This is a genomic window from Pandoraea terrae (assembly GCF_902459695.1).
In the GTDB taxonomy this organism is placed as follows: Bacteria; Pseudomonadota; Gammaproteobacteria; order Burkholderiales; family Burkholderiaceae; genus Pandoraea; species Pandoraea terrae.
Map to the genome: position 1 here is coordinate 1 of NZ_CABPRZ010000012.1, position 57,283 is coordinate 57,283.

At 61.1% G+C, this 57,283-nt stretch carries 52 protein-coding genes and 1 pseudogene; 17 read left to right on the forward strand and 36 right to left on the reverse strand.

From position 1 onward, the window contains the following. The 7 genes from PTE30175_RS14870 to PTE30175_RS14900 form a co-directional block, all read right to left on the reverse strand. Positions 1 to 338 (reverse strand): WD40/YVTN/BNR-like repeat-containing protein (locus PTE30175_RS14870; RefSeq protein WP_263596286.1); only part of this gene is annotated, 338 nt, incomplete at its 3' end. Between the two features lie 31 nt (positions 339 to 369). Next, positions 370 to 2,730: an efflux RND transporter permease subunit gene (locus tag PTE30175_RS14875; protein WP_150697845.1), complete on the reverse strand. Its 2,361-nt coding sequence runs from the start codon at positions 2,728 to 2,730 to the stop codon at positions 370 to 372. 63 nt (positions 2,731 to 2,793) lie between these two features. Further along, positions 2,794 to 4,641, reverse strand: a complete 1,848-nt coding sequence (locus tag PTE30175_RS14880) for a DUF1302 domain-containing protein (protein ID WP_150697846.1) — start codon at positions 4,639 to 4,641, stop codon at positions 2,794 to 2,796. An 80-nt stretch (positions 4,642 to 4,721) separates the two neighbouring features. After that, positions 4,722 to 6,086, reverse strand: a complete 1,365-nt coding sequence (locus tag PTE30175_RS14885; protein WP_150697847.1) for a DUF1329 domain-containing protein — start codon at positions 6,084 to 6,086, stop codon at positions 4,722 to 4,724. Between the two features lie 297 nt (positions 6,087 to 6,383). Further along, the gene (locus PTE30175_RS14890) at positions 6,384 to 7,493 is read right to left on the reverse strand and encodes a cache domain-containing protein (RefSeq protein ID WP_150697848.1); all 1,110 of its coding nucleotides are present in this window, start codon (positions 7,491 to 7,493) and stop codon (positions 6,384 to 6,386) included. Between the two features lie 139 nt (positions 7,494 to 7,632). Further along, positions 7,633 to 8,046, reverse strand: coding sequence for a RidA family protein (locus PTE30175_RS14895; RefSeq protein ID WP_150697849.1), 414 nt, complete (start codon positions 8,044 to 8,046; stop codon positions 7,633 to 7,635). Between the two features lie 331 nt (positions 8,047 to 8,377). Then, positions 8,378 to 9,712, reverse strand: a complete 1,335-nt coding sequence (locus PTE30175_RS14900; RefSeq protein ID WP_150697850.1) for an aminotransferase-like domain-containing protein — start codon at positions 9,710 to 9,712, stop codon at positions 8,378 to 8,380. Between the two features lie 127 nt (positions 9,713 to 9,839). Here PTE30175_RS14900 and PTE30175_RS14905 point away from each other — a divergent pair, with 127 nt between their 5' ends. From PTE30175_RS14905 to PTE30175_RS14925, 5 genes are read left to right on the forward strand one after another with little or no spacing between them, the layout of a single operon-like run. After that, a complete protein-coding gene (locus tag PTE30175_RS14905) occupies positions 9,840 to 10,793 on the forward strand; it encodes a type 2 periplasmic-binding domain-containing protein (RefSeq protein WP_224788786.1) in 954 nt (317 codons plus the stop codon). 20 nt (positions 10,794 to 10,813) lie between these two features. Further along, the gene (locus tag PTE30175_RS14910; protein ID WP_224788796.1) at positions 10,814 to 11,605 is read left to right on the forward strand and encodes a deaminated glutathione amidase; all 792 of its coding nucleotides are present in this window, start codon (positions 10,814 to 10,816) and stop codon (positions 11,603 to 11,605) included. A 39-nt stretch (positions 11,606 to 11,644) separates the two neighbouring features. Beyond that, on the forward strand, positions 11,645 to 12,544 hold the full coding sequence (locus PTE30175_RS14915; RefSeq protein ID WP_150697852.1) for an ABC transporter substrate-binding protein: 900 nt from the start codon (positions 11,645 to 11,647) through the stop codon (positions 12,542 to 12,544). Continuing rightward, on the forward strand, positions 12,541 to 13,509 hold the full coding sequence (locus tag PTE30175_RS14920) for an amino acid ABC transporter permease (RefSeq protein WP_150697853.1): 969 nt from the start codon (positions 12,541 to 12,543) through the stop codon (positions 13,507 to 13,509). The genes PTE30175_RS14915 and PTE30175_RS14920 overlap by 4 nt, the downstream gene beginning before the upstream one ends. After that, positions 13,506 to 14,306, forward strand: a complete 801-nt coding sequence (locus PTE30175_RS14925; RefSeq protein ID WP_150697854.1) for an amino acid ABC transporter ATP-binding protein — start codon at positions 13,506 to 13,508, stop codon at positions 14,304 to 14,306. The genes PTE30175_RS14920 and PTE30175_RS14925 overlap by 4 nt, the downstream gene beginning before the upstream one ends. Before the next feature lie 172 nt (positions 14,307 to 14,478). On the opposite strand, the gene PTE30175_RS14930 is transcribed toward PTE30175_RS14925, so the two are convergent. The 6 genes from PTE30175_RS14930 to PTE30175_RS14955 form a co-directional block, all read right to left on the reverse strand. Further along, positions 14,479 to 15,015, reverse strand: a complete 537-nt coding sequence (locus tag PTE30175_RS14930) for an aldo/keto reductase (protein ID WP_150697855.1) — start codon at positions 15,013 to 15,015, stop codon at positions 14,479 to 14,481. Between the two features lie 472 nt (positions 15,016 to 15,487). Further along, on the reverse strand, positions 15,488 to 17,020 hold the full coding sequence (locus PTE30175_RS14935) for a Do family serine endopeptidase (protein WP_150697856.1): 1,533 nt from the start codon (positions 17,018 to 17,020) through the stop codon (positions 15,488 to 15,490). Between the two features lie 145 nt (positions 17,021 to 17,165). After that, positions 17,166 to 18,764 carry a SagB/ThcOx family dehydrogenase gene (locus PTE30175_RS14940; protein ID WP_150697857.1) on the reverse strand — a complete coding sequence of 533 codons (1,599 nt, stop codon included), beginning with the start codon at positions 18,762 to 18,764 and terminating at the stop codon, positions 17,166 to 17,168. Between the two features lie 72 nt (positions 18,765 to 18,836). Then, positions 18,837 to 20,069, reverse strand: coding sequence for an NAD(P)/FAD-dependent oxidoreductase (locus PTE30175_RS14945; RefSeq protein WP_150697858.1), 1,233 nt, complete (start codon positions 20,067 to 20,069; stop codon positions 18,837 to 18,839). 115 nt (positions 20,070 to 20,184) lie between these two features. Next, positions 20,185 to 21,711 carry an amidase gene (locus PTE30175_RS14950; protein WP_150697859.1) on the reverse strand — a complete coding sequence of 509 codons (1,527 nt, stop codon included), beginning with the start codon at positions 21,709 to 21,711 and terminating at the stop codon, positions 20,185 to 20,187. Between the two features lie 34 nt (positions 21,712 to 21,745). Then, positions 21,746 to 23,032, reverse strand: a complete 1,287-nt coding sequence (locus tag PTE30175_RS14955) for an MFS transporter (RefSeq protein ID WP_150697860.1) — start codon at positions 23,030 to 23,032, stop codon at positions 21,746 to 21,748. 100 nt (positions 23,033 to 23,132) lie between these two features. On the opposite strand from PTE30175_RS14955, the gene PTE30175_RS14960 reads away from it, so the two are divergent. After that, positions 23,133 to 23,777: a helix-turn-helix domain-containing protein gene (locus tag PTE30175_RS14960; protein WP_150697861.1), complete on the forward strand. Its 645-nt coding sequence runs from the start codon at positions 23,133 to 23,135 to the stop codon at positions 23,775 to 23,777. A gap of 189 nt (positions 23,778 to 23,966) precedes the next feature. Beyond that, entirely contained in the window at positions 23,967 to 24,254 is a 288-nt protein-coding gene (locus tag PTE30175_RS14965; RefSeq protein ID WP_150697862.1) for a GYD domain-containing protein, read from the forward strand. Positions 24,255 to 24,303: 49 nt separating this feature from the next. Here the strand turns inward: PTE30175_RS14965 and PTE30175_RS14970 are convergent, their stop codons facing one another. The 8 genes from PTE30175_RS14970 to PTE30175_RS15005 form a co-directional block, all read right to left on the reverse strand. Further along, the gene (locus PTE30175_RS14970) at positions 24,304 to 25,140 is read right to left on the reverse strand and encodes a betaine/proline/choline family ABC transporter ATP-binding protein (protein WP_150697863.1); all 837 of its coding nucleotides are present in this window, start codon (positions 25,138 to 25,140) and stop codon (positions 24,304 to 24,306) included. Further along, on the reverse strand, positions 25,130 to 26,053 hold the full coding sequence (locus PTE30175_RS14975; RefSeq protein ID WP_224788787.1) for an ABC transporter permease: 924 nt from the start codon (positions 26,051 to 26,053) through the stop codon (positions 25,130 to 25,132). Before PTE30175_RS14975 ends, PTE30175_RS14970 begins: the two co-directional genes overlap by 11 nt. A 69-nt stretch (positions 26,054 to 26,122) precedes the next feature. Next, entirely contained in the window at positions 26,123 to 27,166 is a 1,044-nt protein-coding gene (locus PTE30175_RS14980; RefSeq protein WP_150697864.1) for an ABC transporter substrate-binding protein, read from the reverse strand. Positions 27,167 to 27,403: 237 nt separating this feature from the next. Beyond that, entirely contained in the window at positions 27,404 to 28,117 is a 714-nt protein-coding gene (locus tag PTE30175_RS14985) for an ABC transporter ATP-binding protein (protein WP_150697865.1), read from the reverse strand. Further along, complete coding sequence (locus tag PTE30175_RS14990) at positions 28,114 to 28,857, reverse strand: ABC transporter ATP-binding protein (RefSeq protein WP_224788788.1); 744 nt, start codon at positions 28,855 to 28,857, stop codon at positions 28,114 to 28,116. Before PTE30175_RS14990 ends, PTE30175_RS14985 begins: the two co-directional genes overlap by 4 nt. Before the next feature lie 7 nt (positions 28,858 to 28,864). Next, a complete protein-coding gene (locus PTE30175_RS14995; protein ID WP_224788789.1) occupies positions 28,865 to 29,815 on the reverse strand; it encodes a branched-chain amino acid ABC transporter permease in 951 nt (316 codons plus the stop codon). Next, the gene (locus tag PTE30175_RS15000; protein WP_150697866.1) at positions 29,812 to 30,675 is read right to left on the reverse strand and encodes a branched-chain amino acid ABC transporter permease; all 864 of its coding nucleotides are present in this window, start codon (positions 30,673 to 30,675) and stop codon (positions 29,812 to 29,814) included. The genes PTE30175_RS14995 and PTE30175_RS15000 overlap by 4 nt, the downstream gene beginning before the upstream one ends. A 72-nt stretch (positions 30,676 to 30,747) precedes the next feature. Then, positions 30,748 to 31,941, reverse strand: a complete 1,194-nt coding sequence (locus tag PTE30175_RS15005; protein ID WP_224788790.1) for an amino acid ABC transporter substrate-binding protein — start codon at positions 31,939 to 31,941, stop codon at positions 30,748 to 30,750. 195 nt (positions 31,942 to 32,136) lie between these two features. Between PTE30175_RS15005 and PTE30175_RS15010 the strand changes: the two genes are divergently transcribed. The 9 genes from PTE30175_RS15010 (at position 32,137) to PTE30175_RS15050 (ending at position 40,275) form a co-directional block, all read left to right on the forward strand. Continuing rightward, a complete protein-coding gene (locus PTE30175_RS15010; protein ID WP_150697867.1) occupies positions 32,137 to 32,778 on the forward strand; it encodes a class I SAM-dependent methyltransferase in 642 nt (213 codons plus the stop codon). Between the two features lie 215 nt (positions 32,779 to 32,993). Continuing rightward, positions 32,994 to 33,650 carry a hypothetical protein gene (locus PTE30175_RS15015; RefSeq protein ID WP_150697868.1) on the forward strand — a complete coding sequence of 219 codons (657 nt, stop codon included), beginning with the start codon at positions 32,994 to 32,996 and terminating at the stop codon, positions 33,648 to 33,650. Positions 33,651 to 33,747: 97 nt separating this feature from the next. Beyond that, positions 33,748 to 34,830 carry a hypothetical protein gene (locus PTE30175_RS15020; protein WP_150697869.1) on the forward strand — a complete coding sequence of 361 codons (1,083 nt, stop codon included), beginning with the start codon at positions 33,748 to 33,750 and terminating at the stop codon, positions 34,828 to 34,830. 139 nt (positions 34,831 to 34,969) lie between these two features. Continuing rightward, on the forward strand, positions 34,970 to 35,395 hold the full coding sequence (locus PTE30175_RS15025; RefSeq protein ID WP_150697870.1) for a CsgE family curli-type amyloid fiber assembly protein: 426 nt from the start codon (positions 34,970 to 34,972) through the stop codon (positions 35,393 to 35,395). 16 nt (positions 35,396 to 35,411) lie between these two features. Continuing rightward, the gene (locus tag PTE30175_RS15030) at positions 35,412 to 35,816 is read left to right on the forward strand and encodes a curli assembly protein CsgF (protein WP_150697871.1); all 405 of its coding nucleotides are present in this window, start codon (positions 35,412 to 35,414) and stop codon (positions 35,814 to 35,816) included. Next, complete coding sequence (locus tag PTE30175_RS15035) at positions 35,813 to 36,730, forward strand: CsgG/HfaB family protein (protein WP_150697872.1); 918 nt, start codon at positions 35,813 to 35,815, stop codon at positions 36,728 to 36,730. The genes PTE30175_RS15030 and PTE30175_RS15035 overlap by 4 nt, the downstream gene beginning before the upstream one ends. A 213-nt stretch (positions 36,731 to 36,943) precedes the next feature. After that, complete coding sequence (epsA, locus tag PTE30175_RS15040; protein WP_150697873.1) at positions 36,944 to 37,738, forward strand: XrtB/PEP-CTERM-associated transcriptional regulator EpsA; 795 nt, start codon at positions 36,944 to 36,946, stop codon at positions 37,736 to 37,738. Between the two features lie 134 nt (positions 37,739 to 37,872). Next, a complete protein-coding gene (locus PTE30175_RS15045) occupies positions 37,873 to 39,687 on the forward strand; it encodes an L-lactate permease (protein WP_150697874.1) in 1,815 nt (604 codons plus the stop codon). Positions 39,688 to 39,864: 177 nt separating this feature from the next. Continuing rightward, positions 39,865 to 40,275 carry a DUF3830 family protein gene (locus PTE30175_RS15050; RefSeq protein ID WP_420819645.1) on the forward strand — a complete coding sequence of 137 codons (411 nt, stop codon included), beginning with the start codon at positions 39,865 to 39,867 and terminating at the stop codon, positions 40,273 to 40,275. A gap of 9 nt (positions 40,276 to 40,284) precedes the next feature. On the opposite strand, the gene eutC is transcribed toward PTE30175_RS15050, so the two are convergent. From eutC to PTE30175_RS15065, 3 genes are read right to left on the reverse strand one after another with little or no spacing between them, the layout of a single operon-like run. Then, positions 40,285 to 41,214 (reverse strand): ethanolamine ammonia-lyase subunit EutC, encoded by a 930-nt coding sequence (gene eutC / locus PTE30175_RS15055; protein ID WP_224788791.1) that lies wholly within the window; start codon positions 41,212 to 41,214, stop codon positions 40,285 to 40,287. Next, complete coding sequence (locus PTE30175_RS15060; protein WP_150697876.1) at positions 41,211 to 42,590, reverse strand: ethanolamine ammonia-lyase subunit EutB; 1,380 nt, start codon at positions 42,588 to 42,590, stop codon at positions 41,211 to 41,213. The genes eutC and PTE30175_RS15060 overlap by 4 nt, the downstream gene beginning before the upstream one ends. 32 nt (positions 42,591 to 42,622) lie before the next feature. Then, positions 42,623 to 43,465: a helix-turn-helix transcriptional regulator gene (locus PTE30175_RS15065; protein ID WP_150697877.1), complete on the reverse strand. Its 843-nt coding sequence runs from the start codon at positions 43,463 to 43,465 to the stop codon at positions 42,623 to 42,625. A gap of 194 nt (positions 43,466 to 43,659) precedes the next feature. Between PTE30175_RS15065 and PTE30175_RS15070 the strand changes: the two genes are divergently transcribed. Next, a complete protein-coding gene (locus tag PTE30175_RS15070) occupies positions 43,660 to 45,123 on the forward strand; it encodes a M20 family metallopeptidase (protein ID WP_150697878.1) in 1,464 nt (487 codons plus the stop codon). A gap of 84 nt (positions 45,124 to 45,207) precedes the next feature. Here PTE30175_RS15070 and PTE30175_RS15075 read toward each other — a convergent pair whose 3' ends face one another. From PTE30175_RS15075 to PTE30175_RS15140, 12 genes and pseudogenes are all read right to left on the reverse strand, one after another. Then, positions 45,208 to 45,573, reverse strand: coding sequence for a response regulator (locus PTE30175_RS15075; protein ID WP_150697879.1), 366 nt, complete (start codon positions 45,571 to 45,573; stop codon positions 45,208 to 45,210). Between the two features lie 23 nt (positions 45,574 to 45,596). Further along, positions 45,597 to 46,556: a chemotaxis protein CheX gene (locus PTE30175_RS15080; RefSeq protein WP_150697880.1), complete on the reverse strand. Its 960-nt coding sequence runs from the start codon at positions 46,554 to 46,556 to the stop codon at positions 45,597 to 45,599. Between the two features lie 67 nt (positions 46,557 to 46,623). Continuing rightward, a complete protein-coding gene (locus PTE30175_RS15085; protein ID WP_150697881.1) occupies positions 46,624 to 47,160 on the reverse strand; it encodes a hypothetical protein in 537 nt (178 codons plus the stop codon). A gap of 39 nt (positions 47,161 to 47,199) precedes the next feature. Further along, the gene (locus tag PTE30175_RS29055) at positions 47,200 to 47,922 is read right to left on the reverse strand and encodes a methyl-accepting chemotaxis protein (protein WP_150697882.1); all 723 of its coding nucleotides are present in this window, start codon (positions 47,920 to 47,922) and stop codon (positions 47,200 to 47,202) included. 60 nt (positions 47,923 to 47,982) lie between these two features. Next, the gene (locus PTE30175_RS15095; protein ID WP_150697883.1) at positions 47,983 to 50,421 is read right to left on the reverse strand and encodes an MCP four helix bundle domain-containing protein; all 2,439 of its coding nucleotides are present in this window, start codon (positions 50,419 to 50,421) and stop codon (positions 47,983 to 47,985) included. 184 nt (positions 50,422 to 50,605) lie between these two features. Continuing rightward, entirely contained in the window at positions 50,606 to 51,781 is a 1,176-nt protein-coding gene (locus PTE30175_RS15100) for a multidrug effflux MFS transporter (protein ID WP_150697884.1), read from the reverse strand. Between the two features lie 4 nt (positions 51,782 to 51,785). After that, positions 51,786 to 52,595 carry a phytanoyl-CoA dioxygenase family protein gene (locus PTE30175_RS15105; protein WP_150697885.1) on the reverse strand — a complete coding sequence of 270 codons (810 nt, stop codon included), beginning with the start codon at positions 52,593 to 52,595 and terminating at the stop codon, positions 51,786 to 51,788. Continuing rightward, the gene (locus tag PTE30175_RS15110; protein ID WP_150697886.1) at positions 52,592 to 53,620 is read right to left on the reverse strand and encodes a glycosyltransferase family protein; all 1,029 of its coding nucleotides are present in this window, start codon (positions 53,618 to 53,620) and stop codon (positions 52,592 to 52,594) included. Before PTE30175_RS15110 ends, PTE30175_RS15105 begins: the two co-directional genes overlap by 4 nt. 712 nt (positions 53,621 to 54,332) lie before the next feature. Continuing rightward, on the reverse strand, positions 54,333 to 54,851 hold the full coding sequence (locus PTE30175_RS15120; protein WP_150697888.1) for a DUF2778 domain-containing protein: 519 nt from the start codon (positions 54,849 to 54,851) through the stop codon (positions 54,333 to 54,335). Positions 54,852 to 54,899: 48 nt separating this feature from the next. After that, positions 54,900 to 55,382 (reverse strand): Hcp family type VI secretion system effector, encoded by a 483-nt coding sequence (locus PTE30175_RS15125; RefSeq protein ID WP_150697995.1) that lies wholly within the window; start codon positions 55,380 to 55,382, stop codon positions 54,900 to 54,902. Positions 55,383 to 56,015: 633 nt separating this feature from the next. Further along, positions 56,016 to 56,309, reverse strand: a pseudogene (locus PTE30175_RS15135) (BrnA antitoxin family protein). Positions 56,310 to 56,492: 183 nt separating this feature from the next. Continuing rightward, positions 56,493 to 56,729, reverse strand: a complete 237-nt coding sequence (locus PTE30175_RS15140) for a hypothetical protein (protein ID WP_150697890.1) — start codon at positions 56,727 to 56,729, stop codon at positions 56,493 to 56,495. Positions 56,730 to 57,283: the final 554 nt, after the last annotated feature.

A 57,283-nucleotide genomic window follows, 5' to 3' on the forward strand; every position in this document is an offset into this window, starting at 1 on the left:
TCGCCACCGTCGCCGGTCGCGAGAATCACACCCCATTGCCCAACCACCCAGCCGTGCTTGGGATCGGTGAAGGTAACGGCCGACAGCGTCGCCGAGACCGGCACTTGGCGGGCCTGCCGCCAGGTGCGTCCGTCGTCGTCCGAAAGAAGAATGACACCGTGCTCGCCCACGGCGACGATGCGCGAGCCGGCGCGCGTCGCGTCCAGCAGCATCATGTGGGTCGGCTCGGCCCATGTGTGAGCCGGCATGGCGGCCCAGGCTTCGACCGTTCCCTCGGGTTGGGCAAAAGCTGCCGCGGCAGCGCACAGCGCGGTGCAGGCAACAAGCGTCTTGATCATGGCTGAATCTCTGTAATGGTGCTCGCGGGCATCAGTGGCTGAGCAGGCCCGGCGCGCGCGCCGGCTGACGGCGCGGGAACCAGCGCTCGAGGCACGATGCCAGCGCCGGCAATGCGGTCATGGCCATCAAAAGATTGACGAGGAACATGAAGGCGAGCAGCTTGCCCATGTCGGCCTGGAATTTGAGTGCCGAGAAGCTCCACGTCACCACGCCGACCGCCAGCGTGATCGCCGTGAAGATCGTGGCCACGCACTCGAACTCAAGCGCGCGCTCCATGGCCTTGAGGATCGGATCGCCTTCGGCCAAATGCCTCTGCAGCCGGTTGTAGATGTACAGCGCGTAGTCCACGCCGATGCCCACCGCCAGCACCATGACCGGCAGCGTTGCCACCGTCAGACCGATTTTCAATTCCTTCATGAACCAGTAGCCGATGAAGGTCGCCACCGACAGCGGCACACAGCAGGCCAGCATGGCGCGCCAGTCGCGGTACGCGAGGAACACGAGAATCAGGATCGCCGCGTACACGTACAGCATCATCGGCAGCTCGCTCTTCTCCACCTCGTCATTGGTGGCGGCGAGCACGCCCGCATTGCCCGCTGCAAGGCGGATGTTGATACCGGGGAACGGGTGCGACGCGCGGTATTGCTTCACGTCAGCCAGAATCCGGTTGATCGTCGTCGCCTTGTGATCCGTCAGGAACAGGTGCACGGCAGTCATGCTGCAGTCAGCTTTCATGAATCCCTTGATACGCCCGACGTCGACCGAAACCGCGCCGTAGTTCTCGGGGGAGATCGGCACGACATTCATCTTCGGATAGTCTTCGTTGTAGCCCGCGTTGTAGGTACGCAGCATCGCCGAATACGACTGGGCAGACACCACGCCCGGCTCGGTCCGCATGGCAGTCGTGAAGTCGTCCTCGTACAACCCGAGCGCCGGGTTGTCGCAGGCCTTACCGCCCGATTCGATCGCGACCGAGAGCCAGTCGAGACCCATGTCATAGCTGCTCGCGATCGACGTCGCATCGAGATTGAACCGTGCGTGCTCACGCAACTCCGGTGCCCCCGGCTGCATCGTGCCGATCACGCGGTCGCGGCTCTGCCAGGCGGAGAGTGCAAAGACCACACAGGTCAAGGCGACCGTGACCCCCGCATACTTCGGTTGGGCAACCTTCGCCAGCGGACGCAGCAACGCCGAGCGCCAAGCGCCACGCTTGAGTGCGCTTTCGGCGTATGCCTTCGAGAAGTTGAAGCACGATGCGGCGACCGGCAGCAGGATCAGGTTCGTCACGATCTTGTAGGCCACACCCAGCGAGGCGGTGATCGCCAGTTCGCGCACCATCGGGATCGGGATCAGCAGCAGCGTGATGAACGACACGAAGGCGGTGACGAGGGCCAGCACGCCCGGGATCAGCAGGCCGCTGAAGCTGTGCCGTGCCGCATCGAATGAGCTATGCCCACGCGCGATCTCGCGCACGATGAAGTTGACCTGCTGCACGCCGTGCGACACACCGATGGCGAACACCAGGAACGGCACCAGCACGGCCAGCGGATCGAGCCCGAAGCCCAGCAGCTTCAACGTCCCGAACTGCCAGACGAGCGAGGTCAGCGAGCAGACGATCAGCAGCACCGTGAAGCGCACCGAATGGCAGTACCAGTACACGGCCAGCGCAGTCAGCAACAGTGCGATCGCGCAGAAGCCGAGCACGGCGGTGGCGCCATCGGCAATGTCGCCAATCTGCTTGGCGAAGCCGATGATCTGGATTTCATAGCCCGCATCCTCGAACGGCTTGCGAATCTGGGCTTCGAGCAGATGGTTGAACGCCACGTAATCGAGCACCTTGCCAGTGCGATCCCGCTCGTTCAGTTCGGCCGTGATCATCGCGCTATCTTCGTTATGCGAGACGAGCGTGCCGACATAGCCGCCCAGCGTTGTCGAGCGACGAATGTTTGCGACGATCCCGGGCGTCAACTGGTCGGGCGTGATCGTGCCCGCAATGATTGGCTCCGCGCGAAACCCTTCATCGGTAATCTCATTGACGAACGCGTTCGGCGTCCACAGCGACCGAACACCGATTCGATCGACGTTCGGCAGGTACGTGACCGCCTGGGTCACCTTGTACAGCCGCGTCAACCCCTCCGTCGTCCAGATGGAACCCTTGCGCGCCCGCACGACAACGGTGATCCGGTTCGCACCGAGCAGATCGGACCGGTATTTCTGGAACGTCTGGATGTATTCATGGCCGATCGGCATCTGCTTCTCGAAGCCGGCGTCCATGCGCAACTGCACGGCGAACACCGCCATGAGGGCAGTAAACAAGCCGATGACCGCGAGCACGATCACACGGTGGCCGAAGAAGACTTTTTCCAGACCGCTGACTAGACGATTGAGCACAACATCACCCCTTCAAGTATTTCAACGGCGCACGACGTGCGCCGTCTCCCACAGCTTCACCCGTCAGAAGTTCCGAGTGGCGAACACTCCGATGAAATTTCGATCTGCGAATGGCTGACCCACCGTGTTGTGCCCGCCGAAGAACATCGTGAAATTGATGCCCGCCTGCCAGACCGTCGGATTCTGGTTGAACAGTACGTACAAATTCACCGATTTCGCGCCTTGCATGTAGTTCGCCGAGAACGTCGGCGTATAGCCATAGAGCGCGTCGGAGAAGGTCACGCCGGGCGTCACCTGCCACCCGGGGATCAGGGTGCCGTCATAAGTCCAGTTGAAATCGATCGTCGCGCCCACGGAACTCGACGTGCCCTGCGCCATCGCGATCGGATAGCCCAGGCCCGAGTTCTGGTTCAGCCAGGGCAGATAACCGGCTTGGGGCACCTGCGTGACCGTTTGCCCGTTGATGGTGCGCGTCACGCCGCTCGAACTCAGGCCCGGGTACTTGATCCACGTCACCTCCCACGTCAGCGCCGCCGCATCCGCGCCGAGCAGCTTGATGAACGGATGCTTGCTCGGCGTCAGCGCCAGAATGCCGTTGATGTCGAACTGGAATTTTTTCTTGTCGACCCATTGCTTGCAGTCGATGCCGGCTACGCCGTTCGTATTCAGGTCGAGCGGACCGCCGGGACCAAAGCAACTCGAGAGCGCCACGGCGTCGCGCGGGCGATACGACAGCTCAGCGCCGATCGCCCAGTCGCCCAGCCCGAAATTCGTACTGACGCCAAAGAGCTGCCGGTTCTCGGGATACGACCACTGTACCGTTCCGTTGGCCAATGACGTGAGCACCGGAGACTTGTCCGCATAGTTCAGGTAATAGAACCCGAAGTTCGCGTCAACGAAACTCGGCGCATAGTTGAACTTCACGCCGAACTGTGGCTTGTACTTCGACGGCAGCTTCGTCGACACGGGAAGGCCGATATCATTGAACGGCGGCCCGGCGAAGTCCCCGTTGACGAGGCCAGCGTTGATCGCGCTGATCGCGTTCGCATTACGTGCCGCGCCCGGCCCGCCAGTCGCGTTCGCAATCGTCCCCGCGCTGGGGCCCGCCGCGTTGAAGTTGGCGGTGCTGATCGTGAGCGGTTCCGCGCCGCGGCCAAAGGCATTCGTGGTCGACCAGAACGTTCCGACCGGCGGGTAGCGGTTCCCGTTCCACTGCCACTGGTAGTAAGCCTCGGTGCTGACCCCATGGGAAAGGTCCGCGGCGAAGCTCAGCATCGGCGCCGGGAGCAGCGCCTGCTTGAGTTGCGACCCCGGAACCAGCAGCTTCTGGATGTCGAGCGAGTTGGTGGCATTGATGCCGCCCATGGCGTAGATGCTCTCGCCCCAGTTGATCACCTGGTTGCCGAGTCGCACGTGTGCGGGCCGCCCGGAAATCGTGAAATCCTTCTCGCCCCACAGGTCGAGCAGTTGCGCGTTGTAGACGACCTGCGCCGAAGCAGTGCTCGAGAGCGGCGTTCTCTCCGTATTCTTGGCCATGAAGTCATACATGCCCGTGCCGCGGGCCATGAACTTGAGCCCCTCGCTCGGCATCGTCAACAGCAATTCGCTGGTCGCACTCAGGTAGGTGGTGAACGGCTTCCCCTTGCGGTAATTCAGGTCACCGTTGTCACCGAACCCCCATTGATCGACGTTGGCCGCCGCGCCGCACCCGTTCGCGTTCGGATCACCGGTGAGCGAGCAACTCGGATTCTTGGTCCGAATCCCAGCGCCCGCTGTGAGGTTGCTCACCCACGAAGCCTTGATGCTGTCGTCCGGCCCCATCGTGAACTCATAGCCGTACGCGCTCGACGTTGCCGCGCCCAAAATTGCGAGCGAAACCGTAGCATGCCTACTGATAATTTTCCTTTTCATCGTCCCCTCACCCAGCAGTTGCATTCAATGCCGACGTGCGCCGTCGGTGCACGTTGGCCCTCTTATCCTCGCAACAACGCTCAGCGCTCGCTGACCGACCTCAGCGTCTCCGCAGTGTAGAAGTCGGACTTGAACCGCGGATCGCTGATCTGCTGGTACCAGTGAAGATCCTTGCCCTGGCCGATAGTCGATTGATCGAATACGTAACGTCCGTTGTTCAGGTCGTACTGTACGAATGGTTCGTTATCGCAAGCGCCACCCAGCTCCCACACCGGAATCGGGTAGCTTTCTCGCACCTTCCACAGCTTGCCCTGGGCGTCGTAGTCCTCGCCGACGAGCGCCAGCCAGCTGTCTTCGTCCAGATAGAACGTTTTCTTCGACGACGCGTGGCGTGCAGTGGGTTTGACCGTCGCCTCGACGACCCAGACGCGGTGCATCTCGTAGCGCCGATTATCGGCAGCGATGCCATTCGGTGTTGCAACGTCGTGCAACTTGCTGTTGAACTTGTACATGCCGAAGGCGTTGTACGGAACGATCATTTCCTTCTTGCCCGCGAGCTTCCAGTTGAACCGGTCGATAGCACCGTTGAACATGTTGGCTTCATCGATGAGGTACTGGTTCTCGAAGCCGATCAATGGCGCGTCGTGCGTATAGGCCGGCATGCGCCTCACCCGTCGCTGTCCGGGAAAGTAGTAGAACGTTTCCGATGCCTTGTTGAAATATTGGCGTTGTACAAAAGCCTGTCCGGCCAACGCCGCCGGCGAGTTCGCGGTGAAGTAGGCGGCCAGACTGAGCTGGTCGACGTCCGCTGGCGTAGTCTTGCCCTGTTTGCCCCATGGGAAATAGAAGACCTGCGGGCCGATGGCATCGATCCATTCGCCGCCACCGGGGCGCGGGGAAATGGAAGTTACGATGGGGGGCCATTCAACACCTTCGCCCCGGTACCGCATCACGTAGTTCAGGATCGCTTCGGCGCCGTTCTTGGGCTGCGGGAACGCCACGCCGGGGAAAATCGCGGTCTGCACCATTTCGCCGGTCGAATCGAGCTTCGCCGCCGTGAGATTCGCCTTCGAGTTCTGTGCAACGGCATCCGGCACCTGGCATTCGCGATGCGACGGATAGACGTCCATCCGATAGCCCTTCGTCTGCTTGATCAACTGGATCTGACCGGGTGACAGTTGGCTTGCGTACTTGTCGACATTCGAGGCGTCGACCGAATAAAGCGGCTTCTCGCTCCGATGCTTCCAGAAATCGCCTCGATACTTCCCGTACGACCACCCAGCATCAGGCGATTGCTTCCCCGCATAGGCCGGTACGGCGCCGTCCTTGCTCGCCGCGCGATCGCCTCCCTCCGGCGTAATGTCGTCTGCCGCGACAGCAGTCACACCCACAAGCAATAAAGCGGCCGCGATAGCAGACACGGCTCCGATGCTGCACTTCCTCATGATGGTTCCCCTTCCGATTCCGCCTTCACACACTTGTCGCGCCGCTCCCGGGCGAAACACGTTCATTTCGATTCGATCAGCCACGACTACTTGACTACGCCGATTTCATCCATGGGTGGTCTCCTGATTCGTGATTAGCCTGGCAACCGGGTTGCGAACACTTCCGGCCGCTGCGTTTATAGAACACATTACCAATGTTAGGTAATCATGACAAAAATAAGAAGGGGAAAAAATACAGGGTATTCCCTGCGCTGGGTAACGCCTACGCGGTCAAACGAGGCGGGTGCCGTTCGCAAATCACATCGGCTTCGGAGAGGCGCGCAGCGGTGACATCAGGCGATGAAGCAGCAACACGAGTACGCCGGTTGCGACCGCCGCACATATCGCGGCCGTGACAAGGGCATCCCTCATCAGGTCCCGAGCCGCTTGCGTCGCGAGCACCTTCGGAAAGCTGACACGCACGGCCCAGGGAGGCATGTCCCGGTGTACGACGACAGGCTGCAGCAGGTGCACCACGCCAACCTCGTCTTCATACTCGTACGGCCTGCCCCCCCTCACAGCCCTGAGCCCCTCTTCGGGAATGTCCTGCGCCGGCTTCTGAAGCAATGTGGCGTCCGAATGGGCCGCGTATAAACCGCCATTGGAGATTAGCGCCATATCGGCGCCGTCCACAGACCGGATGCCTACAAGGATCATTCCAAGTTGATTGAGCGTGAAGTCCGCGTAGACGACACCGCGGAACTTGCCGTTCACCATGATGGGCACGATCAGCGAAGTCGCCGACACCTCTTTTCCGTCCACCGGGTAAGCGTAAGGCTCCGTGAAGAAGATCCGGCCGGTCCGCTTGGGCATTTCGTACCAGTCGTTGCCCCCCGGCGTCGTCATGAATTGAAGAGGCTGGGCCAACAAACTGCCGTCTGACTTGCGGTGCCAAAGGACCTTGTAGCGGCCTGTCTCGTCGAAGCGCGGCTGCTGGCCGGCAAACTCGGCATCCCGACCATCCAGGGCATTGGGTTCCCAGATAAAGCCCGCGCTTACAACGTCGGGGTGGTCTGACAAGAAGCCTTTGATCATGTCGTCCAACTGGTCACGCGTCGGCGGATGGGTGGCCTCGCTGGTGCGTCGAGCGATCGACGCAAGCTGGAGAACGGCTCCCAGGTGAGTCCTGAACGCGGTTTCGAGCGAGCCCGCCGCCTCACGTGAACCGCTTCGCGCGAGTGCCATCGTGCTGGCCTCCGTCTGGCGGCTGCTGTTGATACCGATGACCGTGGCGGTCGTGCCCAGGCTGAGCACCAGTAGGCAAAGGGCAAGCAAACAGATGCGTGCCTCAAGCGAGATCCGGGCGATAGAGACGCACGATGTCAAAGCCTGTAAAAGGCGGGCCATTCTGATATCCCCGATGTACATCTCGGCTCCCTGGCGATCGCGGTCGGCGCCGCGAGTGCGAAGCGCAGAGAGCAAGTCGCCGCATTTTTTTGGTGTGCTCCCTGTGAGGAAGGGCACAACCTGCTCCCCACGTGAACTGAGGGTGTTTGGATAACCTGGCTTAGGTATCACCGCACCCGGCCACTGCCACCGCCCGGATCTCGATGCACAACTCGGGAAGGGCTAGCTCCGTGACGCCAACTGCAGTCCACGACGGATAGCGGTTCGGAAAGTACTCGTCCCTGACCGCCGAGAAGACCTCGATGTCATGCCGAAGATTCGTGTGGAAGGTCGTCAGTTCGACGACGTCGGCCAGGCTCGCCCCCGCGGCCTCAAGAACGGCTTTCAAGGACTCGAAGGCGATCCGGGCCTGCGCCTGCATACCCTCACCGGGCCTCATCTCGGCGTCGATCCCAACTTGGCCGGAAACCCAAATGGTGTCTCCCACGCGAGTCGCCGGGGAGAAGTGGTAGGCGTCGTACCACGCCTGGAACCCGGGCGGAATGATCGATTGCCGTTTCGTAGTCGTTGCCATGGTGAATACCTTTGCTCAAACGAGTTGATGGAAGCAGGGTGCACGGAAGGGATCGCCACGCTTCAGCGACGCCAGTTCCTCAACGGAACAGAATGCCCGCGCCTTTCATGTAGAACACATTGCTAATGTTAGTAAATGATGACAACAATAAGAAGTAAAAAAAAGACAGGGTATTCCCTGTCCTTTTGGGTCTCATGGGTCTGGGGGAAGGTCGTTGCCGGCGTGGGCTATGGTTTCGGCGAGGTACTAGCGAGTTTGTTCGGGGGCCTTGATGCGGACGCGGCCTGGATGCTCGGTTATCGAGCACAAGGGCCGACGGTCCGTTCAGCGCTCAACGCAATCGGGCAGCCAGCGCGATCGCGTCGGCCACCATCTCGATATTTTCTGTCAACATGCCGGTGCCTACGCGAATGTGATCGCGTGCGTTGACCAAACAAAACCGGCTGCCGGGGAGCACCGCAATGCCGCGCGCGGCCATGGTGACCAGCGCAAATTGCTCCGACTCGACGGGAATCCATAGGCTTAGACCATCGTGGCTCTCGGTCCGAACCCCGCGCTGGCGCAAGGCGGCAAGCAGCCCGTTACGGCGCTCGGCGTAGACGCCGCGCGCGTGCGCCACGCTGGCCGAAACCTCCGGATCGTCGAGCATCCAGGCGGCCGCCCCCTGCAGAATGCGACTGGTCCAGCGCGCGCCAAAGTTTCGAAACGCCTGAATGCGACCGACAATGTCGGCCGAACTCGACAGCACTGCCAAACGCAGGTCCGGTCCCAGCGATTTCGAATACGACACGATGTGCACGGTGCGCTCCGGAAAGCGTTCGCCCAAGCTCACCGCCGGATAGCTCGCGATATCGCCGAGGCCATCGTCCTCGACCATCAGCGTTTCACTGCGCGCGAGTAGCTTCGCCAGCTCGTCCAGCCGTGCACCGCTGACCGCGATGCCAGTCGTGGCGTGGGTGCGCGGTTGGTAGACGAACGCCACCGGCTTGCGCTTGAGTGCCTCGCGCAACGCGGTCGGTTGTGGGCCCTCACTGTCACACGCCACTGGCACGACCTGCGCGCCCAGATATTCGAGAATGTCGAGAATTCGCGTCGCCGACGGATCTTCAATCGCCACTACAGAGCCCGGCAGCACCAGTGTCTGCAGGGCCAACAATAGCGCTTCGTAGCCGCCGTTGGTCGCAAGGAGTGCCTCTGGCCGATATGGCCAGCGGCGCGCCGCAGCCTCGCGTAACGACGCGACAATCGGCGCGCGGTTGTAGGTATTGATATCCGGTGCTCGCAAGCCTTCGGCCAGCGCGCGCGACGGATCCGGCAACAACGCGGGATCGGGCGTGGCAAAGCTCAGATCGGCGACGATGTGCTGCCCGAACGCCGTTGCGATCTCGAAGCGCTGGGGATGCGGCGACACTTTATCGCCGCACACCCAAACCCCGTTGCGCCCGCGGCCATTGATGATCTTGTATCGCCGCAACTCGCCCCACGCACCCGAAATCGTCGCGGGACTCACGCCGAGTGCCTGCGCCAAGTCACGCACCGGCGGCAATTGCGAACCCACCGCAAGTGCGCCGGACCGAACCAGCGCCATCGTCTCCAGGGCGATGCCACGCGTCGTGCGATCACTCAGGTGTTGCACCCACCACGCTATCGGCTGCGTCTGTTCCATAGAGATTCATTTTTGTTCAATAACAAAAATATCATTGTACGTCAAAATTATTACATTTAGCATGGATATCGACAGCGCTGAATGAAGCATGCCTGCGTGCAATATCCCCGACACTCTGGAGACGATTTTGGGCATCACCCTCAAACTGGCAGTACGCGACTGGGACTACATCGTGCCGCTCGCCCTGGGCGACTTGCGCTCCCCGGACTTCGACCTGCAGATCGACCGGGTTGGCACCCTTCCGGGCAACTTGGCCAACGATCCCCGGTATGATGCCGGCGAAACTTCGTTCAGCGCGTACTCCCTGGCGCGAGCGTCCGGCGACGAGTCGCTCGTCGGCGTACCGCATTTCCTGATGCGCGCGTTTCGTCACCGCTGCATCATCACTGCGGCCGACAGCGGCCTGACGTCGATCGAGCAACTCGCTGGCAAGCGCATCGGCCTGACCGGCTGGCGTGATTCCGGCAACACCTGGACACGCGCGATCTTGCGCCGGGCCGGCATCGGGATCGACGACGCCGAGTGGCTGGTCGGCCGCCTGACCGACCAGCACGAGATCACGGATCGGCTCAACGGCTTCGGCCGGCCGGGACGCATCGACGCGGTGCCGAACGAGCGCCCGATGGTCGAATTGCTGGCCAGCGGCGAGCTCGACGCGATCTTCACGCCGTTCATGCCGCCCGGCTTCTTCGCGCCGTCGTCGGGCATGCGGCAACTGTTGCCCAACTGCCGCGACGCCGAAGTGTCATATTTCAAGGAAGTCGGTTACGTCCCGGGGATCCATATCCTCGGCATCAAACCCGGCGTGGTGCGGGAACATCCCTGGCTGCCGCAGGCCCTGAGCGAACTGCTGGACGAGTCGGCCCGCATCTGGCTGCAGAAGCGCGAAAAGTATGCCGACACCACGCCGTGGATCATCGACGAACTACGCCAGACCTCGCAGGATCTGCCGGCGACGTGGAATCGCAACGGATTTGCCGAGAACGAGGCAATGATCCTCGACTTCGCCGCGGAACTGCACGCGCAACAACTTACGCCTCGCCGGTTGTCGCCTTCCGAACTGTTTCCGCACGCTGTTTGAATGCATCTATTGGAGCCATGATGATGAAAGTTGCACTGGGGCAATTCGCCGTGAGCCGCGTGTGGGAAGAAAACGCACAAATCTGTCTCGACCTGATGGCGCGCGCCAGCGCCGCCAAGGCGGACCTGTTGGTGCTCCCCGAAGGTATCCTGGCGCGCGACATCGCCGACCCGGACTTGGTGCGCCGCGCCGCGCAGCCGCTTGACGGCCCGTTCGTGACGCAACTGCTCGAGGCTAGCCGCGGTTCGCGCATGACGACGATGATGAGCGTCCACAATCCGTCCGAGGCCGGACGCGTATGGAATACACTGATCGCCATTCGAGATGGCGAGATCGTGGCGCAGTATCGAAAACTGCATCTGTACGACGCGTTTTCGATGAAGGAATCGACCAATGTCGAACCTGGCGTTGCGGTGCCGCCGCTGGTCGACGTGGCCGGGCTGCGCGTGGGCCTGATGACATGCTACGACGTGCGCTTCCCGGAACTGGCGCGCCGCCTGGCGCTCGATGGCGCCGATTTGCTGGTGCTGCCTTCGGCATGGGTCAAGGGACCGCTCAAGGAAATGCATTGGGACGTGTTGGTCACCGCCCGCGCGCTCGAGAACACGGTCTACGTTGTCGCCGTCGGCGAATGCGGCGAACGCAATATTGGCAACAGCATGGTGGTCGATCCGCTCGGCGTGGCCATCGCGCGCGCGGCCGAGGCGCCGGCGCTGCTGTTCGCCGAAGTCGACCCGGCACGGCTGGCGCACGCCCGCAATGTTTTGCCGGTGCTGGAGAACCGCCGGTTTGCCAAGCCTGAACTGCGTTAACCCACTGCCTGACTTCCCATCGTCCAAAGGATCGTTGCCATGATGCTTCATACCTTCGTTCGCGCCGCCTTGGTGGCCGGTCTGTCGGCCTGCCTCGCGCACGCGGCTGTTGCCGCGGACGCCATCCCGACGCAAACCATGGATGCCAAGCTGCACGCCAGATTGCCCAAGGAGATCCAAAGCGCCGGCGCGATGACCGCGGTCAACAACGGCTCGTTCCCCCCGTACGAGATCGTCGAGGACGCGCATTCGCTCAGCGGTGCGTCGGCCGATCTCGCCGAGGCGCTCGGCCAGTTGCTCGGCGTCAAGATCCGGCATGAGACGGTGAGCGGTCTCTCGGGCATCCTGAGCGGAATCAAGGCCGGCCGGTATCAGTTCGCCATGGGTCCGATCGGCGATTTCCCTGAGCGCCAGGCCAATAATGATTTCATCGACTACGTTCAGGAGTTCGTAGTGTTTGCGGTGCAATCCGGCAATCCGCAGCGCATCAATTCGCTTGACGATACCTGCGGCAAGCGGATCGCGGTGATGGCAGCCGGCTCGGCGGAGAAAGTCATCAAGCAACAATCACTGCATTGCACCGAGGCGGCCAAGCCTGCTGTGCAAGTGCAGTCGTTCACCGATCAGGCGACGTCGATTCTGGCGGTGCGCTCGCGTCGTTCCGACGCGTTTTTCTCATCGCAAGCGCCTCTGACATATTTCACGGCGCAGACCCACGGTGCGTTGGCGCTCGCCGGCACGGGTGCCAGGAACGGCTTCAGGGATCTGTTCCAGGGCGCCGTGGTGTCGAAGGGCTCGCCGCTCACCGGCGTGCTGCGCGACGGGCTGCAGAAGCTGTTCGATAACGGTACCTACGCGCGCATCATGAAGAAATGGGGACTGGAGGGCAACATGATCAAGGCGCCCGGAATCAACCTTGCGAAGGATGATACGAAATGAACACGCCCGGTCAAACACGCACGCCGACCGCCGACGCCGACGAAGCGCGCCTGCACGACGTGGCAAACGCTCACGAGCCCCTTCCATGGGGCCGCTGGCTGGCGTGGGCGATAGCACTCGGCGTGGGCGCGAACCTGGCATGGATCATCGCGCGCAACCCGGCTTTCGAATGGCACGTGGTGACGCGGTGGTTCTCCGCGCGATCGATCGTCAATGGCTTGATGGTCACGCTGGGACTGACGGTCGTGTCGATGCTCATCGGCGTGCTCCTGGGCCTGGGCCTCGCGATAGCGCGGTTGTCGGAGAGTCTGCTGGCGCGGCAGCTGGCGGGGCTCTATATCTGGATTTTCCGCGGTACGCCGCTGCTGGTGCAGTTGATCTTCTGGTACAACCTGTCGACGCTGTTTCCACAGTTGTCGATCGGCGTGCCGTTCGGGCCAACGTTCGGGACGTGGAATACCAATGAACTGATTACACCGTTGACGGCGGCGATTGCCGGGTTGGCATTGAACGAGGCCGCTTATATGGCGGAGATCATTCGTGCCGGGTTGATCTCGGTGGACTCGCGGCAAAGGGAAACGGCGATGGCTTTCGGGATGACGCGCGCGAGGGCCATGCGTCGAATTGTCATTCCGCAAGCCATGCGAGCGATCGTGCCGCCAACAGGCAACCAACTGATCAGCATGATCAAGGCGACGTCGCTGGTCAGCGTCATCGCCATGGGTGATCTGCTGTACTCGGTGCAAGCGGTCTATAACCGTACGTTCGAGGTCATTCCGCTGCTGATGGTTGCAGTGCTGTGGTATCTGCTGGTGACATCGATGCTCAATGTCGGGCAATCGGCGATCGAACGGTACTACGCCCGCGGAGAGGGCATCAAGGCGACGCGCAAGCGTGCTGCATCCGCGTTTGCCAGTGTGCCCCCCAATGGCGTCGCCCGGTCAGTCGGAGGTCAGCAACGATGAATTCGATAACAAATCAAAGTCCGACGCCGTCCGAGACGCGTCCGCTGGTACGCGCGAGAAACGTCCACAAGCGCTTCGGCGACAACGAGGTACTGAAAGGCATCGATCTCGACGTCAATGGCAGTGAGGTCGTCGTGATTCTCGGGCCTTCGGGCTCGGGGAAATCCACCTTCCTGCGCTGCATCAATCAACTCGAATCGATGGACCAGGGTTCGATCATGGTTGGCGAGGTGCAGATCGGTTACGAATTGCGCGGCCGGCGGCTGTGCAAGCTGACGCCGCATGCGCTTGCCCGTCAACGCCGCGATATCGGGATGGTGTTCCAGCAATTCAATCTGTATCCGCATTTCACAGTCTTGCAGAACATCGTGGAAGCGCCGATTGGCGTGCATGGACAAGACCGGGCCGAAGCCGAGGCTTACGCGATGGAACTGCTGGACAAAGTCGGCTTGCGAGACAAGGCCAACGCGTATCCGAGACAATTGTCGGGCGGACAGCAGCAACGTGTAGCCATCGCGCGGGCGCTGGCGATCAAGCCCAAGCTGATGTTGTTTGACGAGCCGACGTCCGCGCTGGATCCGGAACTCGTGGGCGAAGTCCTGGCGACGATGCGCGACTTGGCGAACCAGGGCTTGACCATGATCGTTGTCACGCACGAAATCGGCTTTGCTCGCGAAGCCGCCGATCGGGTCGTGTTCATGGATGGCGGCAAGGTGGTCGAATCAGGACCTCCGAAAGAGGTGCTGTCGAATCCGCAACACCCTCGCACGCGTGCATTCCTGAGCCGGTTTATTTGATGCGTAGAGGACGCGGGGGCAATTCAAAGGTCAGCGGTCCGTGGGCCGAATGTGAAGCTCGGGGCAGTCTCCCCAGCAACTCCATGCTCGCCTGAACTGCCCCCGCAAACTTGGCCGCCCAACTTTACGGGGGGCAGTTCATCGTTCGGCACGCCTTTTCTTATTTCCAAAGTCAGCGGGATAGCAACCCCAGGCTCCTCCCCCCATCCAGCAGTTCAAATTCCTGATCAGTCAGGTCGATTTCCTGTCCCCTAATGTTCTCTCGCAGGTGCTCCGGAGAGCCTGTTCCAGGTATGGGGAGTATCGCGTTGCTTCGGCGTAAAAGCCATGCCAAGGCGATCTGAGTTGGTGTGACACCGCGTGCGGCAGCCATTTCCGCCAACAAGGGTTCAGAAACCACCGCACCCGATGCCAAGGGGCCCCACGCAATGAACACGATTCCCTTGTCTTCGCACTCACTTAACACCGCTTCGCTCTCGCGATCCAATACGTTGTATCGATTCTGAACAGACGAGATCGGCAAAACCTGTCTTGCGGCGGTCAGTTCATCCACTGTGACTTGACACAGACCGACATTCTCCACTAGCCCATCGTCCAAAAAACTTTTTAGTGCGCCGAACTGCTCATCCTGCGGCACGAGGGGGTCTATGCGGTGAAGCTGCCACAGGAGAAGACGGTCTGTCCGTAAGCGTCGACAACTGAGGTGAATTTGCTGCCGGTGGAGCGCTCCAGCGTTTCTCGATCACGAGAAATACGGAGGTGATGATGAGATTCGGCTTTGCGGTCCAACCGCTTTTGAGGGAGATACGGTGCCCATTCGTGGGAACTTCGATGTCATTAGGTGTAATGATCTACTCGCCCTCTCAGGCGTGGTCAGCTATTCCGTGGGGTGGAATTGCACGTTCAACGGAATTCCGCGCATTGGCGTCTACTTGGGCGAGTGAGGGCAATGCACAAGGGGAAGTTGCCACGGCTTGCCACGCGGCTTCATACTCGAGAGACGCATCTTGATTATTACACTCTCGCTCATAAATGACCGTATCTGCCTGCGGATGAGCCGTTACAGAACGTTACCGTCGCAATTTCTGGCGTTTCAGCTCGTTGAACGTCACGCCCCTCCTCTCCCATCACCCGGGTCGTCGCCTAACGACCTGATCGATACTTCGCTCGCCGGCACGCATTCACCTGAGTTCGACCGAGACAAAGACGCGGGTGTTGTCATGCAGGATCAGCAATGCGACCTGCTTCCCGGCCTTTGCTGCCAGCGTACCCAGTTGCTCCCGCGATCTGACCGGCGTGCCATTGAGCGACAGGATGATATCGCCGGGTTGGATGCCGGTACCTGCCGCGGCCCCATAGACCCCGTCCACCATCAGACCCTCTGCAAGCCCGCTGGCGACACGCTCGGCCTCATTGAGCGGGCGCACCGCCAAGCCGAGGCGATCGGCTGCGTTGCCTTCGTCTTGCCGAACGGCGGATTTTTCCTCGAACGCGCCGACCGTGACCGTGACCGTCATCGGTTTTCGATTGCGGATCAGCGTGAGTGTGGCCTTCGTCCCGGGCTTGAGGGCGGCCGCACGCTCCGCGAGTTCGGCGGACCGGTCAATCGCCTTGTCGCCGATCTGTGTGATGACGTCGCCTGGCTTGATGCCGCCGGCTGCGGCTGACGTGCCGGGCTCTACGGAAGTGACCAGCGCACCTTCCGGCCCGGGCAGGCCAAATGCCCGAGCCAGGCCCGGGTCGACGTCTTGCACGCCTATGCCAAGGTAGCCCTGGGCCACCTTGGACTGGGCCAGCAACTGCGCTTCCACCTTGGTCGCCACGTTGATCGGGATGGCAAAGGTCAGGCTCTGGTACCTCTCCGTCTGCGCATAGATCTGCACGTTGATGCCGATAACCTCGCCGGAGCGGTTGAACAAGGGGCCGCCGGAATTGTCGGGATTGGCGGCGACATCAGTCTGAATGAAGGGAACAGCGTTGCCGTCCGGCTGCGCGCGGGGGGCGGCACTGACAATGCCGGCCGTGACGGTGTTCTCGAAGCCGTAGGGTGATCCAATCGTCAGCACGGGTTCGCCGGCGCGCACGCGCGACGAGTCGCCAAGTCTGACGGTCGGAAGCTTCTTGGCGTTGATCCGGAGCACTGCGACATCGCTCTGCGCGTCGACGGCGAGGACCTTTGCCTTGAACTCGCGCCGGTCGGTCAGCTTGACCGCAACTTCCTCGGCGCCGTCCACCACGTGAGCATTGGTCAGGATCAGGCCGTCCGGGCTGATGATGAAGCCGGAGCCGATACCCCTTATCACGTGTGGCGAACTGCCTCCCGGGTCTTGAAATTGCGGCGCGGAACCCTTGAAGAACTGGAAGAAGGGATCGTCCTGATCAATGGCCTCGGGCACTGGCCCCGACGTTTGCTGCTCCGGCGTGGGCGCGCTGACATTCACGACGGCAGGCCCGTATCGTTCCACGATGGCGGGGAAGTCGACTGGCGCGGCAGCCCTTGCCTGCGCGCTAGCGCTTGTCGGCGCGGCAGCACTTGCCGGCGCGGCAGCGCTCGCCGGCGGAACGCGTATCCCTTTGGCGGGTACCGGTGTAGCACCCGCGGCGATCGCAACTGGCTGAAGGTAGGGATAGCCGCCAAGCATGGAAGCTATCACGACAGCGCCGAGCAAGGCGCCGTTAACGTTTTTGCGGGTCTTGCGGGTCTGGCGGAGCATGGCGCACCTCCAATGCGGTCATCATGCCGGTGGTCGGACAACTGTTCGGCACCGTAACTCCACGCTAGGTCGTCATTATTCTATCCCCTCACGGAGGATGCGCGTGAAGGGCGGGAGGAAATTTTCGAGAGGTGGCGCTTTCGCTTCAAGGCTGAACCTCATACGGCGGAAATGCCGACAGGCGCTGATCGACCACCGCACCACCGACAGTAAAGTGATACAAGCTTTGCCAAGCGTGATCCTTAACGCCGAGCAGCGCGTGCATTTCATCATCGAAGAAACAGCCAATCCCCGTGGATCGCACTCCGGCGGCTTCGGCTTCGAGATAGAGCGCTTGGCCGAGAATGCCACACTCCCAGAAAAGATGGCGATAGCGCCATGGTTGCTTCAAGGCGATTTCGAATTTCGCGAGCATCCCCAGCGAAAAGCAGGAGTCGGCGCCGATATCCTGGTGGCAGCAGATCAGCTTTGCTGCGGCGCGCAAATCGTATGGCAGCAGAAAATAGAGCGGCAGATGGTCCGGTCCGGTCTTTTGCCACAGCCATTCCGGACGCATGGACTGCTTGAGGAACGGCTGCGCAGCCGGATCTCTCACGAGCACATACAGGCCCGGCTCCAGGCCATCCACGCGGTGAACGAATAGCACCGGATGTACCGCAGCAGGAGACGTCAGCGCATTCCACGGCGGTGTGTCGGGACATGCCAACAGGCACGCCAGCATGGTGAAAAAAGCCGCGTCGGTAATGCGCGTCGTACCATCGAAATTCACAGCGCTGCGGCGCTGCCGAGCGATCCGGGCAAAAGTGAGATCGAGGGCGGGCGTCGCAGGCGATGGGCGCTGCTCCGGATTCAGCAAGGTCGGTTCGCGCGTATGCGACTTGTTCGTGGCGCGATGGATCGAATCGATATCCGGCCACGTCACATGTCCCGAGCTTAGCTGATTGGCGCATCCGTACCAGTGTGCCTTATCCAAAGCAGCCCGCATGCTCTCAAGATCAGGCCGTATTTCAGGATTGCCGATCCAAAGCAAGACATCCGGCACCTCGGCTTCGGCCGCTCCGAAATCTTCGCTGCGGTCCAATCCAAGCAAGCGGGCCACCGTATCATCCGCAGCGGCCTCCACCAGCCGCGTTTGCCAGCCGAGCGCTGCCGCTGCGTAACTCATCGCGGCGATGGCATGGCCGCAATCGTGCTGGCAGTAACGCCAGGCGCGCATGCCGTATTTCCACGCCTCGCGCCAGTGGATCGAATTTATGCCGATCAGGACCCCCTTTTCCGAGAACGCCTCGGTCCATCGCGGGTCATCCACCGCAGCGCGATGTTCGAGCAAATGATCTCGGCTCAGATAATGATAGACCCCACCGGGCACGCCGGGCAGCGCCGGACAGAGAAGATAGCCCTCGGTCGGATGCAGATTTCCGCTCGACGGGTTGCAGCGAAGCGCCCACCGCTGGGCGCCATAGGATTTCCACGCGGACAGGCCGAGCGAGAGTTCGAACAGGATTGCCAGCGTAGAAAGATCGAATCGGTGCGCGGGCGGCAGAACGCCGCAGCGCAGCGCGTTGTAGCGTGTGGCCAGGGTGTCTGCCGCTAACGGCAGCCCAATGCGCGGTGCGCCGCGAAACACGCGGAACGGATCCGGTTGGGTTGCCCAGTCGAGTCCCCCGGGGCCAGGCGCGTAGTGGTCAACGCGGTGCTTGCTGCGTTCGTGATATTCAAGTAGCACGTGCCCTGACCGGTCCATGTTCCCTTCAGCCCAAGAATGTCCGCCCCACGCAAAAGGCCGCCGTCACAGCGCGTGATGACGCATTCTTCGCTAAAACCGGTCAACCCGAAAAGGCGTTGGATCGGCAATGAGATCCGACCCCGTCATCATCTCTGCAATCATACGCCCCGTGACCGGACCAAGCGTGAGGCCGTGGTGCGCGTGGCCAAAGGCGAACCAGAGATCCTTGTGACGCTTTGCCGGACCGATGATCGGCATCATGTCAGGCGTACACGGACGGCTGCCCATCCATGGCTCGTTGTCGATACGCGCACCTAGCGGAAACAACTCGCGTGCAATCGGTTCGACGTCTGAGAGCTGATACGGCGTCTTGGGCGCATCGCGATGCCCGAGTTCGACACCCGTCGTGAGCCGGATGCCGCGCGCCATCGGCGTGATCAGATATCCGTTTTCGACGTCCAGCACTGGATGATTAAGGCACGCTTCGCCGTCGGTCGCATAGTGCATGTGATAGCCGCGTTTCACCGCGAGCGGCAGCCGGTAGCCGAGCTTCGTGCTGACCAGGTCCGACCACGGCCCCATCGCCACCACTGCCGAGCGCGCGTTGATCCAGCCCCGCTCGGTATTCACTTTCCATTCGCCCTCCAGCGTCGTCGCGTCGCCGATCAGAATCCGGCCGCCGAGTTGCTCGAAATAACGCGCGTACGCGAGCACAAGCGCATTGGGGTCGCTAACCGAATACGAAGCCGTATAACGCAGTGCACCCAGCAAGGACGGACTCAGGCTCGGCTCAACCTGCCGCAATTGCACTGCATCGAGCGACTCGAACGCGACGCCGAACTCATTGTTCCAGCGCTGCGCAGTACGCGTTTCCTCGTCCTGCGTTGCGGCGCTGCGAAAAATCTTCATCCAGCCGGACGGACGGATCAGCGCACTTGCCCCGGCCGCCTCGGCGAGCGCCCGATGCTCGATCACGCAACGATCGATCAGCGTCGCGTACGATCGCGCGATCGCTGCGTGGCGCTCGGGATGCGAATGGTGCCAGTACCGGTAAAGAAACGGCGCCAATTTCGGCATCGCGCGTAAGTGGTAGCGCACGTCGAGCGCGCGGTTACGTGCGTATTTCAGCAGCGTGCAGAGTTCGCGCGGAAACGCGTACGGATAGACGCCTTCGCGCTGGATGAGCCCGGCGTTACCGAATGAGGTTTCGTTGCCAGGCCGCTTACGATCGATCAGCGCGACCGCTCGGCCGCGCTGCTGCAGATGGACTGCCACCGAAACGCCCACTATGCCGCCGCCGAGTACGACGGTATCGAATTTCATTGCATGATTCCTTGCCTCATGCCGCGTTGCACAAAACGGGTGCGATGCCATCGGCAATCACTACCTGGCTCATCCGGGCGTTGGTCTGAAGGCGTTTGATTTCGTTGGGCATGGTTTAAACGGTCGAGGTACCGGAATGACTTTCACCGGTGGCGTTGAGAATGGGTGGCGCGGTGACGATCGACTTCAGCGACGGCGTCGGCTGTGAGAGCGTCGACAGGTCCGGACGCGGACGGCGCAACGCTGGCAGGGCATCGAACGCCTGCTCGAACGCATGAGCCACCGCGAGCGTCTTGCGGTCGCCATGAAACGGTCCGACGAGCTGCAAGCCGAACGGCATGCCCACGTGATCGACGCCGCACGGCAGCGACAATGCGGGATGCGTCGTCAGTGTGACCACATAGGTGAGCGCGAGCCACCGGTAGTAGTTCTCCTGCGCGCGGCCGTTGATCTGCGCCGCATACAGCGTCTGCCACGGAAACGGCGACACGGGCGTAGTCGGCGACAGAATCACGTCGTAGCGGTCGAAGGCAGCCTGAAAACGCTTGAAGATGCGCGTCTGTTCAGCTTGCGCCCACGCGCTGTCGGCGAGCGACATCTTCGCCCCCATCTCGTAGTTGGCGCGGGTATTGGGTCCGAGCGCGCCGGGGTCGCGTGTGTACGCGTCTCGCAGCCCGGCGACGAAACTCTCCGCGCGAAGCACGTCGAAGCAGCGGTGTACATCGCCGAGATCGAACGTGACCTCTTCGCACGTATGGACCATCGGTGCGATCGCGGCGATGCGCGAGCGGAATGCGGCGCGGATCGCGTCGTCGACGTCGCAACTGCCGAAGTCTTCGGTCCAGCCCACGCGCAGCGACGACAGATCGAGCGGCGCGAGCGGCGCGAAGGAGAGCGGATCGACTTCGTAGCTCAACGGGTCGCCGGCGCAGAGTCCCGCGGTCGCAGCCAGTTGCAGCGCGGTTTCGGCGACGGTGCGTCCCATCGGGCCGACCACCGAGATCGGCGTCCAGCCGAGCAGCCGCCGCGAGTTGGGCACCAGCCCTGCCGACGGACGAAAGCCGACCACACCGCATTTCGACGCAGGAATGCGCAGCGACCCGCCGGTATCCGAGCCGGTGCATACCGGCAGCATGTCGCACGCGAGCGCCGCTGCCGATCCGCCGGACGAGCCGCCTGCGTTGAGTTCCGGATTAAACGGATTGCCGGTGGCGCCCCATACAGGATTGCGCGTATTCGCGCCCGCGCCGAGTTCAGGCACGTTGGTCTTCGCGACCAGAATCGCACCGGCCGCGCGCAGCCGCTCGACCAGCACGACATCGCGCGTGGGCACGTTGCCGCGCGACATTGGCGAGCCGTACGTCGTCAGGAGACCGGCCGTGTCCTCGAGATCCTTCACGCCGAGCGGCAGCCCGTGCAGCAAGCCCAGCGGCTCGCCCCTCATTACCTGACGCTCCGCGGCTTGCGCGGCGTCGCGCGCCTGCGCGTAACAGGTGGCGGTCACCGCGTTCACCGCGGGGTTGATCGCTTCTATGCGCTCGATGCACGCGTCGAGCAGTTCCACCGGCGAAATCGCTTTGGCGCCGATCATCCTGCGCAATTCGACCGCGCAGCGGCTGACCAAATCGGCGTTCTCATTCATGGCGTGGCGTCCTCCAGGCATGGTTCAATCAAGTTCAATCCAGCGCTTCGCCGGTGCGATCGCGCAGCCAGATCACCGGCACGAGCGACACGGCGCACGCAACGGCGACATACCAGGCCGGCGCGAGCGGATTACCGGTCTGCGCGACCAGCCAGCTCGCGATGAACGGCGAGAAGCCGCCAAAGAACGACGCGCTGACAACGTAGGTCAATGCGATGCCGGTTGCGCGAACGTCCTTCGGAAAGAGTTCGGGGATCATCACGAGCACAGGCACGATCTGGCCAGCCACGAAGATCGCGAGGAACGCTGACACTGCGCACAACATCAGCATCGAAGGATGCGCGCCGAGCATTGCAAATGCCGGATAGACGGACAGCAGCAACACGACCCGCGAGATCACCAGCACCCGTTTGCGGCTGAAACGGTCCGCGAGGCGGCCGGCGAGCGGCGCGGCAGCGAACAGCATCAGCGAACTGACGACACCCGACACGACAGCCGAGGTCGGCGACAGATGCAGCGCACGCACCCCATGGCTCGGCAAAAAGAACGCGGTGACATACACCGACACCGAGCCGCCGAGTTCCGCGAATGTGCCGAGGACCGTCAGCTTCAGATGCGTGGTCAGTGCGGCTTTGAGCGCACCGCTCGGCCGCTTCGTGCCGGACGAAGTGTGAGTCAGCGTTTCTTCGAGACGACGACGGATCAGCATGCCGGCCGGCGCCGCGACGATGCCGAGCAGGAACGGCACGCGCCAGCCCCATTCGAGCACCGCGTCCTTGGGCAGCGCGACGTTGACGAGCGTCGCGACAACCGCACCGAGCGCAAGTCCGAGCGCGGTGGCGGCGAAATTCCAGCTCGCGAAGAATGCCCGAGTGTTGTCGGTCGCGTATTCGACCAGCAGCGTCGTTCCCGGCCCGAACTCGCCGCCCGCAGCGAAGCCCTGGATCAGCCGGGCCGCAAGCACGATGAACGGTGCCGCGATGCCGGCCACGGCGTAAGTCGGCGCACAAGCGATCAACGCGCAACTCAGCGCCATCATCATGATGGTGAGCACCATCGCCTTCTTGCGGCCCACGCGATCCGCATAGGCGCCGATCACGATGCCACCGAGCGGCCGCACGACGAAGCCGACGCCGAACACGCCGATCGACAGCAAAAACTGGTTCACCGGCGACGCGCTCGGAAAAAACAGTTGACCGATCTGGATCGCGAAAAAGCTGTAAATGGTGAAGTCGTAGAATTCGAGTGCGGTCCCAAGGGTCGTCGCGACGATGACCTGTCTTTTGGAAAGGCTTGCACTGTCCAGCGCGAGGGTGAGCACGATCGGGTCCTTGGATGTGGAGAATCGACGTGAGTTATCATATACGAGAAAAAATAAATTCTCGTATCCGAGAAAACCCCCTGTATCCGGACTCAGCCACATGCCTAAATTGGCCGCTCCCCTCGCCGCGCCCTCGTCTGTGACGCCGCCGCAGATCGACCACAAGGTGGTCGGCGCGCGCCTTCGCGATGCACGCAAGGCGCGCGGCCTGACACTGACGCAACTATCCGAGCAATCGGGCATCGCGGTTTCGACGATTTCAAAGGGGGAGCGCGGCGATATCGCGCTGACCTACGACAAGTTCGCGGCGCTCGCGCATACGCTCCGACTCGACCTGGACGCGATCTTCGGAAGACCGAAACAGGCGTCTGCGGGTCCCATGGCACCGTCGTTCACGGCCTCCGGCGAGCAGATGATCTATGACACGCCGAATTACGAGTACGGCATGTTGGCCAACGATCTGACCGGCAAGCGCATGGTGCCGATGCGCGCGCATGTGCGGGCCCGCGCGCTGTCCGATTTCCCGGACTACATTCGCCATGCGGGCGAGGAGTTCGTGTTTCTGCTGGCGGGCGCGCTCGAACTACGCTTCGAGAACGGCAGCGTGTTTACGCTGAACCCCGGCGACAGCCTGTACTTCGACAGTTCCGTTGGGCACGTGTATATCAGTCTTGGCGACGAAGATGCGGAAGTCCTTGTTTGCTGCGTCGATACGGATGACGCGCGTCCTCAGGGGGCAATCTAGCCAGGCGCGGACGAAACGCGAAAATGTGTCGCACATCCGCGGCATGCCGACGCGGCGCGGGGGCCATGAACCTGCGGCGCAACTATAATCAAACGGCACACGGACGCTTCCCCCTTGACCGGAAGACCTTTCCTCTCGTGTGTTTCCCATACCCAGTGGCAGATCAATTTTTTTGTACGGAGGTATTCCATGGCCGCGTACATCATCCTCAGCCGTTTGTCTCCTGACGCGTTCAAAGATCCCAAAGACCTGAAACAACTCGCCGCTACCGTGGCAGAGAAAATCAAGACTGAATGCCCTGCAGTCACTTGGAAAGACAGCTATCTGACGCTCGGACGGTTCGATGTGGTGGACATCGTCGAGTCGAACGACCTGAAACAGCTCGAAAGAGCCGCATTGATCATCCGCGCCTATGGACACGCGGCCACCGAAACCCTGCAAGGGACCCCGTGGAAAGAGTTCATCGGGACCCTGTAGCGCGCCGGTCAGCCGGAGCGTTGGCACCCGGCGGCGGCCTTCCCACAATTCAGGGTCCGTTGCGACCTCCGCCGGTCCGCTGCCCCTCGACGAACCGGCTCACGTAATCGTCCGCCGGGTGCGCCAGCAGATCGGCCGGGCGCCCCGCCTGGACCAGCTTGCCATCGCGCAGCAGCGCAATGCGGTTGCCCAGCTTGAAAGCCTCGCCCGGATCGTGGGTAATGAACACGATCGTTTTGCGAAGGCCGGCTTGCAATTGCAGCAACTGGTCTTGCATTTCGCCGCGAATCAATGGGTCAAGCGCACTAAACGGCTCGTCCATCAATACGATGTCGGTATCGGCGGCAAGGGCGCGCGCAAGCCCTACCCGCTGGCGCATTCCGCCCGACAATTCATCTGGATATTTGTTTTCGTAGCCTTCCAACCCGACCCGGACAAGCCATTCGCGCGCCAGCGCGACGGCTGCGCGCCGGTCATCCCCCCGTGTGCGCAGCGCAAAGGCGGCATTGTCGAGCACCGTCTTGTGCGGCAGCAAACCGAACCCCTGAAACACCATGCTGATGCTGTGCCGCCGCAAGTGGCGCAGGGCACGGCGGTCGAACTCGAGAATATTGTGCCCATTGACTTCGATGGCGCCGGCACTCGGATCAATCAAGCGATTGATGTGACGCACCAATGTCGATTTTCCTGAGCCGGATAAACCCATCACAACGAAAATCTCGCCGGCGGCGATGTCGAGCGAGATATTGTTGAGGCCTATCGTGCAGCCCGTGCGTGCCAACACGTCCGCCTTGTCGATGCCGTCTTGGGCCAGCGCCAGCGCCCGCCGCCATTGCTCGCCGAAGATCTTGTATACATTGCGGATACCGATTTTGCTATCGGCCATCCCGGTGCCCTCCAGCGCTTACCTCCGCGATGGCCTTCGTCGCTTGTATACGCTTGTTGCGAGTGCGCTGGTCAACGCCGTAACCCTGCATGACGCGATCGATCGCGATGGCGAGAATGACAATGCCGATGCCTCCCTGTAGCCCCTTGCCGATATTGAGCGTCTGAATGCCATCAAGCACCTCTTCGCCCAGGCCCCGCGCACCGATCATCGACGCCAGCACCACCAGGCCGAGCGCCATCATCACCGTCTGGTTCAGGCCGGCCATGATGCTCGGGCGTGCCAGCGGCAACTGCACCCCGACCAGCAACTGCCAGCGCGTGGTGCCGAACGACCAGGCCGCCTCGCACACCTCGGCGTCGACTTGCCGGATGCCGACATCGGTCAGCCGGACAAGCGGCGGCATCGCGTAAATCACTGTCGCCAAAATGGCTGGCACCTTGCCCAGGCCGAAGAACATCAACGCCGGAATGAGGTAGACGAAAGCCGGCATCGTCTGCATCACGTCCAGTACCGGCGTGAGCACGTTGCGCAGCAGATTGCTGCGCGCACTCCAGATGCCGACCGGGATGCCGATCAGCACGGCAATCGCCGTGGCGACCACCACCAGCGCGAGCGTCTGCATCAGCTTGTCCCACAACCCCATCGCGCCGATCAGCGCCATACCGCCGACCAGCAAAGCCGCCCTGCCCAGATGGCGCGTGGCATGCCAGGCGATCAGCATCACGAGCGACAGCACCAGCCACCAGGGCAAAGCGCGCAGCCCGCTTTCCAGGGGCACGAGACAAGTTTGCAGCAACCACGCGGAAAAGGCGTGCAGCGTATCGCCATAGTGTACGTTGAGCCATTCAACCGCACGATTGACAGGTGCCTCGATCGACATCGCGCTTTGTGCCGGAAAAACAGTCGCCATGTGCTCATGCTCCTGGGACGCCCCGAAGGAAGTCCTCTTGGGGGACGCCCCGAAGTCCGATCACTTCATCTAGGGCCTGTGCAGGCTCGCGGCGATTTTCTGCGCGGCGGCTGGATCAACCCACGTGCGCCAGATTGCTTCGTGTTGCTGAAGGAAAGTGCGCGCCAGCGTTTTGGTATCGATCTTTCTCTCTGCCTGGTCAGCCAGCAATTGATTCAACAGGTCGATCGGAATATTGAATTTTCCGAGCATCGCCATCAGTCGCGGCGCGCCCTCATAGATCGCGCGTGACACGCCCGCTTCGATATCCGCAGGTGGCGAGGCGGAGCCGCACGGATTGAGATGGGTTTTGTCGGCCAGCGTCCGCCAACATGTTTCGTTATAGGCTGGCTCCTGCAATTTCAGGAAGCGGAAACGGCCCATCAGCGGTGTGGGATTCCAGTAGTAGAACAGAATCGGTTTGCCGCGCTGTACCAGCGACGTGATCGTGCTATCGAGCGCCGCGCCCGTACCGGAACGGAAATTGACGTAGCTGTCTGTCAAGCCATAGGCTTTGAGTTTTTGGCTATTGACGCCCTCGCAAGTCCAGCCAATGGGGCAATTCAGGAATCGCCCCTTCGACGGTTCCTCGTCATCCTGAAATAGCGCCCTGTATTTGGGCAGATCGGCAACCGATGACAGGCCAGGGGCCATCGGCTTGATGTTGCGCTTCGGGTCGCCATGCACGACGTAATCTGGCACATACCAGCCTTCCGCTGCCCCCGTAATGACATGGCCAACACCCTTGACTTTGCCCGCGCCGGCTGCGGTATTCCACGCTTTGCTGCGGCCGATCCATTCTTCGGCCAGCACCTGGATATCGTTGTTGGAAAGCGCCACTTCGAGTGACACCGTATTGCCGGGCACCGCATCGGTCGTGCAGCCGTAGCCATGCTCCATCACATACCGCATGACTTCGGTGAGGAACGCGCCGCTTTCCCAGTTGAGGTCGCCGAACTTGACCACCTTGCCGCTGGCGCACCAGTCGGCCGGCGCTGCCGGGGCAGCGATAGCCGCGCCACCGGCAACCGTCAGGCAAATGCCGAGCACAGACATCAGCAATTTCAGCTTCATCGAGAGATCCCTTACGGATGCTTCACGAAACGTGGGGTATCCGGCGCTGATGCCGTCGGATCACCGCACCCCGCATCGATAGCCGGCGGTCGCCGAGCGTCTTTGACAAGGTGACCGTTCCTGTACGTTACGCCCGATCGCGCGCGCACACAACCGCGCACACAAATTGCCTGGCGGTATGGACCATAGCCAGGCGTTTCACCTCGGCGCGGCGGCATTCGAACGGGAGAGTGCCGGTCAAAGGCCAAGATAAGTCCGCCGCACCTCCGGGTCTTCGCGCAACGTTCGGGCGTCGTCGGCGCGCACCACTTCGCCCGTCTCGATGACGTAGCCTCGGTCGGCAATTTCCAGCGCGGCGAAGACATCTTGTTCGACCAGCAAGACCGTCACGCCACGTTTTCGAATGGCCACCAACGCGTCGAGCAACTGATCGACCAATACCGGCGCAAGCCCCTGGCTCATTTCATCGACCATCAGCAGTTTCGGGGCGGCCATCAACGCCCGCCCTATCGCGCACATCTGCTGCTCGCCACCGGAAAGCGTACCGGCGCGCTGCGTCAGGCGTTCGCGCAAGCGCGGCAACAGCGTACAAACATCGTCAAGGTCAGCGGCCACTTTCGCCTTGTCGGCGCGGCGGTACGCCCCCATCAGCAGGTTTTCCCGCGCCGACATGCGATCGAACAGCATGCGGCCTTCCGGCACCTGTACCAAGCCAAGGCCAAACACCCGCTCGGGCATGAGCCCGGCGATTTGCCGGCCGTCGAAGACGATATGGCCCGTGCTGGCAATGACATGCGAGAGCGCCCGCAGCAGGGTAGTCTTGCCGGCGCCGTTGTTGCCGATCAAAGCAACGATTTCACCCCGCGCGACACTCAGGTCGATCCCCCTGAGTACAGGCGCCTCGCCGTAGCCGGCGCACAATCCGCGCACATCGAGCAACGGGGTTGTCATGTTCGCCGGCGGCCCAGATATGCATCAACGACGCGCGCATCGGCCAGTATGTCGTCGACGGGACCATCGGCGATCTTCTGGCCGTGATGCAAGACCAGCAACCGGTCGGACAAACGCCGAATGGCCTTGATGACGTGTTCGATGACCAGAATACTCACGCCACTGTCCCTCACTTTTTTCACCACCGCGATGACCTCCTCGATCTCGACACTATTGAGCCCCGCCATCACTTCGTCGAGCAGCAATAATCGCGGGCGCATCGCCATCGCTTTCGCCAGTTCGAGCCGCTTTCGGTCGGGCCCGCCCAGTTCGTCTGCACGCTGCCCGGCCCGGTGCGCCAGTCCGACGAATTCCAGAGAATGGAGTGCATGTTCCCGCGCGCGCGGCAGTGTCGTTGCGCCACCGCTGGCGCCAAACAATGCGCCCACGGCCACGTTGTCCAGAACGCTCAGGCCAGGGAACGGCTTCGTGATCTGGAACGTGCGGCCGATGCCAAGTCGGGCACGCCGAAAACTCGATAGCCCGGTAATGAGATGGCCGTCGAACGTGATGCCCCCCTCGCTCGGTGTCACGGTACCGTTGATGAGGCTGACGACAGTGGTCTTACCCGCGCCGTTCGGACCGATCAGCCCCAGGATTTCGCCTTGGGCAAGCGTAAAGCTTACCTCGTCCACGGCAGTGAGGCCACCGAAGCGCTTGGTCAGGCTACGGATTTCGAGGATCGGTTTCACGACGCCCATGGATTGCTCAAAGGCGATTCGCCTTGATGTTCTGACTGAAATAGCGCCAACCCAGTTTCCGGTACCGGCGCGCCACGTCGGCGAGGCCGCGCGGCATGAACGCCACGGCGGCCACGATGACCAAACCGAAGAACAGCGCCGCCAAGCTGGAAATTTCGGTGGCAAGGACTTCGGAGATGCTCGATAGCACGAACGCGCCCACGACCGGCCCCAGAATCGAACCGGGCCCCCCGAACACGGCCATGATGATCATCTTGACGTTCAGCGTGATATCGAACGCGCTGGCGGGATCGATAAACGTAATCCAATAAGCGTGGATGCCACCCGCCAGGGAACTGAAGAAGCCGGCCAGGGCAAACGCGGACACCTTGTACAGAGTGGTGTTGATGCCCATCACCGCGGCGGCGTCCTCGTCCTCCCGGATCGCGATCAGGCCGTAGCCGAAACGGCTGCGTGATATCCAGAACACGGTCAACGTCGCCAGCGCAAGCAAGCCGAGCGACAACTCGTAGAACAGCGCGTCTCCCTTGAGCAGCGGCAACACCAAACCGGTATTGCGCCCGGCGACGTCCAGATTGGAGATGATGGCAGGCGTCACTTGCGTCAGCCCCAGCGTGGCAATGGCGAAGTAGTGGCCGCGCAGTCGTAGTACCAGCACCCCAAGCAGGACGGCAAACACCACTGCCAGGGCAGCGCCGAATGCCAAGCCGATGCCAAAGGGCAATCGCCACTGAACCATGGCAATCGCCGTACCGTAGCTGCCCAGCCCATAGAACGCCGAATTACCGAACGACGCGTAACCGGTATAGCCGCCGATAATGTTCCACCCCTGCGCAAGCACCGCAAACAGCAATGTGGTGATGCCGAACTGGATCAGCGAGGCGGACCCCAGCCACGGTATTGCGATCAACAACGCGGCGGCCATCACCGCGACAGATCCGCGCAGCATGCGCCTCATGCCGCTCTCCCCAGCAGTCCGGTCGGCCGGACGATCAGCACCAGCACCAGAATGCCGAAGCTGGCGACGTCCACATAAGTCGGACCGATATACAGGCCGGTCAGCGATTCGACGACGCCGAGGAACATGCCACCGACAATCACCCCAAGCGGACTTTCCAGGCCGCCGACGATCGCGATGGCAAATGACTTGGCGGTCAGCACCGCGCCGATGTAGGGATGGATTTGCGACACCACGCCGTACAGGTCGCCCGCGGCGCCGGCCAGCGCGGCGCCGAGCCCGAACGTGAGCGGATAGATACTGCGCGGCGATACACCATACAGGCGCGCCGCGCCGAGATTTTGTGCGCAGGCCCGAATTGCGCGGCCCGCACGGGAATGCAAAAGAAACAACCAGAGCCCGACCGTCAACACCAGCGCCACCCCGCACGCCATGACCCGCACCAGCGGCACGGTAGCGCCCATCAACGTGAAATTGGCGCCGGCATAACTCGGATTGATGGTACGGAAATCCGCGCTGAAGACAATCTGCGCCAGATACGTTAGCGCCACTTCAATGCCGAACGTCATCAGCAATGTGTTGAACATCTGCGCGCGCATGATCAGGTTCAGCACGCCGCGTTGCAAGCCATAGCCGAGGCAGAACAGCACGGCCATGGAAATCGGCAAAGCGGCGAAAGGGTCAACGTGCGCAAACGCGAAAAGGTAATAGCAGACGTACGCCCCCAGCATGATAAACGCGCCGTGGGCCAGATTGACGATATTGAGCACGCCCCAGACCAGCGTCAGCCCCAGCGCCATCAGCGCGTACAGGCCGCCGAGCAACACACCGCTGACAAGAATCTGCCACAACAGATGCATAAGCGTCCTTCGGGCGTGTTCGCTACGGATACATTGCGCTCACGGGTTCGTTGCGCGGCGGCGCCGCTTGTCTCAGCGCTTGTCCCAAGCGGGCATCGGGTACATCGGCTTGTTCACCATGCCCTTCTGGCCGTAGATCGGTACGATCTTGTCACGCTGAATTTGTATCGCCGTTTGTGGCAAGCTGATCTGCCCCGCCGGGCCGAATTGAATGCGGCCGTAGACACTCTCGAAGTTGAGTTTGGCGATGGCGTCGCGCACCTTCTTCGGATCGAGCGTACCGGCCGCCTGAATCGCCTGGACGAAGGCCTCGACATCGGCCACCGCCGAGGCGGCATGGTAATCCGGCTCATAGCCGAACTGCTTCCGGTAGGCGTCCGCGAAGACAGCCGCATCGCCAAAATAGATGTCTTTCAATTGCGTCGACGGCAGCCACGTGGTCATGCCGAATGCGTAATTCGCGTCCGCACCCAGCGCGCGGCGAAAATCGGCGGTCGGTACACCCACAGTGAAGGAATACATCTTGGGGCTGAAATTCAGGCTCTTGGCTTGTCGGACGAAGTTCAGCACTTCGGTCTCGTGCCCGGCCACCAACACTGCATCGGGCGGCGACGACAGGATTCGCGACAGCACCGCACTGAAATCCGACGTATTGGTACTGTAGCGCTGGTCCAGGGCGATGTTGAATCCGGCTTTGCTCAATAGCTCGCGCGTGCCCATCGCCACCGAGACGTCGAACGCGTCATCCGCGTACAGCAGCGCCACGGTTTTCGGCGCGGGGCTCAACTGCTGCATCGCCTGGATGGTACTCTCGAAGTATTTGCTGGCCACCGGCAGCGTGCCGAAAATATATTTGTAGCCACGACTAAAAATCTGGTCGGAGGCGCCGCCGCCCTGGATCATCGGGACCTCATATTTCTCCGCCACCGATGAATCGGCCAGTGCGAAGTCGCTGGCGAACGGCCCCAGCAGGAAGTTGATCTTGTCCTGACTAACCAACTGCACGTACTGGCGAACGCTGAGATTGACGTCAGATTGATTGTCCAGGATTTTCAGGGCGAGGTTGTATGGCTTGCCGCCCACCTTGACGCCACCGCTTTCATTAATCTTTTGTATGGCGAAGTTATAGCCGTCGCGATAATAACGCCCCGTATTGGCCAGCGGCCCTGACTCCTGAACCGAGGCACCCAACGTAATTGCCTCTTGTGCGAACCCCGAGGTAACGAGCGCCAAAATGCCAAGCAAGCCAAGGATCATCCGTTTCATGGATCGTCCCCTATCGACTACTATCTAGCGTGAACCCCACCCCAAAGGATGTCAAGTCACGGAAACACCGTGCGTCGACGTGCGTGAATGACGCGGTGATACCGAACGCGGGCCTCACCGCGACGGCGTTATCGTTTGTGTTAATTGAGAAGGACCCGACGCAGGGTGCGTTTGGGTGTTTGGAGCCCCGTTCCCATGAAACTTACCCCTCGCGAGCTCGGCAAAATCAGTGCCGTTACGTTGCAGCACTACAATGCGAATGCGGACGATTTCCGGGAGGGCACGCGCGACCACGACGTCACGCAGAACATCGCGGCGTTGCTGCGTAATATAGACGTCGAGCCGCCTTTTGCGATTCTTGATTTCGGCTGCGGGCCAGGGCGAGATCTCAAGGTCTTCACCGCACTGGGCCATCGCGCGGTCGGCCTCGACGGGGCCGAGCGCTTCGTTGCGATGGCACGTGACGAGACCGGCTGCGACGTGTGGCAACAGGATTTTCTGCATCTCGATTTGCCGGACGCACACTTTGACGGCATTTTCGCCAATGCCGCCCTGTTCCATGTCCCGAGTCAGGACTTGCCGCGCGTGCTGCGGCAATTGCATTCGACGCTGAAGCCCGGCGGCGCGCTATTCAGCTCCAACCCTCGCGGCGCGAATCAGGAAGGCTGGAGCCACGGCCGCTACGGCGCTTTCCATGATCTCGAAGCATGGCGCCGATATATGACGGATGCCGGCTTCGTCGAACTCGAGCACTATTACCGACCCGCCGGCTTGCCGCGCGAGCAGCAGCCGTGGCTCGCCAGCGTGTGGCGCAAGCCGGTCGCCCGAAGTGCCTGATCGTTTGCCTCGACGAGCTTTCACAATTTTTCACGCCCCAAAACCAATAAAAATCAATGGCTTGAAGGGCACTCCTCCGACCGGCTTCATTTGCCGTTACTGCGGCCCAGTGGAGCATTGCAAGCGTTTCCCAACGTTGTTCCACGCCTGCCTTACCACACCGCGCTTAAGTTACATACGGCGACGAACAGCAGGCGTATGGCCCGAATGGACTATTGAGCGCCCCCGACGCGACGGCTACATTCGAGGCCTACAAAATTAATTGGGTTGATATGCCCCAGTGCCTCAAGAACACCGGCGCAATCCTGCGTTCCAGGCACCGCGTCGCCCCCTTGCGCGATTGCTTGACCCGCGCATTGGCCCAACTGCTGGGGGTAGTCGCTGTCTCGACGTCGGGGTTTGCCCTGGCAGCCGACCTGGCGCCCTATTCCGACCTGGACCTGGCCTCCGTTGCCCGCTACGCGCCCGATAGTCGCCTTAACAATGCGACGATCAGCCAGAGCGGAGAGTCCCAGAAAATCCTGGTCCTGCAGGCGGGAGAGGCAAATCAACTCAATGCAGCCCAGTCGGGTGTGCAGCAGGCGCTTACCGTCGTCCAGGCTGGCAATAATCAACTGGCCACGGTCACGCAAGTCGGCTTGGAAAATGCCGCGCTCCTGCAGCAGATCGGGGTTGGCAATGCTGCCTCGTTGACCCAGGTCGGGGCGTGGAACTACGCCTCCCTTGAACAACGGGGCAATAACAATGTCGCGGTGCTGTACCAAAACGGTGTCGGCAATCGGGCAGATGTACAACAGTTGGGCAACGGCCAGATGGTTCAGGTTTCGCAGATCGGCGCCAACGGACATGCCCAGGTAATTCAGGGGCGCTAAGACGCCAAGGGCCTGTTCACACGAATATCGGGCTCGCGAAAATCATGACGCTTGCGTTGTAGAAGTTCCTTTACAGAAAGTCCAGATCGGGGAAAACATGAAAAAGATTCAACTTGCAATTCTGATCGGCGCCGCTTTCAGCGCATCCGCGGCGATTGCCGACTCCAATAACGGCAGCATTGCCCAGAATGGTTCCGATAACGGCGCCACCATTGAGCAGTCCGCCGGCAGCAACGGCGCGCAAGCCAGCATTTACCAGGACGGCGGCTTCAACCAGGCTTCCGTGACCCAGACCAATGTTTCGACAGGTGGCTGGTGGAACGGCTCTGCTTACGTGAACCAGAGCGGCAGCGACAATACCGCGACGGTGAGCCAAAGCGATGGCAGCGGCCTCTATGCTTCGGCCTACCAGTTCGGCACCGCCAACAAGGGCAGCCTGACCCAGACCGGCAGTAACGCTTCGGCTTCGCTGTACCAGACCGGCACCGCCAACAATGCCACCATCGACCAACAGGGCGCGGGCAATAACTACAATTGGAATGGGGCCAGTATTTGGCAGAACGGCAACAACAATACCGGCGCCATCACCCAGGCCAACAGCGCGGGCGTATCGGCCAACATTGGCCAGGACGGCACCGCCAACAATTCCAGGATTAGCCAGACCGGTCTCTACCTGACGACCGTCAACTACAGCTATTCCTACACCGGTCCTTGGTGGGGCTATTCCGGGTCGTATTCCTACGATACCGGCAGCTATGCCTATACCTACCAGCAAGGCCAAGGCAACGACGCATCCATCACGCAGTCGAACGGCGGCAATCTGCAAGCCACGATCCAGCAGGGCGGCTGGATCTGTGGCGCCAGCGGTTGCAGCAACGGTTCTGCCACCAACAGCCGCGCCGATATCTCCCAGACGGGCGAGGGCAACAACGGCTCGATCTACCAGATCGGCGATTCCAACACCGCGTCCATCAATCAAAGCGGCATGGCCCCCGGCGCGAGCTATAACTACAGCTACGATTACGCCAGCGGTGCTTCGAGCAATCAGTACACGGGCAACCTGGCATACGTTGCGCAAGCCGGTGTCGGCCAGAACGCCAGCATCATCCAGACCGGCGGTGGCGGCAACTATGCTTTGGTCAACCAGGGCGCAACCAGCTTCACGCCGTATCTGAAGTAAGCGCAAGCGGCGTCTGCAAGATGAGAACGGGGGCTCAGGCTCCCGTTTTCTCCATTTGATGACTATTACGATCCTGCGCGAACTGCGGGAAGCATGACGCGGTCCGCCTGCCCCGCGACTCGTGCGTGCCGATACCTCCATGCTTTCACGACTCGTCTGCGTACTCCTGCTGTGGGCCCTGACCGGCCCGGCGCTTGCCGTCCAAGCCGAGACCAAATCGCCTGAAGATGAATTCGCCGAGCCCTTTGCCGCGATTACGGACCAGACGCTCACCTTCACGGGACGGGAATTCGTCAAATACTTTACCGCCAAATGGGCGGAGCTTGGGGGCGTGAAAAAGAGCGAGCCCCTGAGCATTCGGGAACGACCGGCCAACGGTCGCGGCAGCATGATCTCGATCGAATACCGGTTTCGTCAGATCTATATCGGATTCTTCTCCCCAAACCGCTCCCGTCTCAAGGCAAGTGCCGAGGCAGCGGCCGAACGCGCCGTGACCATCGTCGGGGACACCGAGTTGAACCGATTGCTCTTCAAAGACCCCGATATGGCCGGGGATGAATTATGAAACGAGGACCTTGCTCATGACAATTCGTTACGCGACGGCGCTGTTGCTGCTGATCGCCCTGGGTTCGGCGGGCGCGACCGAATTGGTTTATGTGCCGAAGAACCCGTCTTTTGGCGGCAACCCACTCAACGGCACTACGTTCATCAACGAGGCCCAACTTCAGAACAAGCACGACACGGATCCCTCGACGCAAAAATCGCAGTTACAGCAGTTCAATGACAATCTCCAGCGTGTCATTTTGAGCCGCCTTGCCAGCAGCATTTCCGGGGGACTTTTCGACAGCAATGGCAAGCTGGTCCCGGGCACGCTCGACACGACCGATTTTTCGATTGCCATCACCAGCCTGGGCGGCAACCAGTTGCAGATCACGACTACCGACAAGTCGACCGGGCAACAGACGTCCTTTCAGGTAAGCCAATGAATCACCCGCTTCATCGTCGTTTTCGCAACGCGATCGCCCTGCTGGCCCTGCTTCTGGGCATCGCCGGGTGCAGTACCGTAACCCCCATTACCAAAGCGGAACTCACGCCGCCCACCGCCAGCAACAAGGAGCTTCGCCGCCTGCCCCCTCCCAAGGGCAAGATCGTCGTGGCGGTCTACAACTTCCGCGACCAGACCGGGCAGTTCAAGCAGGCGCCGGACAGCAGCTTCTCCACGGCCGTGACGCAGGGCGCGGGCTCCATGCTGGTGAAGGCGTTGCTGGAATCGAAATGGTTCATCCCGGTGGAACGGGAGAACATGCAGGACCTGCTCACGGAACGGCGGGTCATCCGGGCCATCGACCCGAAGGAGCTGCCGGCGCAGAACGCGCCCCCGCTCTTGCCGTTGCTGGCCGCCAAGGTGATTTTCGAAGGTGGCGTCGTCGGTTATGAAATGAACGTGCGTTCGGGCGGGGCCGGCGTCAAATATCTGGGCATCGGTGCCGATACCCAATACCGGATGGATCAGGTCACGGTCAATCTGCGTGCGGTGGATGTGAACTCCGGCCGCGTCCTGCATTCGGTCATGACCACCAAGACGATTTTCTCCTATCAGGCCGATACCAGTGTATTTGCGTTCGTCAGGTTCAAGGAATTGCTGGAAGCGGAAGTCGGGTTCAGCCAGAACGAGCCGGCGCAACTATGCCTGATGGATGCCATCGAGTCCGCCGTCGGGCATTTGATCGTTGAGGGTGTTCGCGAACACACGTGGCTACTGGAAAATCCCGACGATGCGAATGCCCCTGCGTTCCAGAGTTATAGCAAAGCGCAACTCGACAGGGAAACGAGCGCAATCGTGCCGAAGCTTCCAACCCTGACCCAGTCGCCCGCAGACGAGGGTGTTGCAAGAAATTGACACGCGCGGCCTTTCTCAGGGATTCCGCCGGTGGAGGCAATACGTATGCTATGGGATAATCCGCGCGGCAGATTCGGGGTCGGAAAGACGATATAAAAAAACATCTGAGTGCCCGCTGCCACGAGCCTCTGCGATTACGCAGGGCGTGCAGAAATCTGGAGCGCTTGTCCCAGCGTATTCCGTCCCGACAAGTTCGCGGGGTTTGAGACATCCATGTCTTTTCTTTCCCACTTTCGCGCCGAGGAACTCGGTCAGTTTTTGACGCTCGTGCAGCAGTCGCTGCGCGTTCGTCGTCATGTGGACCTGTTCAAATGGCTGCAAGGGGATGTCCAGCTATTCCTTCCGCACGGCGTGATGATTGCTGCCTGGGGAGACTTTTCCCTTGGCCCGAGCTGGTTCGACGTTGTGTCGCCTTTACCCGGTGCGCGTACTGACCGATTGTGCGAAACGGAGGTGAGTCCGTTCCTCAAGCGGTTGTTCGACCACTGGCTGAGTCTGGGGCGCCATCCCTATGCCATTGAGCTGAAGGACGAGATGTTCTCGCCCCCGCCCCATACGACAGGCGGCCTGAAAGAATGTGTCAGGGAAATGAGCTCGGCGCTGGTTCATGGGATAAAGGACGAGCGGGGGCGCCATGATTGCCTCTACGTCGTGCTGGGGACTGAGGTACTGATGAATCCGGCGTCCCGCGAAGCGCTGGAGGTTTTGCTTCCCTACGTTGACACTGCATTACGACAAGTGACCCCTTTGCCTGGCAAGCATACGGCGAAGTCCGAAGCCGCCGAGGCATCGCTGGATCTGGACGGGCTGGGCCTTAGCCCCCGTGAGCGCGAAATTCTCGACTGGGTGCGCAATGGCAAGACCAACCAGGAAATCGGCATGATCCTGGATATCAGCGCCTTCACGGTGAAAAATCATTTGCGGCGCATTTTCCAGAAACTGAACGTCATGAATCGCGCGCAAGCGGTGGCGACGTTCGAGAAGCTGGCGCGTACTGTCCGCACCTGAGTTCGTTTTCCATGTTGCGCCGCAAAACTTGAATTTGCCGGCTGCACCCGCTATACCAAAAGTGTCAGCTGCGAATCGGCGGCAGGCGTTCGTGCGCGAATCGTCTGCGATGCCGAGATCGAAAAGGAAAAACCATGTATCAGCAGACCTATGATCCGTTGGGGAATGCAATCCTTTCCACCATCGCTGCCGCTATTCCAATCCTGACGCTGCTCTATTTCATTGCACTGCACCGACACCGCGATGCCCAGGGCAATGTGCACCTGGGCATCTCTGCGCCCTACGCGGCCTTTTTCGGCGTCATCGCTGCCTTCATCGTCTCCTGCCTGATCTTCAGGATGCCGGTCGCATCGGCCATCTCGGCCTTCGCGCTGGGCAGCCTTTCGGGATTTCTGGGGATCATCTGGATCGTCCTCGCCGCGATGTTCCTGTACACGATGAGTGTCGTTACCGGCAAATTCGAGATCGTGAAGGAATCCATCGTCCACATCTCGTTCGACCGGCGGTTGCAGTGCGTGCTGATCGCCTTTTCCTTCGGCGCAATTATCGAGGGCACGTCAGGCTTCGGGACGCCGGTCGCCATCGCAGGGGCCGTGATGGTGGGGCTGGGCTTCAAGCCCTTCCAGTCCGCCGTGCTGAACCTGCTGGCCAATACCGCGCCGGTCGCCTGGGGCGCGATCGGCACGCCCATCGTCACACTGGCCGCCGTGAGCGGGCTTGATCAGGTGACGCTGTCCGCGATGGCAGGCCATCAACTGCCGTTCGTATCGGTCCTGGTGCCCTTCTGGCTGGTCGCAACCTTCGTGAAGATGGAAGGCGGGACCTGGAAGGAAGTCTTCGAAGTCTGGCCGGCGATGTTGTGCGCGGGCGGATCGTTTGCGCTGATGCAGTTCTTCGCCTCCGGCAGCAACGCCTTTCACCTGATGACCGACGTGGTATCGGGCGTCTTTTCGGTGATTTGCACGGCGCTGTTCCTGCGCTTCGTCTGGCACCCGAAGACACGCTTCCTGCTCCAGTCCGAGCGTCAGGCCCTTGCGCAAGCCGGCAAGACCACGGCAACGGCGACGACGGACACCACCGAGTGGAAGTACAAGTACACGGCCGCGGAGACCGCCTATGCGTGGATGCCGTGGGTCATTCTGGTCGGCTGCTGCGCGCTGTGGGGTGTGCCGGAGTTCAAGACGTTCCTCAACAACCTTTTCTCCGAAACCAAGTTCGCCACAACGCTGCTCGGATCGAAGTTCGGCGGTTCGCTGTCGCTGCCTGTCTGGGACATGCCGTCGCTGCACAACCTGGTCCAGCGGATGCCACCGGTTGCATCGGTCAACGCCAAACCCGAAGCGGCCCGTTTCACCATCAATTGGTTGTCCGCCGCGGGCACAGGCGTTTTCGTGGCGGCACTCCTTTCCGGCCTCGTACTCAAGCTGAACCCAACGCAGTGGAAGGATGCCTTCATGCAGACGATGCACCGGATGAAGATCCCGGTGCTCGTCATTGCCCAAGTGTTGGGGCTCGGGTTCCTGACCCGGTACTCGGGCACCGATGCGGTCCTTGGCCTCGCGTTCACCAACGCCGGATTTCTGTACCCGTTCTTCGCGGCGTACCTGGGGTGGCTCGGCGTCTTCCTGACCGGCTCCGACACGGCATCAAACGCCCTCTTCGGCAGCCTGCAGCGCATTACCGCGCAGCAACTCAATTTGAATCCGATCCTGACCGTGGCCACGAACTCGACCGGTGGCGTGATGGGCAAGATGATTGACGCCCAATCCATCATGGTTGCGTGCGCGGCCTGCTACGATGACCCGAAGGAGCGATCGTTCGCGCTGGGACCGATCTTCCGAACGGTGTTCTTCCATTCGTTGGCCGGCGCCGCGGTGATCGGCTTGATTGCGCTGATGCAGGCCTATGTCTTCCCGGGGATGATTCCGATACCGCCCGTCGGCAAGTGAACGCGGAGGCAGCAAGCGCGCGCTACGTCGCCTTGGTGACGGCCGCGCACGCGACCACTGCCCCGGCCGCATGGATGACGATCGCGGCCGGCTTCTCGATTAGAATGGCGGCCCTGCACTACGGCGGGAAGCCCCCACGCCCAATCGGGTCAGATCATGGAGACGACATTGAAAAAAATCATCGTACAAGGCGGTCCGTTTCAATTTGTTGGACGACTCGAAGAAGAAAAAGCGCCGCGAACCTGCCAGCGCTTTCTCGAAATGTTGCCGTTCAAGAGCAAGGTGATCCATTCACGCTGGAGTGGCGAAGCCGTGTGGATCCCGCTGGGTGATTTCGATACCGGGCTGGATTTCGAGAACCACACAAGCCACGCTTCGCGCGGCGATATTCTGCTGTACCCGGGCGGCTTTAGCGAAACCGAATTTCTGTTCGTCTATGGCAGTTCCAGCTTCGCAAGCAAGATGGGCCAACTTGCCGGGAATCATTTCTTTACGTTGACCGAAGGCCATGAACATCTGGCTGCGTTCGGCAAGCTCGTCCTGTGGGAGGGGGCGCAAGACATCGTGTTTTCGCTGGCGGACGCGTAGTCTGGTTGTTCAACCACGGTCAAGCCGGGCGGCAGCGGGCGGCTGCTGCAACGCCTGCGCGCTCTCATCCTTCAGGCCGACACCGGTCAGTCCAAGACGCCGCGCCGCGTTCATCAGATACGCCAGCTTGAACGCCGCCTGCGCATAGGACAAGCCTTCGGGCCGCACGTTGGAAATGCAGTTGCGCTGCGCGTCGTTGCGCCCCACCCGGGGGGCATACGTCAGGTAAATGCCGAGGCTGTCAGGCGAGCTCAAGCCCGGCCGCTCGCCGATCAACACGGCCACCATCGCCGCACCCAGGCGCTCGCCGATATCATCGCCGAGCGCAACGCGCGCCTGGCTCGCCACCACCACCGGCCCCAGGCGCCAGTCCCCAAGATGCTCCCGCACCGACACGAGCAACGGCACTGCATGGCGCGACACGGCCAAGGCGGAGAGACCGTCTGCCACGACGAACACAATGTCCGGAGCGCCCTCTCCCGACCGGCCCGGCGCTGCGGCAGACAACCCGGCGGCACTCTCTGTATTCCGCGCGTCCAACATCGCGGCACTCTCCGGACTCAGCCGGCGGCCAAGGTCCGGGCGGCGCAGATACTCGTTTCGATCGGCCACGGCGCTTCGCACGTCCAGGGTATTGAAGCCTTTGCCGCGCAATGCCTCATGCAGCGCTTCGGCCGCCAACGGCTGATGCACCGCATCGCGGGCCTGCGCATGCGCAAGCGAAAACGACAACCACGGGGCCGTCGGCACGCTGCCGCCCACGCGCCCCAGGCCGATGCGCGCGTTCGTGAATTGCCGCAGCCTATCCCACGGATCGGCACGGCCCGCCGAACCGGCGGTGGCACCGCATGCAACCTCACCGGCGACCTTACCCGGCCCGGCACCCGTCACTTCAGCGTTACGTTCCGCCCCGTCTTTGTCCTCCGGCTTGTTCATCATCCGTTCATCCATTGAAGCAAGGCCGGTTGCACGGCGTGGCCCTGAATCCGCCCGGACGCGTCGGTAATCCCCATCGCCTGCAACCAGCGTTCGAATTCGGGGGCCCGGCGCAAACCAAGCACCTCGCGGACATACAGCGTGTCGTGAAACGACGTGCTTTGGTAATTGAGCATCACATCGTCACCGCCCGGGACGCCCATGATGAAATTGACGTTGGCGGCGCCGAGCAGGGTGAGTAGCGTATCCATGTCGTCCTGATCCGCTTCCGCATGATTCGTATAGCAGATGTCGCACCCCATCGGCACGCCGAGCAGCTTGCCGCAGAAGTGATCTTCCAGACCGGCGCGGATGATTTGGCGTCCATCGTAGAGGTATTCGGGGCCGATGAAACCGACCACCGTATTGATCAGGAACGGATCAAACCGGCGCGCGACCGCATAGGCGCGCGCTTCACACGTCTGCTGGTCGACACCATGGTGGGCATTGGCCGACAGCGCACTGCCCTGTCCGGTTTCGAAGTACATCAACTGGTTGCCAACCGTACCGCGATGCAACGACAAGCCCGCTTCCCGGGCTTCCTGCAACAAGGCCAGGGAAATGCCGAATCCTGCGTTGGCCTTCTCGGTGCCGGCGATCGACTGGAAGACCAGGTCGACCGGCGCGCCCTTCTCGATCGCCGCGATCGTGTTGGTGACATGCGTCAGCACGCAGGACTGCGTCGGCACGTCATAGCGCTGCCGGAAATCGTCGACCATCTGAAGCAAGCCCATGATGACGTCCGGCGAGTCCGACGCAGGGTTGATGCCGATCACGGCGTCGCCGCAGCCATACATCAGGCCGTCGAAGATGGAGGCGGCGATGCCCTTTACGTCATCGGTCGAATGATTCGGCTGCAAGCGTACCGAGAGATGGCCGGGCAGGCCGACCGTATTGCGAAACCGGGTCACGACCGGGCGTTTCTTCGCGCAAAGGATCAGGTCCTGATTGCGCATCAGCTTGGAAACCGCGGCAACCATTTCCGGTGTCAGGCCGTCGCACACCCGAACCAGCGCCGCGGTGTCCGTCGAATCCGTCAGCAGCCAGTCGCGAAACCCGCCGACGGTGAGGTGCGCGATCTCGGAGAAGGCCTCCCGGGAATGGCTGTCGATGATCAAGCGCGTCACTTCGTCCTGTTCGTACGGGATGAGGGCCTCGTCGAGAAAGATCTGCAGCGGCAGGCCGGCGAGCACCATCCGGGCCGCGATGCGCTCTTCATCGGTCTGCGCGCAGACGCCGGCAAGCTGATCGCCCGAGCGCAGCGGACTCGCCTTGGCAAGCACGGTCTTCAGGTCGCCGAAATCGTATCGGCGCATGCCCACGGTTTCGCAATAGCCCATGCCGTGCCTCCTGTCGCAGGCGCTTCGCGTCGTTAGTCCGCCGCAACGCCCCGGCCACACCAACGCCCCGGCGAGACGCCGAAGGCCTTGCGGAAATGGCGCGTGAAATGGCTCAGGTCCGTGAATCCCTGTTCCATGGCGACATCCGTCGCCGGAAGGCCGGCCCGCAAGCCCGGCAGGGCTCGCGTCAGACGCAACTGATTGCGCCAGGCGTGTGGCGCCAGACCGGTTTCCCGCGTAAACAGGCGCGCCGCGTGAAACGGCGACAAGCCGACGGCCGCCGCCAGTTCCGAGAGCGCAAGCGGCTCGGTCAGATCCGCAGCCAATCGCGCCTTCATCGCTTCCACGCGCACGGCGTCGCGATGCAATTTCGCGGGGGTGGGGCGTTCTGCGGCATAACGCCCGAGCAACGTGGTCACCGCATCCGTCAGGGCAAGCTCTGCCGCCAGCGGATCGATGCCGTCCTGCAAGGCGCAATGCGCCAGCCGCAGCCGGGCTGTCAAATCCGGATCGCGAACGACCGCCTCGGCAAACCACGGCATCGGCAGGCGCCTGTCGGCCATGGAGGCCGCCACCGAGTGCACGAAATCCACCGGCAGGTAAAACACGCGGTAGCGCCAGCCGAATGCCGTGGCGCTCGCGCCCGTGTGAATTTCACCGGGATTGAGCACCGGTACGGAGCCGGTGTCGGCAACATGGTGCGTGCCCCGGTAGTCGTAGCGCTCCGCGCCCGCCTCGATGACCGCAACGGTGTATGCGTCGTGCCAATGCGGCGCGAACGTGTGATCGCCGTACTCGGCCGTCACCATGTCCGCATCGGGGACAAGCGGCGAGCGCCAATAAACCGGTAGATTTCGAAAGGGACGGGGGGCCATGGGTGTACTTTACCGCGAACCGCGTGCCCCTGGGAGACGGGTACCCGGCGGCGCGCCATCGCCCTGCCCGCGTTTGCCACGGATGCACCGCGCAACCTCTCGCTGAAACTCATGTTGGTAGAATCGGTCTAGCCGTGTATCGCGAACGTCGTTGTCCGCAATGACGCCCCCCCAAAATCCAACAGGATACCCTCATGACAACCGCAGATACCGCAGAACAGTCCCTTGTGCTGGACACCGCAGCGTTGCGCGACTATGTGGAGCGCAAATGGAACGATGAAATCGTGCCCGCGCTGATCGATTACATCCAAGTGCCGGCCAAGAGTCCGGCGTTCGATCCGGATTGGGAGAAGCATGGCTTTCTTGAGCGCGTCATCACCGATGCAGCGCGGTGGGCAGAGCAGCAACCCGTGCGCGGGCTGAAGCTTGAAGTCGTCCGTCTGCCGGGGCGAACCCCGGTGATTTTCTTTGAAGTGCCGGCGACGCGCTCGGGTAGCGACGAGACGATCGTGTTGTACGGCCACCTCGACAAACAGCCCGAATTCGACGGCTGGCGCCGCGACCTCGGGCCGTGGACGCCAAAGATGGAGGACGGCAAGCTCTACGGACGCGGCGGCGCCGACGACGGCTACGCCATCTACGCGAGCGTGACGGCCCTGGCCGCGCTCGACGCGCAGGGCGTGGAACGTCCACGCTGCGTCGGGCTGATCGAAACCTGCGAGGAGTCCGGCAGCTTTGATCTGCTGCCGTATGTCGATGCACTGCGCGAGCGTCTGGGCCGTGTCGGCCTCGTCGTCTGCCTCGATTCCGGCGCGGGTAATTATGAGCAGATGTGGCTCACCACGTCGCTGCGCGGATTGGTCGCGGGCGACCTTGAAGTCCAGGTGCTCGACGAAGGCGTCCATTCCGGCTCGTACGGCGGCATTGCGCCGTCGAGCTTTCGTGTGATGCGCCAGTTGTTCGAACGTCTCGAGGATGCGTCGACGGGCAACGTGCTGCCGCGCGGATTCCATTGCCCGATCCCGGCCGACCGCCTGCGTGAAATGGAAGCGGCGGCGCACATTCTCGGCGACGAAGTGTGGAAGAAAACGCCGTGGGCATGCGGGCAGGACGGCGGTTCAGTATTGCCGACGACCCTCGATCCGAAGGAGGCGCTGCTCAACTCGACTTGGCGTCCGTCATTGTCGGTAACCGGCGCGGCCGGCCTGCCGTCGCTGGCGGATGCCGGTAACGTGCTACGCCCGCGTACGGCGTTCAAGCTGTCGCTGCGCCTGCCGCCGATGGTGGAAGCGACCCGGGCGGTCGCAGAGCTGAAAGCGTTGCTGGAGCTCGACCCGCCATACAACGCAAAGGTAACGTTCAATCCCGCATCCGGCGCGGCCAGCGGCTGGAACGCCCCCGATCTCGCGCCATGGCTGGCGACGGCACTGAATGATGCCTCGCGCGTGCACTACGGCGCGGACTGCGCCTACATCGGCCAGGGTGGGACGATTCCGCTAATGAATGTGTTGCAAGCGGGATTCCCGACGGCGCAGTTCATGGTGTGTGGCGTGCTCGGCCCGAAATCGAACGCCCACGGGCCGAACGAATTCCTGCACGTGCCGTACGCCAAGAAGCTGACCGCCGCAGTGGCGCAAGTGATTTCGAAGGCGCCGTAAGCGGCAGGACCATTCGCTCACGCAAAACGGGCCGCACGACGCGGCCCGTACTTCATGTGGCGCCGGAAAACCGACGGGCTCGCCTCAGCTTGCCAGTTTGCGGAACGTCTCCAGCACGGCGTCGCCCTTGAACGGCTTCACGATCCAGCCCTTGACGCCTGCCGCCTTGCCCCGCTCCTTCATCGCCGGGCTGCTTTCCGTGGTCAGCATGATGACGTTGACCGTCTTGTTCGCCAGCTCGCCGCGAATCTTCTCGACCATCGTCAGGCCGTCCATGTTCGGCATGTTCACGTCGCTGATCACCAGCTTGATGCCCGGCGCGGCGCGCAGCTTCGCCAGGCCATCCTTGCCGTCGACCGCCGTGTCGACATCGAGGCCGTTCTTGCGAAGGAAGCCGGCCACCTCGTCGCGCACCGTGCTCGAATCGTCCACTACCAGAATTTTCGACATTCGTTTTCTCCAAATTTCCAGAATCAGAACAGTTCCAGCTCGCCTGCATCCACCATCGCATCGGCGTCGCTCGACAGTTCCTTGAAATCCTCAGGCGACCAGCTCAGACTGAACACGAAGCGCTGATGCAACGTGACCATCCGGCCTGTCTTCTCGTCCGTCAATCGATACACGAAGCACAATTGCGGATTCTCCGTGCCGAACGAGATGTATTTCTGCTTGTGGTTGACCAGCAGCGGCACCTGCACCTGACTGACGGCCAGCACGTTCGCATCGCCCAGATAGCGGTTCTTGAACGCTCCCCACACCATATTCGTCAACTCGCCCAGCAGTCCGTTCAAGTCGCGGAAATCGGGCGTCCCGTCGCTCATGCGCTGCCGCTCGATCAAATCGAGCACCGGGGCTTCTTCCGCCTGCATCATCATGTAGCCGCGGCACCATGCGCTTTCCAGCGGAATCAGGCTGAAGACCTCGCCGAAAATGATCCGGTCACGCACGATGCATGGCGTGTCCCACGTGATCGTCTGATCCTTGAACAGCCCGCTCAGCATCGATTCCGTAATCTCGGAGATGCCGCGCACGAGCGCATTCGGATAGTCGAGACTGAAGATGTATTCGTCGATCAGGCTGCGCAGCGGCGACATGTCGCTCGCCATGTACGCGCCGCACAACACCCGGCGCAAGCCTTGCGGCAGATCGTCGAGCGTGAGCGTTGCCGCGCGCCGCATGATGATCGGCAACTCCGGGCGCACCGCATGAATCCGGATCGCCGTCTCCATGCTCTCTTCGAGCGAGCCGCCGTAGTCGTCGGCCAGCAGGATCGCGCCCAGATCGATATTCGAGCGCAGCACCGACAGCAGGCGGTTCTTGCGCACTTTCAGACCAATCAGGTTGTGCTCATGGCAAAACCGCTTGATCTCGCCGACATGCTCCGGCCCGTTCTCCAGGATCAGGATCTTGCTGACCGGTTGATTCACATTCATTTCCACTACCCCTTTTGCTTCCCTTTGGCGTTTCCTGCCATTTGCACCACAACTTGCGCAAAGACCATCAAAACAGTTCCAGTTCGCCGCTCGCTTCCTCGTCCATCCGCACGTCTGCGTGAAAATCGATCGGCGCGTGCGCGCAGACGCACAGCGTTGCCGCCAACTTCACGTCGTCGTTGATCGTTACCGAGTAGGACGCGACGTGATTCGGCTTGAGTTCATGCAGATGGGCAACGCACTTGGCGCTCAGCACGTACGGCGTGGACATGCCCAGATCCGGAAAATAGTTCAGCAGCTCCTGGTTCATCGCGCCGCAGCAGAGATTGCAGATCTCAAGAAAGACTTCCCGGAACGAACCTTCGGCGCCTTCCTTCAGGAAATACGCGCGGGTCGTATCGTCTTCATCGAAATGCAGGATCAACACGAGCCGGAAGAGAATTGACGAAATCGTCAGCACGGCCAGTTCGTCGCCTGCGGTATTCGCCTGCGCGGACGTCAGCGGTGTGATCTGGCACACATCGCCCGACGTGAGCGGCAGCCGCGACCGGGCCGCCTTGTGGAAAATACGTTCGATGCTGTCCTTCGCGTGCGTGCTGATCACGTTGATGCTCGTTGAATGCGCAAAATGCCGGTCTGCCGCTCAGTGCAGACGCGATTGAAACTGCGTGGCCATCGCCTCGACACTCGACAGCGATGCGGCGATCATCTTGCCGCCCGCCTGAATGTCCTGAAACGTGGCGGTCGTGGTCACGTCGTTGCGGTGCAGGCTGTCGCGATAGCTCTTCGACAGCTCCTCCGAGCGTGCCGCGAGCGCCCGCACCTCGCTCGCCACGACCGCGAAGCCACGGCCTGCCGTCCCTGCCCGCGCGGCTTCGATCGATGCGTTCAGCGACACGATCACCACATGGCGCACGATCGACGACAGCTCCTGATTCTTCGCGTGCATATCCTGGTTCTGCGTCATCAGCGAGATCATCTGCTCGTGCCAGCGCTCGAACGTGGCCGCAAGACTCTTCAGGCGCGCCGCTTCGCCGGCGATGCGCCGGGCGTCGTCAGCCCAGTGAGCCTTGTCGGCGATCGCGGCGTCCATCGCGGCGCGCGCCTCGTCCACCAGCGTCATTTGCTTCGCCAGGTCCTCGCGAAGCTGCGCGATCTCGGCTTCCTGCGCGGCCGCCTGCTGCTCGATCTCCGTCACACGGGCGCAATCTGCGGCTTGCGCGCGTTTCACCGTTTCGATCTTCGCGGCGGCGTCCGAGCGCATTTGCGCCGCCACCCGGCCGTGCGCCCTGCGGTGTGCGACGAACGCCACAATAGCGGTTACGGCGACACCGGCCGCCAAGGCCATGAGAGACGATTCCATCACCGTTGAACTACCTCGTATTCACGATTCACGTGTATTTGCCGCGATAACGACCTCGCCGCATCAGGCCGGCGAAGCGGACGGTTTGCCCGCGGCCCCTGCCGGTGCGCCTGTCGATCCGCCCGCTGGTTCTGAACGCTGTGGGTGATGCTTTGCGCCGGCGACATCGAAGCTGTCCACGGCAAAGCTGTCCGGAAGGCACACGACCGTCTGGAATTGCCGGAACGCCGCGCCCGTATGGTCGTCGGTGAAATGGAGTTCGATGCGGCCATGCTCGCGCTTGAGGAAGTCCTGCACCGCGTCCATCCCGACACCCCGACCGGAGACCTCGGTGACCGCATTGGCCGTCGAGAAGCCGGGACGGAAAATGAACTGCGCGATGGTTTCATCCGTCACCGCGTCGTTTGCGCCGATCCAGCCTCGCTCCACGGCGATGCCGCGAATCCGATGCAGCGCGAGGCCACGGCCGTCGTCGCTCATCGTGATCTGCAGGACATGGTTGTCGATGCCGACTTCGATATCGATCGTGCCGGCCGCCGGCTTGCCCTGCGTGAGGCGCGCGTCGGCCGTCTCGATGCCGTGATCCATCGAATTACGCAGCAGGTGCATGAACACGTTGTTCAGGACGTCGGCGCCGTGCGCTTGCAGACGGTAGCCGTTGTCATCGATGCGCACGACCGGCGTGCCCTTGCCCAATTCGCCGGCCAGCGACGGCAGCGAATCGAGCACGCCCGACAGCGCTTCTTCCACGCTTTCCGTGCCGAGCAGACGCAGCGTCTGGCGCACCGTATCGCGCATCGAGAGCAGATCGCCAAGATCGCCGCTATTGACCGATTCGAGCAGACGCAGGCTGGCGTGGATATGCTCCTTGTCGACCGTCAGGTAACGATCGGCGCCGGCCGAACCCGCCGAGCCGCCCGGGCCCTTGCGCCCCAGGCTCACTTCGTTGATGCGTGCGTAGCTTTCGATGGCTTCCTTCACGCGCGCCAGTTCTTCCATCAGGCTGTCCTGATCCCACTCGTGCGACGCTTCCGGTTCGCGAAGTTCGTGATAGCGCTGTTCGGTTTCGTGAACCACGTTGGTCAGATGCTGCAGGTTGTAGGTGCGCGCATTGCCCTTGATCGTGTGCATGTTACGGAACAGTTCCGCAATCGCTTCCATGTCGGCTTGCGAGTGCTTGCGGATGATCCGTTCGTTTGCATGGACGAAGTTCGACGAACTTTCGATGAACTGGTGGAACTTCTCCTGACTCACCGCCAGGATTTCGCCGATCATTTCCAGATGACGCCGCTGTTCGCCCGCCTCCTGTGCGAGAGCGCGCAGTTCGGTGACGTCGCGAACACAGAGCATCAGGCGGTTGATGACGTCGTCTTCGTCGGTGATTGCCGACCAGCTCAGGTCGAGGATTTTCACGCGGCCATCGGGCATGCGCTTTTCAATTTCGCCCACGAGCAGATGCTGATTGAATGCGAAGTTGATGGCATCCTGTCCGAGGCACGCGTGGGTGGCGGCGTCGATTTGCGAGAGCGCATCGGCGCCGAGTTCGGTGTCTGCGAACACGAGATCCATCATCGGACGCCCGGCGATATCGTTCGTCTCGAAGATGGCTTCGAGATAGGCCGAGTATTCCGAATGCACCACGGCGCCATCGACGATCGTCAGAATCCCCTGCTGCATGTTCTGCAACATCGCCTGAATGTCGGCGGTCTTCTGCTTCAGTTGGGCGGAGCTTTCCTGAATCTTTTCGATCATGCCGTTGAACGCGACGATCGAATGGCCGATTTCGTCCATGCGTCCGACCGGCACGCGGCGCGTGAAGTCCTGGCTCGTCGCAATCTCGCTCATCATCGCCTGCATGCGCGACAGCGGACGCGTGATCTGGCGGTACAGCAGCGAACCGATGACCGTAAGCATCAGGATTGCGATGCCGGTGACCACGCCGATGGCGGTGGACGTTGTCGCGAGCGATCCATTCAACGTTGCGATGGCTTCGTCTTTCTGGCGATTCTTCTCAACGCGCAGCGTATTGACGACGCCTTCGAGTTCATCGCGATACTGTGCGACGTTGGCGAAGAGAAGGGCCTGCGCGAGTTCGTTCTTGCCCGCCGCTTTCATCTTGGCGGTGTCGTCGATCGCGTTGAAATAGTTCTGTACGCTCTCGCGCGCCTGCACGATCAGGCCCTTCTGGGCCTGCGATTCGGCGCTGTCGGCCTGCTTGTCGAGCGCGGAATCAATGGCGGCGTGCTTGGCCTTCAGGTCCTGCTGCGCTTGCGCCACGACGGTGTCGTCGGGGGCATACACGAGCGTCATGGTGGCGAGCTGCACGCCTTTGACTTGCGAGACGAGATCGGCGGAAGCGAGCGCGCTGGGAACGACGCCTTCGGTGACCTGCTTGACTTGCGATGCGCTGGCGCGCGTACGGTAGACGGCGTACCCGCCGATGGCCGCGAGCGCGACGAACGTCAGGAGCACCAGAAGCGTAATGCGGTGGCGAATGGTCATGTCGGCAAACCTTCTGATCTGGTCCGGCGAAACGCGCCTCTTGCCGCAGCCCCGTTCGCCGTTGGAATTTTTCTTACATCGTTGTACTTTGATTTTTAACAGCGGAATGTGACGGGCAGATGACTATCGTCGATACGTCACGAATGATCTCGCCTGATTAGCGATGCTGATGATCCATTACGGCTCAGTCGATGGTTCGTTGCCGTGCCGCCAAGTAAAAGACCAGTATCGCGCCGGTGCTACATATCGCCATGACGATCAGGAGCGATCGTGCGGAGTCATCGTGTAAAGCAGCCGTCGCTATTGCGCTGAGCGTGCCCAAGACAAATAGCATGGTCCCCATCAGCGCTGAGGCGGCTCCCGCGTTCTCCGCATGGTTGGACAACGCGATCGCTGCGGCATTGGGTGCGACAAAGCCGATGCTTGAGAGGAACAGGAATAGACCGATAAGCAATATCCAAATACTCGGATCGGAATCCAGACCGGCAGCCGCCAAACCTAGCCCGGCGGGAAGCCATAAGGCCCTTTCGACGATACGCGCCAGCGCGAGTCGTGAAGTCAGGACAGCGTTCAACTGGGCGGCGACGATCATGCCAAGCGAATTCGCGGCAAATACCCAACTGTAATGCCGAGGCGAGAGCCCATACACATTCATCAGCACGGCGGCAGAACCGGAGATATAGGCATACATGCCGCCTTGTAAAAGCCCGTTGCATAGCGTGTAGACCACGAATTGCCGATCGCCCAGCAAACGCCCATAATTGCGCGCGATGCCCAGCCACGAAAACCGGGACGTGGTGTTCGCCTCACGCGTCTCCCGCATCCAGAAATGAATGGCCGTCAGACATAGTGCGCCAAACAGGCCCATGCCGCCGAACACGGCTCGCCAACCCCACTGCTGGAATACCGCGGCGCCAAGAAGTGGCGCCAACAGCGGGGCCACACTCACGACCAGCATCAGCAATGAAAATGCGCGCGCCGCCCCAACGGCGTTCGTACGATCCCGCACGATTGCGCGCGCAATCACCATCCCCGCGCAACCGCCCAAGCCTTGAAGAAACCGCAGACAAATGAACGGAACCGCGCTATCCACGAGCGCGCAGGCGACGGAACTGCATCCGTAGAGCCAAAGGCCTACATATAGCGGAGGCTTTCTACCGTGGCGATCGCTCAACGGCCCATAGAGCAACTGTCCAACAAGCAACCCAACCAAGTAGCTGACCACGGACAGTTGTACGGTTTGCCCTTCTGAACCGAATTCTCGGGCCATAAATGGGGCGCTTGGCAAATACATGTCGATCGAGAGCGGGCCGATCGCGCATAGGGCGCCGAGCAGCAGAAGCCAACCATGCCGCTTCATCGGCTTATTTGAAACGCGCACCCGTAGCGTTTTGCACTGATTGCATGCACCGGCTTCTCAGTGCCTGCCCTGCGGTCGGGTTAAGCGGAGCAACGTGATCCCAATGGCCATGGGAGTCCTCGCCGCTGACCAGCCACGTGTAAGCTGGGCGCACGGGAGGCGTGACCTCGGGAGCGACATAGCGGGAGACCAATCCAATGCGAGCCCGGTCACTGGCATTGGGACCCGATGCGTGGTACAGCAACGGATGGTGAATGGAAAACTCTCCGGCGGCCAGGTTGACCGGCACAGCCTCATCCTCGTCGACGGAAACGCAAATTTCTTGCGCGCGCGTCAGCATATTGTGCCGGCACGGCCTTTCGGCATGGGGCAAGAGCCTGGTATGGCTCCCCGGGAGAACGCGCATGCCGCCGTTGCCTTCATTGGCATGGGTGAGCGCCAACCATGTGGTCACCAGCGGAATAGTTCGGAGATCATCGTAGTGGTGCCGCCAATAATACAAATCTTGGTGCCAGGAGAAGAAGTTCGACGTATTGGGCGCCTTGGTATTGAACTCGCTTACCCACACGAGCACGTTAGGTCCGATGACACTTCTGACGGCATCGAGCACTATCGGATGCGCAACGAGTTGTGCTATCCACGGGTGTAATAAATGCCCGAATACGCGCTGCTCACCTTCAGCCACCACCTTGCCGGGGTCGCACAGACGCAAATAGTGCTCTTGCGCCTGACACACCTCCGATTCCGAAAGGGCCTGTAAAGGGAAGATGATTCCATGCTGACGATAGTCGGTGAGAAATTGCTTCGCGTTCATGCGATGGATCCCCCAGTACAGAGATGATGAATCTGTGAGGCTCTGATAGTCGTGGTGTGCTGGCCGGCGACCTTGCGCATGGCGTTTTCGACGGTGCGCTTCCAGAATGCATCGCCACACAGGTAGGCATCGCGCACGGCGACGGTGTCCTCTATGACATGAAGCAGATCGGTGCCAACGTAGTCCTCTCCCTCAACGAAGCCGAGCGCAGTCAGTCGCGCTCCGAGTGATGCGCGCTCGGCGATCACAAGGCACCCTGCCGCCATCCCTTCGAATACTTTCGCGACGAGATAGCCAAAGACCGAGCCGCAGACCAGCATTGCGGGGTGGCTACGCAACAAAGCGGCATAGCCTTCTCGGCCCAGACGCGCCAATGCAACTGGATCGGCGCGCATGGTGTTCGCCCGGTCTCCGGGATAGCCCGGGTAGCCGGGATGATCCACGACCTGACAGACGGATTCGGGGAGTTTGATTCCGCAGAACTGCCGAAACGGATATGGCCAGGTGCGGGAACCGGACAGCAGTGCGCGATCCGACGAAGGGGACGGAGCCGCCCGGAAGTATGAGGCTGCTGCGTGAGGTGTCCATTCGACCTTTGAACTGGCCACCTCCGGATACCATTGCAGCAATTTGTCCGGATACGTTGCAAGAATCCGGTCTGCCCAGAGAAAGGCGCGCAGTCGCTGTTGGCGGCGATGCATGGTGAAATGGTGCACGTCGTCGCAAAACACCATGCGTCGGACCGAGCTCGGGAGCGCATTCAACGCATCAGCATTGCGCTCGATTAACTCATAGGGCTCCCACAGCAAGACAACCTGCGCGTCGCGTATCGCCGACAGGATGGCGGCATCGTCAGACTCGCCGATGACCAGCTTGGTCCATCCGTAGGTCACCAACGACTGCTGCATTTCGTAAAACTCAAGCGAGATGTAGTTTTCCCATCCCGCCGGAACGCACAACACCCATTTCCCTTTTTCGATAGTTGGATCTTTGACCACCCTATCTGACGCTTGATAACTGCTCATGAAATCCCTCGCAGTGACGTTGCCGACGTAATGCATACAGACACTGAGAGAAATGCTAACCAACATGCGCCTTATCGCATATGGGAAGCCTCCGAGAATTGTGGCCGAGCTTGGAGGGTTACGCCTTTCGCGTGGGCAAAGGGCAGGCTACGCCTAAGATGGAAGACAATTGCCAACGGGCTGACGGGCTTAAACGTCAGGCAACCAAACGTGGCACTTCAGATGTGTCTTCTGATGCTCGCCGAGCGTCGTTCCTGCAGTGTAGTGGTTTGTTGCTCGGACATACGGTGTTGCGTGACCGTCTGCAGGACCGTTGTTGAGCGTGGCTCACTCATGCGTGGCGCCCGACTGGAGCAAGCTGCGTTCGGTATGAGCGCGTCGTTGCTGAGAAATTGACCGATGCTTCGACTCGCTTGACGCCCGGCATTGGGATGGACAGGGGGACTTGTAGAGCTATGACGTTTCGCGACACTCGAATTTTCTCGCGCAAGCTCGCCAAAGTTTTATGAGCAACCGATACGCAACAACTGAAACGACCAGGTTCACCGCGAGTATCGCGTAGACATATAAATCTTCTGGGTCTCTTATACCCAACCTGTCCGAAATATCGAACAGCATCCGCACTTGGTAATCCGGCATCGGCACCGGATAGAGATGCACGTATCGGACCGAATAGAAGAATATGGTTACAAACAGTAATGTCTTTACGGTTTTACGGACAAGTGCTTCCATACGTCGTCACGTCTATCCAGCCATAGGTACTCAGTCCAGAATTCCGCGCGTGCACGGGCGTGGTGTTGAGGATCGCGCGACGAAGCGCCGCATAATCGGATCGATTTTGCAGGGTGATGCATCCTAGCGAGATGCCAGATCCTCCAGCGGGGTGCAGCCGGAAATTTCCACGCTTGACTCCTTCTACCCACGTGTAATCGTCGATCTGGCCGTCGTCTCGATACAGCGCGAACCATTCGCCGTGATCGACGGGACTATACAAAGCGCTCATGACGGTGTCCCGCAAAGCCATGTGCATTCGAGATCGAATGCTGCCAGCGGGGCGATCAACGATCCAATATTTGCCAGCGGGTATGGGGCCGATGTTCGGGCGAGCAGTGCAGCCGCCTCTATTTCGGTAAATCTCGTTCCCGGAGAAGGCCATGAATGAACCAACGCCAGGCACGATCAGTGGCGAGAGGTGTTGGTTGTCTACGATGAACTTTCCTTGCAGGGGCATGAATGGTCTCTGACGTTTCGGAATGGCGCTTGATATCGGTTACGTGCTTCAGCGTTCGTCCCACGCATCGGTAAACTTGATATTGCCGTCGATGTAGTGCCATGTGATGCGCTCATACATCAAAGAAATGGACTCCATGTGATTGAGCGCCGAGAGTCCCGCCAGTTTAGTGTTGGCCATGCCGGGATTCACGCCGGTGACCTTCACGCCTTCGAGCAGCATCGTGAAATACTTCTCCTCGCATCCAGCGTGATTAATGCGATACCAGCGCAGCTCTGCCGACGCCAGCGTTTGGCCGTTTGCAACGGCCTTGTAGAGGTACGGGCTCGACGCGTCGAATTCCTTTTCGAGCGTCATCGACGAATGCATGCGCGTGCCGGTGATCTTTCCGTTCTGCCCATCCACGGGGAGATTCAGGCCGTGACTGAAGCCAATGATCTCGATACTTCCTTCCCGCCCCTGAACGGTTGAGGAGCCTTTGATATCGGCGCCACCATCGTCCTTCAGCCACAGGTGAGCTGGAATTGCCATGTCAATCATCTCCATCTTGATATGCGCCATTCTGGCGCTGGGCCGGCATTGATACCGCAGGAGGATGCTCTGGTCAATGCGTTATGTCCCAAAACTGAGGGTGACTGGGCTAGGACGGTCGCCCCATATGAGGGTGTAGCGCCGTGCTCACAGCATGGCTGGGGATTTATGCAACCTTTTCTTCCAGGCGGGCACGAGCCAGCCCTGGATATGTCGGTTCGAACTCCGAGTCAATTCAAAAATGCCCGGCGTCACTGGCCACTTTCAGGAACGTGCCGCCGGCAGCCGCATCGCGCCCGGGTTTCGGATATCAGCTATATCCGCACAGCCCAAGGGTGGCTGCATATGGCGGTGGTGCTGGACCTATACTCTCGCAAGATCGTCGGCCGGGTCGTAACCGACGCTGACGGACAGCGCCATTGATCAGGCAGCTTCGCGCAAAGTCATGCCAAGATCATTACGTACCCAACGCGCTTCCACGGCGAGTTGTTCCGTTTGGAGAAGATGCCCACTCGGGTCGCGTTTATCAGCCCAAGTGTGAAAAGGTGTCCGGTGGTACAGGGGAAAATCAATAGGAATCCGGTCGGCCGAGATTTCGGCAAACCTACAATGAGGCAGCACTCGTGTCGAACCTTACGGCCTATGAGTGCGCAGCCAATCGAGTAACGCGTCATTCATGCGCTTTTGCCATTCGTCACCCGAGGCGCGAAAGGCAGCCACGATTTTGACGTCATAGCGGATCGTCACAGATTCCTAGGAGTTTGCCAGCTTTGGGCGCTCCACGCGCTTGGCTTGCTCACCGAATGGTTTCATCTGTCGGATCTCTTCCTCAGTGAGTTCATAGGTGTCGGGGTCGGCGGCGATGCCACGGTTGATCGCCTCCTCCTCTTCAGGCGTCGGCATTGCGATTTTGCGATTCTTGAACATCTCGGATTTCCCTCTGGTCTGCCTCCCGCAAGCTGATGCTTTTGGTTGCGTCGTCACACCGCGTACCCGCACAAAATTCATTCCGGCACATACAAAACGAAGCCGCGGTCTTCGCTTCTAAAGCCGGGGATGTCAGCAAATGCATCAGGGTCGCGACCGATGCTTACGGACCGAGCGATGCGATCAGGCAGCTTCGCGCAAAGTCATGCCGAGGTCGTTGGATACCAAATGCGCTTCCATAGCGAGTTCTTCCATTTGGAGGAAATACGCGCTCAGATAAGGTTGATCCAACGATTCAATGCCGCCTTGCGTAGCAGCCGAAGAGAGGGCCGCGAGACGGGTGACGAGCTCATCGAGACGCTCCAGGGCAGTTTGTACGTCGGGATTGTCGAAAGGTGCGGTGGTTTGTTGCTCGGACATACGGTGTTCCTCATTCAGGTACTGAGTTCCCCGTACGCCCGCTGCCGCGATGGCAGGGGCGGGCGGGCGCTAAGCGAGGTTGACGACCGTACGACTAAACGAAACAAAGAGAACGGTACTCCCGGGGGAGTCCACGCAAAGCGCCCACCCAATGGTGGTCAGCAGCTTCACCGAACCGGCGCAATTCTCCGGAACGATCGCTTGCGCGTTTCGTTCAGTCATTCGGGTCGTCAAACCCGGTCACGTTTGTTGACGCGACGAACCCAGTCTAGAGACGCAAACGCACAGGCACAAGCCATTTGGCCCCGAATTTACGCGAGTTTGGCGAGATTCGGAATGCTCCATACTCGCGTTAGGACGGAACTCATAAATTTCGTGGGATATGTCCGGAAGAATGGGAAAACCACAGACTACGGGTGTGCGATGAAAGCGGTCACGGCACAATTTCTCCGAGCGCAAACGCGTCCGTTCATGGATCGATAACGCCAGGTCACTCCAGACGACGCTGGAATTATCGTACCCACAAAAAATCATTGACGCGCAATTTATTGTGG

Bases quoted from the DNA above. Each gene is read 5' to 3' on its own strand.
- PTE30175_RS14885 (WP_150697847.1), bottom strand. From the start codon at position 6,086: ATGAGGAAGTGCAGCATCGGAGCCGTGTCTGCTATCGCGGCCGCTTTA.
- PTE30175_RS15075 (WP_150697879.1), bottom strand. From the start codon at position 45,573: ATGTCGAAAATTCTGGTAGTGGACGATTCGAGCACGGTGCGCGACGAG.
- PTE30175_RS14890 (WP_150697848.1), bottom strand. From the start codon at position 7,493: ATGTACATCGGGGATATCAGAATGGCCCGCCTTTTACAGGCTTTGACA.
- PTE30175_RS15030 (WP_150697871.1), top strand. From the start codon at position 35,412: ATGACAATTCGTTACGCGACGGCGCTGTTGCTGCTGATCGCCCTGGGT.
- PTE30175_RS14915 (WP_150697852.1), top strand. From the start codon at position 11,645: ATGATGCTTCATACCTTCGTTCGCGCCGCCTTGGTGGCCGGTCTGTCG.
- PTE30175_RS15010 (WP_150697867.1), top strand. From the start codon at position 32,137: ATGAAACTTACCCCTCGCGAGCTCGGCAAAATCAGTGCCGTTACGTTG.
- PTE30175_RS15060 (WP_150697876.1), bottom strand. From the start codon at position 42,590: ATGGGCTATTGCGAAACCGTGGGCATGCGCCGATACGATTTCGGCGAC.
- PTE30175_RS14985 (WP_150697865.1), bottom strand. From the start codon at position 28,117: ATGACAACCCCGTTGCTCGATGTGCGCGGATTGTGCGCCGGCTACGGC.
- PTE30175_RS14880 (WP_150697846.1), bottom strand. From the start codon at position 4,641: ATGAAAAGGAAAATTATCAGTAGGCATGCTACGGTTTCGCTCGCAATT.
- PTE30175_RS14900 (WP_150697850.1), bottom strand. From the start codon at position 9,712: ATGGAACAGACGCAGCCGATAGCGTGGTGGGTGCAACACCTGAGTGAT.
- PTE30175_RS14940 (WP_150697857.1), bottom strand. From the start codon at position 18,764: ATGGACCGGTCAGGGCACGTGCTACTTGAATATCACGAACGCAGCAAG.
- PTE30175_RS14895 (WP_150697849.1), bottom strand. From the start codon at position 8,046: ATGGCAACGACTACGAAACGGCAATCGATCATTCCGCCCGGGTTCCAG.
- PTE30175_RS15045 (WP_150697874.1), top strand. From the start codon at position 37,873: ATGTATCAGCAGACCTATGATCCGTTGGGGAATGCAATCCTTTCCACC.
- PTE30175_RS14910 (WP_224788796.1), top strand. From the start codon at position 10,814: ATGATGAAAGTTGCACTGGGGCAATTCGCCGTGAGCCGCGTGTGGGAA.
- epsA (WP_150697873.1), top strand. From the start codon at position 36,944: ATGTCTTTTCTTTCCCACTTTCGCGCCGAGGAACTCGGTCAGTTTTTG.
- PTE30175_RS14965 (WP_150697862.1), top strand. From the start codon at position 23,967: ATGGCCGCGTACATCATCCTCAGCCGTTTGTCTCCTGACGCGTTCAAA.
- PTE30175_RS15125 (WP_150697995.1), bottom strand. From the start codon at position 55,382: ATGGCAATTCCAGCTCACCTGTGGCTGAAGGACGATGGTGGCGCCGAT.
- PTE30175_RS14935 (WP_150697856.1), bottom strand. From the start codon at position 17,020: ATGCTCCGCCAGACCCGCAAGACCCGCAAAAACGTTAACGGCGCCTTG.
- PTE30175_RS15120 (WP_150697888.1), bottom strand. From the start codon at position 54,851: ATGCCCCTGCAAGGAAAGTTCATCGTAGACAACCAACACCTCTCGCCA.
- eutC (WP_224788791.1), bottom strand. From the start codon at position 41,214: ATGATGAACAAGCCGGAGGACAAAGACGGGGCGGAACGTAACGCTGAA.
- PTE30175_RS15070 (WP_150697878.1), top strand. From the start codon at position 43,660: ATGACAACCGCAGATACCGCAGAACAGTCCCTTGTGCTGGACACCGCA.
- PTE30175_RS15095 (WP_150697883.1), bottom strand. From the start codon at position 50,421: ATGACCATTCGCCACCGCATTACGCTTCTGGTGCTCCTGACGTTCGTC.
- PTE30175_RS15105 (WP_150697885.1), bottom strand. From the start codon at position 52,595: ATGAACGCGAAGCAATTTCTCACCGACTATCGTCAGCATGGAATCATC.
- PTE30175_RS14990 (WP_224788788.1), bottom strand. From the start codon at position 28,857: ATGGGCGTCGTGAAACCGATCCTCGAAATCCGTAGCCTGACCAAGCGC.
- PTE30175_RS15005 (WP_224788790.1), bottom strand. From the start codon at position 31,941: ATGAAACGGATGATCCTTGGCTTGCTTGGCATTTTGGCGCTCGTTACC.
- PTE30175_RS15140 (WP_150697890.1), bottom strand. From the start codon at position 56,729: ATGTCCGAGCAACAAACCACCGCACCTTTCGACAATCCCGACGTACAA.
- PTE30175_RS15025 (WP_150697870.1), top strand. From the start codon at position 34,970: ATGCTTTCACGACTCGTCTGCGTACTCCTGCTGTGGGCCCTGACCGGC.
- PTE30175_RS15000 (WP_150697866.1), bottom strand. From the start codon at position 30,675: ATGCATCTGTTGTGGCAGATTCTTGTCAGCGGTGTGTTGCTCGGCGGC.
- PTE30175_RS14975 (WP_224788787.1), bottom strand. From the start codon at position 26,053: ATGGCGACTGTTTTTCCGGCACAAAGCGCGATGTCGATCGAGGCACCT.
- PTE30175_RS15020 (WP_150697869.1), top strand. From the start codon at position 33,748: ATGAAAAAGATTCAACTTGCAATTCTGATCGGCGCCGCTTTCAGCGCA.
- PTE30175_RS15110 (WP_150697886.1), bottom strand. From the start codon at position 53,620: ATGAGCAGTTATCAAGCGTCAGATAGGGTGGTCAAAGATCCAACTATC.
- PTE30175_RS15035 (WP_150697872.1), top strand. From the start codon at position 35,813: ATGAATCACCCGCTTCATCGTCGTTTTCGCAACGCGATCGCCCTGCTG.
- PTE30175_RS14980 (WP_150697864.1), bottom strand. From the start codon at position 27,166: ATGAAGCTGAAATTGCTGATGTCTGTGCTCGGCATTTGCCTGACGGTT.
- PTE30175_RS15100 (WP_150697884.1), bottom strand. From the start codon at position 51,781: ATGAAGCGGCATGGTTGGCTTCTGCTGCTCGGCGCCCTATGCGCGATC.
- PTE30175_RS14950 (WP_150697859.1), bottom strand. From the start codon at position 21,711: ATGAATGAGAACGCCGATTTGGTCAGCCGCTGCGCGGTCGAATTGCGC.
- PTE30175_RS14945 (WP_150697858.1), bottom strand. From the start codon at position 20,069: ATGAAATTCGATACCGTCGTACTCGGCGGCGGCATAGTGGGCGTTTCG.
- PTE30175_RS14920 (WP_150697853.1), top strand. From the start codon at position 12,541: ATGAACACGCCCGGTCAAACACGCACGCCGACCGCCGACGCCGACGAA.
- PTE30175_RS15065 (WP_150697877.1), bottom strand. From the start codon at position 43,465: ATGGCCCCCCGTCCCTTTCGAAATCTACCGGTTTATTGGCGCTCGCCG.
- PTE30175_RS15080 (WP_150697880.1), bottom strand. From the start codon at position 46,556: ATGAATGTGAATCAACCGGTCAGCAAGATCCTGATCCTGGAGAACGGG.
- PTE30175_RS14995 (WP_224788789.1), bottom strand. From the start codon at position 29,815: ATGAGGCGCATGCTGCGCGGATCTGTCGCGGTGATGGCCGCCGCGTTG.
- PTE30175_RS14960 (WP_150697861.1), top strand. From the start codon at position 23,133: ATGCCTAAATTGGCCGCTCCCCTCGCCGCGCCCTCGTCTGTGACGCCG.
- PTE30175_RS14925 (WP_150697854.1), top strand. From the start codon at position 13,506: ATGAATTCGATAACAAATCAAAGTCCGACGCCGTCCGAGACGCGTCCG.
- PTE30175_RS14970 (WP_150697863.1), bottom strand. From the start codon at position 25,140: ATGGCCGATAGCAAAATCGGTATCCGCAATGTATACAAGATCTTCGGC.